Annotated in this window: 51 protein-coding genes and 1 tRNA gene (2 of these 52 cut by a window edge); 28 read left to right on the forward strand and 24 right to left on the reverse strand. The window is 53.4% G+C overall.

What is annotated here, in order from left to right; genetic code table 11:
- Positions 1 to 408, forward strand: the 3' portion of a protein-coding gene (locus N7326_RS07325) for a cyclase family protein (RefSeq protein WP_259158542.1). Its footprint begins 330 nt before the window's first position; the window shows 408 of its 738 coding nt (coding positions 331-738); the start codon falls outside the window, past its left edge; it ends in the stop codon at positions 406 to 408.
- Here N7326_RS07325 and N7326_RS07330 read toward each other — a convergent pair.
- Positions 405 to 644, reverse strand: coding sequence for a hypothetical protein (locus tag N7326_RS07330; protein WP_259289568.1), 240 nt, complete (start codon positions 642 to 644; stop codon positions 405 to 407). The genes N7326_RS07325 and N7326_RS07330 overlap by 4 nt on opposite strands.
- A gap of 148 nt (positions 645 to 792) precedes the next feature.
- On the opposite strand from N7326_RS07330, the gene glfT1 reads away from it, so the two are divergent.
- Entirely contained in the window at positions 793 to 1,725 is a 933-nt protein-coding gene (gene glfT1 / locus N7326_RS07335; protein WP_259289567.1) for a galactofuranosyltransferase GlfT1, read from the forward strand.
- Here the strand turns inward: glfT1 and N7326_RS07340 are convergent.
- Positions 1,706 to 2,131 carry a GtrA family protein gene (locus N7326_RS07340; RefSeq protein WP_259079192.1) on the reverse strand — a complete coding sequence of 142 codons (426 nt, stop codon included), beginning with the start codon at positions 2,129 to 2,131 and terminating at the stop codon, positions 1,706 to 1,708. The genes glfT1 and N7326_RS07340 overlap by 20 nt on opposite strands.
- Positions 2,132 to 2,178: 47 nt before the next feature.
- On the reverse strand, positions 2,179 to 3,072 hold the full coding sequence (locus N7326_RS07345; protein WP_259289566.1) for a hypothetical protein: 894 nt from the start codon (positions 3,070 to 3,072) through the stop codon (positions 2,179 to 2,181).
- Positions 3,073 to 3,207: 135 nt separating this feature from the next.
- On the opposite strand from N7326_RS07345, the gene N7326_RS07350 reads away from it, so the two are divergent.
- The 5 genes from N7326_RS07350 (at position 3,208) to N7326_RS07370 (ending at position 11,431) form a co-directional block, all read left to right on the forward strand.
- Positions 3,208 to 3,435 (forward strand): hypothetical protein, encoded by a 228-nt coding sequence (locus tag N7326_RS07350; RefSeq protein ID WP_259289586.1) that lies wholly within the window; start codon positions 3,208 to 3,210, stop codon positions 3,433 to 3,435.
- Positions 3,436 to 3,605: 170 nt separating this feature from the next.
- On the forward strand, positions 3,606 to 5,033 hold the full coding sequence (locus N7326_RS07355; RefSeq protein WP_259079196.1) for an FAD-binding oxidoreductase: 1,428 nt from the start codon (positions 3,606 to 3,608) through the stop codon (positions 5,031 to 5,033).
- Between the two features lie 45 nt (positions 5,034 to 5,078).
- Complete coding sequence (locus tag N7326_RS07360) at positions 5,079 to 5,840, forward strand: decaprenylphospho-beta-D-erythro-pentofuranosid-2-ulose 2-reductase (RefSeq protein WP_259158546.1); 762 nt, start codon at positions 5,079 to 5,081, stop codon at positions 5,838 to 5,840.
- 150 nt (positions 5,841 to 5,990) lie between these two features.
- Positions 5,991 to 8,030: a galactan 5-O-arabinofuranosyltransferase gene (locus N7326_RS07365; RefSeq protein ID WP_259289565.1), complete on the forward strand. Its 2,040-nt coding sequence runs from the start codon at positions 5,991 to 5,993 to the stop codon at positions 8,028 to 8,030.
- Between the two features lie 113 nt (positions 8,031 to 8,143).
- Entirely contained in the window at positions 8,144 to 11,431 is a 3,288-nt protein-coding gene (locus N7326_RS07370; protein WP_310593320.1) for an arabinosyltransferase domain-containing protein, read from the forward strand.
- A 64-nt stretch (positions 11,432 to 11,495) separates the two neighbouring features.
- Here the strand turns inward: N7326_RS07370 and N7326_RS07375 are convergent, their stop codons facing one another.
- On the reverse strand, positions 11,496 to 12,458 hold the full coding sequence (locus N7326_RS07375; protein ID WP_259079216.1) for a PrsW family intramembrane metalloprotease: 963 nt from the start codon (positions 12,456 to 12,458) through the stop codon (positions 11,496 to 11,498).
- Positions 12,455 to 13,012 carry a hypothetical protein gene (locus tag N7326_RS07380; RefSeq protein WP_259079219.1) on the reverse strand — a complete coding sequence of 186 codons (558 nt, stop codon included), beginning with the start codon at positions 13,010 to 13,012 and terminating at the stop codon, positions 12,455 to 12,457. Before N7326_RS07380 ends, N7326_RS07375 begins: the two co-directional genes overlap by 4 nt.
- Positions 13,013 to 13,102: 90 nt before the next feature.
- Here N7326_RS07380 and N7326_RS07385 point away from each other — a divergent pair, with 90 nt between their 5' ends.
- From N7326_RS07385 to N7326_RS09400, 4 genes are all read left to right on the forward strand, one after another.
- Positions 13,103 to 15,043, forward strand: coding sequence for a M13 family metallopeptidase (locus N7326_RS07385; protein WP_259079221.1), 1,941 nt, complete (start codon positions 13,103 to 13,105; stop codon positions 15,041 to 15,043).
- Between the two features lie 385 nt (positions 15,044 to 15,428).
- Complete coding sequence (locus N7326_RS07390) at positions 15,429 to 16,328, forward strand: alpha/beta hydrolase (protein ID WP_259079223.1); 900 nt, start codon at positions 15,429 to 15,431, stop codon at positions 16,326 to 16,328.
- 569 nt (positions 16,329 to 16,897) lie between these two features.
- Positions 16,898 to 17,770, forward strand: coding sequence for a GIY-YIG nuclease family protein (locus N7326_RS07395; protein ID WP_259079229.1), 873 nt, complete (start codon positions 16,898 to 16,900; stop codon positions 17,768 to 17,770).
- 1,104 nt (positions 17,771 to 18,874) lie between these two features.
- The gene (locus tag N7326_RS09400; RefSeq protein ID WP_396124768.1) at positions 18,875 to 19,402 is read left to right on the forward strand and encodes a hypothetical protein; all 528 of its coding nucleotides are present in this window, start codon (positions 18,875 to 18,877) and stop codon (positions 19,400 to 19,402) included.
- 771 nt (positions 19,403 to 20,173) lie between these two features.
- Here the strand turns inward: N7326_RS09400 and N7326_RS07400 are convergent.
- From N7326_RS07400 to N7326_RS07420, 5 genes are all read right to left on the reverse strand, one after another.
- Positions 20,174 to 21,076 (reverse strand): CAP domain-containing protein, encoded by a 903-nt coding sequence (locus N7326_RS07400; RefSeq protein ID WP_259158550.1) that lies wholly within the window; start codon positions 21,074 to 21,076, stop codon positions 20,174 to 20,176.
- 800 nt (positions 21,077 to 21,876) lie between these two features.
- Positions 21,877 to 22,686: a VOC family protein gene (locus N7326_RS07405; RefSeq protein WP_259158551.1), complete on the reverse strand. Its 810-nt coding sequence runs from the start codon at positions 22,684 to 22,686 to the stop codon at positions 21,877 to 21,879.
- A 59-nt stretch (positions 22,687 to 22,745) separates the two neighbouring features.
- Positions 22,746 to 23,048, reverse strand: coding sequence for an RNA-binding S4 domain-containing protein (locus N7326_RS07410; protein ID WP_259079235.1), 303 nt, complete (start codon positions 23,046 to 23,048; stop codon positions 22,746 to 22,748).
- A 31-nt stretch (positions 23,049 to 23,079) separates the two neighbouring features.
- Positions 23,080 to 23,793: an SDR family oxidoreductase gene (locus N7326_RS07415; RefSeq protein WP_259079237.1), complete on the reverse strand. Its 714-nt coding sequence runs from the start codon at positions 23,791 to 23,793 to the stop codon at positions 23,080 to 23,082.
- Positions 23,794 to 23,807: 14 nt separating this feature from the next.
- Entirely contained in the window at positions 23,808 to 24,422 is a 615-nt protein-coding gene (locus N7326_RS07420) for a DNA-3-methyladenine glycosylase I (RefSeq protein ID WP_310593319.1), read from the reverse strand.
- 56 nt (positions 24,423 to 24,478) lie between these two features.
- On the opposite strand from N7326_RS07420, the gene hrpB reads away from it, so the two are divergent.
- A complete protein-coding gene (gene hrpB, locus N7326_RS07425; RefSeq protein ID WP_263088358.1) occupies positions 24,479 to 26,845 on the forward strand; it encodes an ATP-dependent helicase HrpB in 2,367 nt (788 codons plus the stop codon).
- Positions 26,846 to 26,890: 45 nt separating this feature from the next.
- On the opposite strand, the gene N7326_RS07430 is transcribed toward hrpB, so the two are convergent.
- Both N7326_RS07430 and N7326_RS07435 read right to left on the reverse strand, forming a co-directional pair.
- On the reverse strand, positions 26,891 to 27,307 hold the full coding sequence (locus tag N7326_RS07430; RefSeq protein WP_259079241.1) for a MarR family winged helix-turn-helix transcriptional regulator: 417 nt from the start codon (positions 27,305 to 27,307) through the stop codon (positions 26,891 to 26,893).
- A gap of 33 nt (positions 27,308 to 27,340) precedes the next feature.
- Positions 27,341 to 28,438, reverse strand: coding sequence for a TIGR00730 family Rossman fold protein (locus N7326_RS07435; RefSeq protein WP_259158554.1), 1,098 nt, complete (start codon positions 28,436 to 28,438; stop codon positions 27,341 to 27,343).
- Positions 28,439 to 28,734: 296 nt separating this feature from the next.
- Between N7326_RS07435 and N7326_RS07440 the strand changes: the two genes are divergently transcribed.
- On the forward strand, positions 28,735 to 29,745 hold the full coding sequence (locus N7326_RS07440; protein ID WP_263088359.1) for an ROK family protein: 1,011 nt from the start codon (positions 28,735 to 28,737) through the stop codon (positions 29,743 to 29,745).
- Here the strand turns inward: N7326_RS07440 and N7326_RS07445 are convergent.
- From N7326_RS07445 to N7326_RS07460, 4 genes are all read right to left on the reverse strand, one after another.
- Positions 29,742 to 30,299: a gamma carbonic anhydrase family protein gene (locus tag N7326_RS07445; RefSeq protein ID WP_259079252.1), complete on the reverse strand. Its 558-nt coding sequence runs from the start codon at positions 30,297 to 30,299 to the stop codon at positions 29,742 to 29,744. The genes N7326_RS07440 and N7326_RS07445 overlap by 4 nt on opposite strands.
- Before the next feature lie 61 nt (positions 30,300 to 30,360).
- Entirely contained in the window at positions 30,361 to 31,767 is a 1,407-nt protein-coding gene (uhpT, locus tag N7326_RS07450; RefSeq protein WP_259079258.1) for a hexose-6-phosphate:phosphate antiporter, read from the reverse strand.
- A 227-nt stretch (positions 31,768 to 31,994) separates the two neighbouring features.
- Positions 31,995 to 32,594, reverse strand: coding sequence for a nitroreductase family protein (locus N7326_RS07455; RefSeq protein ID WP_259079259.1), 600 nt, complete (start codon positions 32,592 to 32,594; stop codon positions 31,995 to 31,997).
- 88 nt (positions 32,595 to 32,682) lie between these two features.
- A complete protein-coding gene (locus N7326_RS07460; RefSeq protein ID WP_259289559.1) occupies positions 32,683 to 33,267 on the reverse strand; it encodes a nitroreductase family protein in 585 nt (194 codons plus the stop codon).
- Between the two features lie 95 nt (positions 33,268 to 33,362).
- On the opposite strand from N7326_RS07460, the gene N7326_RS07465 reads away from it, so the two are divergent.
- Positions 33,363 to 34,229 carry an esterase/lipase family protein gene (locus N7326_RS07465; protein WP_263088360.1) on the forward strand — a complete coding sequence of 289 codons (867 nt, stop codon included), beginning with the start codon at positions 33,363 to 33,365 and terminating at the stop codon, positions 34,227 to 34,229.
- A gap of 192 nt (positions 34,230 to 34,421) precedes the next feature.
- The gene (locus N7326_RS07470; protein WP_259079271.1) at positions 34,422 to 35,780 is read left to right on the forward strand and encodes a dicarboxylate/amino acid:cation symporter; all 1,359 of its coding nucleotides are present in this window, start codon (positions 34,422 to 34,424) and stop codon (positions 35,778 to 35,780) included.
- 356 nt (positions 35,781 to 36,136) lie between these two features.
- On the opposite strand, the gene N7326_RS07475 is transcribed toward N7326_RS07470, so the two are convergent.
- The gene (locus N7326_RS07475; protein WP_263088361.1) at positions 36,137 to 36,316 is read right to left on the reverse strand and encodes a hypothetical protein; all 180 of its coding nucleotides are present in this window, start codon (positions 36,314 to 36,316) and stop codon (positions 36,137 to 36,139) included.
- 368 nt (positions 36,317 to 36,684) lie between these two features.
- Here N7326_RS07475 and N7326_RS07480 point away from each other — a divergent pair, with 368 nt between their 5' ends.
- From N7326_RS07480 to N7326_RS07490, 3 genes are read left to right on the forward strand one after another with little or no spacing between them, the layout of a single operon-like run.
- Positions 36,685 to 37,692, forward strand: a complete 1,008-nt coding sequence (locus tag N7326_RS07480; protein ID WP_263088362.1) for a pyridoxal-phosphate dependent enzyme — start codon at positions 36,685 to 36,687, stop codon at positions 37,690 to 37,692.
- 3 nt (positions 37,693 to 37,695) lie between these two features.
- Positions 37,696 to 38,988 (forward strand): FAD/NAD(P)-binding protein, encoded by a 1,293-nt coding sequence (locus N7326_RS07485; RefSeq protein WP_259079278.1) that lies wholly within the window; start codon positions 37,696 to 37,698, stop codon positions 38,986 to 38,988.
- Positions 38,985 to 40,328 carry a Y4yA family PLP-dependent enzyme gene (locus N7326_RS07490; protein WP_263088363.1) on the forward strand — a complete coding sequence of 448 codons (1,344 nt, stop codon included), beginning with the start codon at positions 38,985 to 38,987 and terminating at the stop codon, positions 40,326 to 40,328. Before N7326_RS07485 ends, N7326_RS07490 begins: the two co-directional genes overlap by 4 nt.
- Positions 40,329 to 41,099: 771 nt before the next feature.
- Here N7326_RS07490 and amn read toward each other — a convergent pair.
- Entirely contained in the window at positions 41,100 to 42,500 is a 1,401-nt protein-coding gene (gene amn / locus N7326_RS07495; RefSeq protein ID WP_259079286.1) for an AMP nucleosidase, read from the reverse strand.
- A 469-nt stretch (positions 42,501 to 42,969) separates the two neighbouring features.
- Positions 42,970 to 43,344 (reverse strand): hypothetical protein, encoded by a 375-nt coding sequence (locus N7326_RS07500; RefSeq protein WP_259079288.1) that lies wholly within the window; start codon positions 43,342 to 43,344, stop codon positions 42,970 to 42,972.
- Between the two features lie 171 nt (positions 43,345 to 43,515).
- On the opposite strand from N7326_RS07500, the gene N7326_RS07505 reads away from it, so the two are divergent.
- On the forward strand, positions 43,516 to 44,193 hold the full coding sequence (locus tag N7326_RS07505) for a hypothetical protein (protein WP_259158567.1): 678 nt from the start codon (positions 43,516 to 43,518) through the stop codon (positions 44,191 to 44,193).
- Positions 44,190 to 44,648: a hypothetical protein gene (locus N7326_RS07510; protein ID WP_259079291.1), complete on the forward strand. Its 459-nt coding sequence runs from the start codon at positions 44,190 to 44,192 to the stop codon at positions 44,646 to 44,648. Before N7326_RS07505 ends, N7326_RS07510 begins: the two co-directional genes overlap by 4 nt.
- Before the next feature lie 176 nt (positions 44,649 to 44,824).
- Here N7326_RS07510 and bsaP read toward each other — a convergent pair whose 3' ends face one another.
- From bsaP to N7326_RS07525, 3 genes are all read right to left on the reverse strand, one after another.
- Entirely contained in the window at positions 44,825 to 45,082 is a 258-nt protein-coding gene (bsaP, locus tag N7326_RS07515; RefSeq protein ID WP_259079293.1) for a biotin synthase auxiliary protein BsaP, read from the reverse strand.
- The gene (bioB, locus tag N7326_RS07520; protein WP_259079299.1) at positions 45,082 to 46,074 is read right to left on the reverse strand and encodes a biotin synthase BioB; all 993 of its coding nucleotides are present in this window, start codon (positions 46,072 to 46,074) and stop codon (positions 45,082 to 45,084) included. The genes bsaP and bioB overlap by 1 nt, the downstream gene beginning before the upstream one ends.
- 276 nt (positions 46,075 to 46,350) lie before the next feature.
- A tRNA-Leu gene (locus tag N7326_RS07525) sits at positions 46,351 to 46,433 on the reverse strand.
- Positions 46,434 to 46,636: 203 nt separating this feature from the next.
- Between N7326_RS07525 and N7326_RS07530 the strand changes: the two genes are divergently transcribed.
- From N7326_RS07530 to crgA, 8 genes are read left to right on the forward strand one after another with little or no spacing between them, the layout of a single operon-like run.
- Positions 46,637 to 47,365: a DUF3662 and FHA domain-containing protein gene (locus tag N7326_RS07530; protein ID WP_259158568.1), complete on the forward strand. Its 729-nt coding sequence runs from the start codon at positions 46,637 to 46,639 to the stop codon at positions 47,363 to 47,365.
- A gap of 15 nt (positions 47,366 to 47,380) precedes the next feature.
- Positions 47,381 to 47,815 carry an FHA domain-containing protein FhaB/FipA gene (locus N7326_RS07535; protein ID WP_259079313.1) on the forward strand — a complete coding sequence of 145 codons (435 nt, stop codon included), beginning with the start codon at positions 47,381 to 47,383 and terminating at the stop codon, positions 47,813 to 47,815.
- The gene (locus N7326_RS07540) at positions 47,816 to 49,321 is read left to right on the forward strand and encodes a PP2C family protein-serine/threonine phosphatase (protein WP_263088364.1); all 1,506 of its coding nucleotides are present in this window, start codon (positions 47,816 to 47,818) and stop codon (positions 49,319 to 49,321) included.
- Positions 49,318 to 50,631: an FtsW/RodA/SpoVE family cell cycle protein gene (locus tag N7326_RS07545; RefSeq protein ID WP_259079320.1), complete on the forward strand. Its 1,314-nt coding sequence runs from the start codon at positions 49,318 to 49,320 to the stop codon at positions 50,629 to 50,631. Before N7326_RS07540 ends, N7326_RS07545 begins: the two co-directional genes overlap by 4 nt.
- Positions 50,628 to 52,067, forward strand: a complete 1,440-nt coding sequence (locus N7326_RS07550; protein WP_259079322.1) for a penicillin-binding transpeptidase domain-containing protein — start codon at positions 50,628 to 50,630, stop codon at positions 52,065 to 52,067. The genes N7326_RS07545 and N7326_RS07550 overlap by 4 nt, the downstream gene beginning before the upstream one ends.
- The gene (locus N7326_RS09405) at positions 52,067 to 53,407 is read left to right on the forward strand and encodes a protein kinase domain-containing protein (RefSeq protein ID WP_259079330.1); all 1,341 of its coding nucleotides are present in this window, start codon (positions 52,067 to 52,069) and stop codon (positions 53,405 to 53,407) included. Before N7326_RS07550 ends, N7326_RS09405 begins: the two co-directional genes overlap by 1 nt.
- Positions 53,408 to 53,412: 5 nt before the next feature.
- Positions 53,413 to 55,338 carry a Stk1 family PASTA domain-containing Ser/Thr kinase gene (gene pknB / locus N7326_RS07560; RefSeq protein WP_396124769.1) on the forward strand — a complete coding sequence of 642 codons (1,926 nt, stop codon included), beginning with the start codon at positions 53,413 to 53,415 and terminating at the stop codon, positions 55,336 to 55,338.
- Between the two features lie 39 nt (positions 55,339 to 55,377).
- Positions 55,378 to 55,647, forward strand: coding sequence for a cell division protein CrgA (crgA, locus tag N7326_RS07565; RefSeq protein WP_263088365.1), 270 nt, complete (start codon positions 55,378 to 55,380; stop codon positions 55,645 to 55,647).
- A gap of 52 nt (positions 55,648 to 55,699) precedes the next feature.
- Here the strand turns inward: crgA and N7326_RS07570 are convergent, their stop codons facing one another.
- Positions 55,700 to 57,118 (reverse strand): NAD-dependent succinate-semialdehyde dehydrogenase, encoded by a 1,419-nt coding sequence (locus N7326_RS07570; RefSeq protein ID WP_411512296.1) that lies wholly within the window; start codon positions 57,116 to 57,118, stop codon positions 55,700 to 55,702.
- 302 nt (positions 57,119 to 57,420) lie between these two features.
- Positions 57,421 to 57,671 carry the 3' portion of a rhomboid family intramembrane serine protease gene (locus N7326_RS07575; protein WP_259289553.1) on the reverse strand. The gene runs 394 nt beyond the window's last position, so 251 of the gene's 645 nt are visible here — the last part of the coding sequence; its start codon lies off the right edge, out of view; it ends in the stop codon at positions 57,421 to 57,423.

Consider the following 57,671-nt stretch of genomic DNA (forward strand, 5'->3'; position numbering starts at 1 on the left):
ACGCTCGTCTCCTGGGAGGCCACCTATGGGCCGATTCCCGAGAATAGTTTTGTGGCTTTCCGCTCTGACTGGTCGAAGCGCTGGCCGGATCAGCACGCACTACTAGGTCTCGATAACCACGGTCATCGCCATAGTCCAGGGTGGACTGTCGATGCCATTAATTTCCTAGTCCAACATCGCGGTATTAGAGCCATCGGACATGAAACCTTTGACACTGATCCAGGATTCCTCGTCGACCGCGGTGAGATGCCGGCCCAGTATGCGATCTTGGCGCATGATCGGTGGCAGATAGAATTGCTCACCAACCTTGATAAGCTCCCGGCGCGCGGTGGACTTTTATGGGCCTCGTGGCCTAAGCCTCTGGGTGGTACCGGTTTTCCAGCGCGAGCTATCGCGCTGATCTCTTAGTAATTATTTTCTTCTTTAAAGCGTTCGGGGTGACGCCAAAGAGTCCATAGGCTGACAATGAGAGTGGCGGTGAGAACCAGGGATACCAGACTAATTCCTAGGATGCTAAAAAATAGCACGGTCATGGCAGGGCTCATTCCACCGGCCCCGACGGGTTCCATAAAGTTATAACGGATATACATCCCGACGGCCACTAAAATCCAGCTGATCAGGGTTGCTCCTGTGAGTACGCGCATGTGGTCTCGCTTTCTGCCGATCGTTCTTTTGGGCTGTGTCTGCTTAGTCTATCAACCGAGCCATGCTCCCCACTCAAGGGTGCAGTCATTGCTATAAACGAACCGTCAATCAATAGACATAAGGGATGGATATGCAACAATATCCCTTATGGTATTGAGCTTGCAGGATAAAATTGCCGCCGTTATTGTCACCCACCACCGTGCTGATTTATTACGCCAATCCTTAGAGATTGTGGCGAATCAAACCACCCCAGTGAACTGGATTATCGTGGTAGACAATGGTGCCGAAGATGAGGTAGCCGATCTGCTTATGGATATCGCTGGCGAACGCGGAATCTACCTTCCCTCTCAACGCAACTTAGGAGGGGCCGGAGGCTTCGCCTACGGCTTCTTATACGCCTTATCGCTAGGCGCAGATGCTATTTGGTGCGCCGACGATGACGGGCATCCCGCCGATGAACACGTGCTCACCACCTTGCTTCACTGTGCCGAGCGGCATCAACTCGCTGAGGTCTCCCCCGTGGTATGCACCAAAGATCATCCCGATCAGCTGGCTTTTCCTTTAAGGCGCGGGCTCAGTTGGCGCCGTCATCGGCACGAATTGGTCGATCCCGATCATCCGGAGGCAGATATGCTTGCCGGGATTGCCTCTCTCTTTAATGGCGCTCTTATTTCCGCCGAGGCCATGGAGATTATCGGGGTTCCAGATTTGCGGCTGTTCATTCGGGGCGACGAGGTAGAATACCACCGTCGATTAGCGCGCTCTGGGCTACGCTTTGGTACCTGCCTAACAACCGCCTATCTACACCCCGACGGGGCGGCAGAATTTAAGCCCATTTTGGGCGGACGGATGCACACGCAGTATCCCGATAATGAACATAAACGCTTTTTCACCTACCGCAATCGTGGCTATCTAATGAATCAGCCTGGGATGCGGCGGCTTTTGCCGCAGGAATATGCTCGCTTCGGCTGGTTTTTCCTTGTGCAACGCCGCGATCTTACGGGCTTTAAAAAGTGGCTGAAACTTCACCGTCTAGGGCGCAAGGAACGATTTATCCGACCTAGCCCCGAGGTTCTTTAAAGATCACCATACGCTGCACCACGAAATTGGTAATAGTGGCCAGGCCTTGGGCTATGACGAAGGAGACGGTATCTACCGCTGCTTGCTCGAGGCCTAAGGAGCTCAGCGGAGCGTTGAGGATATAGTAAACAAAATTCTGTACCGCGAAGGTGGACAGATAGAGAGCAGCAACAGCAAGCCCTGACTTCTTCGACGTCGTGGCATTAAATGTCCATTTAGAATTCATCACATACGCAGTCACAGTGCCAGCACACCACCCGAGGGCCTTAGCACCTGAGCGCGGGAAGCCGAAGAGGTAATTCAGGATTAAGGTGCTGCCATAATCTACAATGGCCGCCACAATACCCACCGCAATAAAGCGACTCAACTGGGTTTTTAAAGAGGAAGATGGTGGTTGGGCACTCATGAGCATAGAGCATACCGCACCGCGCAGTCGGCTAAAATCAGGGGTCGTTAGCGCCTAAGCAATTCGCGATAAATATCCATCCGCTCTGCAAGATTCATGGTCTCTCGACCCCCCGCTCCCAAGGAAGCAAGCGCCGCCAAGGATTGTTGGCACATCAGCCGAGCGCTCGCTGGATCGATTTCTCCTTCCAGATCAAGTCCGTCAATCAGGGAAGAAATTATATAATCGGTGCGCTCTTTGCTGCTCATACAACTAAAGGCCAATACGCAAATCCAGAAGGCCTGCCTACTATGAGGTTCTTTTTCGATCGGTAATTGCGAGAGTACCTGGCTAATGGTCGCATCTATTGTTGGGGTTCGCGAAAAATCTATGGCTTTTAGTAGAGGCACAAAATCATAAATACCTGAGGTGCGGATGATATCGACCACTTCTTCGTGGGCTAGGGCTAAAACCTCGTGAATGACCTTCGAGCCGGTGAGTGTGGCATTAATCGCCTGCGGATCGCACTCCCCTGGGCCGAAATTTCCAACCCCTGCGATACAGATAATATCGGGGGTGGCTATATCGCGGGGGATAATATCGAGGACTTCGGTATCGAAGGACCACAGTCCCCATTCTTGATGCAGATGCTCGCCTGGCTCGGCTAGATACTCCCCCACTAAACGCGCAGGATCCAGGGCGGGGTAGAGTTTCGCAGCCGTGGTACAGCAGTCAGATTTATGGCCGTCGATACCGAAGACGGTAGGTAAAAGCGCATTAAGTTCGGCAATACTGAGAGCCTGATTGACCCCAATAAAGCGTACGATTTCCTCAGTGGCTGATACCGCTTGAATCCTCACAATGCTCGTTCGGGTACCCCATTCGCTTGCCGCCTTATTCATTTTTGCAGCCCGCACCGCAGTCAATGAGGTCACGTGGGTGGCAGGGGGTGAGGTGGGCATAGACTCCAGCCTAGACACAGATTCTTATTCAGGGTGGTGTGGTCTCTGCGGCACTGATAAATATTGGAAATATTGCCAGTATATTCTCAGTTTTGCTCCCCTCTTGGTGCTACTTGAGGAAGTACCATGGATGATATGTTTGGTCTTTTTAAAAAGAAGCAGCAACCGCAGACCCATGTCGCGGCAGAGCGCACGAATCTGCCCATGAGCGATCATATGACGCGGCTGGTTGCTGAAGAGCTTCCCCTCCTCGATTCAGATTCGCGCGGGCGGATCTATTCCATCTTGGAATCCTACGAAGGACCGACAATCACCTCCCAGGAGGAGTTGCCTGAAGAGATTCGGCGCCTTCTCGATCTTTAAGCGGGAGTATCGCGTTATACTCCCGTCGTCTTTCTCTCACCCGATCCCGTGCTCGGTACAATCTCACACCGAAGGTATTGGGATAGTGCCACGGCACATGGGTAGGGTGGAATCGTTATCTGTATCAAGAAAACAGTCCTTTTTACCTAAGAAAGTGGGCTAGACCCTTCATGACTGATCATTCTCTGCTTGCTACCAAAGCTCAGGAACTCACCGGTTGGGGACGCACCGCCCCCACCACCGCCCAGGTGCTGCGCACCCCCGATCTCGAGGAAATGGTGCGAGCCGTCCGCCTGGTGGCCGAGGATAATGCCGCGAAGCCGGACTATCTCAAGCGCGGTGTTATTGCCCGTGGCATGGGGCGTTCCTACGGCGACCCTACTCAAAACGCTGGCGGCTTGGTCATCGATATGCAGGATCTCAATAAGATCCATTCCATCGATCCAGAAACCGCAGTTGTTGATGTAGATGGTGGTGTCACTCTAGACCAACTCATGAAAGCCGCTCTGCCATATGGGCTCTGGGTTCCGGTTCTACCTGGTACCCGCCAGGTCACGATCGGTGGTGCCATCGGCCCCGATATTCACGGCAAGAACCACCACTCCGCCGGCTCTTTCGGCGATCACGTATTATCGATGGAACTGCTTGTTGCCGATGGCCGGATCCTCCATATTGAGCCAGAAGGCTCTGCGGACGATCCCGATGGCTCCCTCTTCTGGGCCACCGTCGGTGGCATGGGTTTGACCGGCATTATTGTGCGCGCCCGCATCAAGATGACCAGAACCGAGACCGCCTATTTCATCGCAGATGGCGATCTCACTGCCAACTTGGACGAGACCATCGAATTCCACTCCGATGGTTCGGAGAAGAACTATACCTACTCCTCCGCATGGTTCGATGCTATTTCCCCAGAACCCAAACTCGGCCGCTCCGCTATTTCGCGAGGCTCGCTGGCTACCTTGGCTCAGCTCGAGGAATTGAATCCTAAGCTGGCTAAGGATCCGCTGAAATTCAATGCGCCCCAATTAGTGACCGTTCCTGATATCTTCCCCTCATTCACCATGAACAAGCTATCCATGATGGCCATTGGTGAATTGTGGTGGCTCAAGTCCGGCACTTACCGCAATCAGGTGCAAAACCTCACTCAGTTCTATCAGCCCTTGGACCTGATCGGAGAGTGGAACCGCGGTTATGGTTCGCGTGGCTTCTTGCAGTACCAGTTCGTGGTCCCCATGGATGCCGTGGAGCCTTTCAAGGAGATCATCCGGGATATACAGCGCTCTGGCCACTACTCGGCTCTGAATGTATTTAAGCTCTTCGGACCGGGTAACCGCGCCCCGCTCAGCTACCCAATGCCGGGCTGGAATGTCTGCGTTGACTTCCCCATCAAGCGCGGCCTCGGAACCTTCCTTGATGAATTGGATCGCCGAGTTATGGAATTCGGTGGCCGTCTCTACTTGGCTAAGGAATCACGGACCTCGGCAGAGAATTTCCACAAGATGTACCCAGAGATGGAAAACTGGCTCACAACCCGCAATGCGATCGACCCGCACGGTGTTTTCGCCTCAGATATGTCGCGTCGCCTCGAGCTTCACTAATTCATTTCCCTCTCCTCACATTTTCTTAAAGGAAGGCATCAATCAATGCTTAATGCTGTGGGCCAAGCCCAATCTATTTTGCTCCTCGGGGGCACCTCCGAAATCGGACTCGCCATTGTCAAAGAATTCTTAGATAAGGGTCCAGCCAAGGTCATTCTGGCTGCCCGCGATAAATCCCCACGCCTCGACATCGCCGTCAATGACGTCAAAGCCTGGGGTGCCCAGGAGGTGGAGGTCATTAATTTTGACGCCACCGACTTCGACTCCCATCCAGCCGTTATCGACCAGGCTTTTGCTGGCGGCGATATCGACGTTGCCATTGTGGCCTTTGGTACTCTCGGGGATCAAGAAGCCCTCTGGCAAGACCAGAAGTTGGCTGTCGATTCCGCTCAGACCAACTTCACCGCAGCCGTCTCTGTGGGCGTACTCCTGGGTGAATACCTGAAGAAACAGGGTCACGGAAACCTCATCGCTCTCAGTTCCGTAGCTGGGCAGCGTGTCCGACGCTCTAATTTTGTCTACGGCGCTGCCAAGGCTGGCTTTGACGGATTCTACGTCAATTTGGGCGTTGCGCTGCGCGAATTTGGTGTGCGCGTACTCGTCGTTCGCCCTGGCCAGGTTCGTACCAAGATGAGCGCAGAGGCTGGTGAAGCACCGCTGACCGTAAATCGCGAAGATGTCGCAAAGGCAACCTTCAACGCTGTGGTGGCCAAGAAAGATGCGATCTTCGTCCATCCTCTCTTCCAGTACGTTTCGCTCGTATTCAAGGTGATTCCGCAGGCAATCTTCCGTAAACTCCCCTTCTAATTCTTCTGTTTTTAGAGGTTTTTTACAGGCTCTTTTAGGCACCGAGCAGGTCTTGATCATGATGATCAAGACCTGCTTTTTGTCACATAGACCCCTGTGGTTACAGTGGCGTATGCGCATAATTGGCTCTATGTATGGGAAACTAAAATAATGACTGTTCAGGACCAATCACCAAGTCTTTCGGGTTCGCGCTGCCAAACACAGCACCTCCAGCACCCGTCGGCTTATGCCCCTGATGTTTTGGCCACCCCCGTCACTGTGCTCGCAATAATCCTAGCGGGTCTCGGCGGTGGGCTTTTCACCCTCGCTTCGTGGCTTATTATTCACACCACAAATCTGCCCGCGTTTGGCCCCTCCAATGTGACCCGAGCTCTCTCCTCCCTCGGGTCCATGCTGGTTGTGTTGGTAACTGGACTAGTGGTCTACTTCCTTATGAGCGATGCAGCACACGCACGTCGCACCCCTCGGTGGCGACAGATTTTCAGCTACTTTATCTGCTATTTATCCCCAGCTGCACTAGTAGTAACCACCCTAGCTATCCCCCTTTCTGCCACCTCGCTATATCTATCAGGAGTGACAGTTGATCAGGGTTTCCGCACCCAGTTTCTGACGAGGCTCACGGACTCATGGCAACTCTCAGATATGAACTATATCGATATGCCCTCTTACTATCCCGGCATGTGGTTCTGGTTTGGCGGCCGATTGGGCGATCTACTTAATCTCCCTGGATGGGAAGTCTTCCAACCGTGGGCAATGGTATCGATTGCCCTGGCTGGAAGCGTGCTCGTCCCGGTGTGGCAGCGTCTAACTGGAAGCCTCCCCGTAGCTACCGCCATCGCGTTGGTAAGCGTATGTATTGCGATTGTAACGAGTGCGGAAGAGCCCTATGCGGCTATCATTGCCCTCGGGGTTCCGGCGGCAACCATCATGGTGCACCGCGCCTTAGTTGGCGGAAATCTAGCGCTTGTGGGCATGATTTTGTACCTTGGGATCTCAGCCTCCTCTTATACGCTCTATACCGCGGTGGTGGCCTTGAGCTGCATAGTTGTGGCAGCTTGCTTTGCGGCCCTGGTCCTTAAATCCTTCGCACCTGTACTACGGCTGGGCATCATGGGTATTGGTTCCATGCTCTTAGCCGCTATCTGGTGGGCACCCTATCTGTATCAAGTTTTCTCCGGAGCTCCCACCAGCGGTTCCGCCGCCCAAAAATATTTGCCGCTCGCTGGTTCGCAGTTCCCACTTCCTATGCTGATCCCTGATGCTTTGGGAGTCATCTGCCTGATCGGCCTAATTTATCTGCTAATACGGTGGTCCCACCCAGATATTGCCACCATGGGGATCTCGCTCATGGTTTTCTACGGGTGGATTACGCTATCGATGGCTGTAACCCTCACCGGTACCACGCTTTTAGGTTTCCGCCTGGATGCCGTGGTGGCACTCATCATGGCTACCGCCGGGGTACTAGGTTTGGCTGAGTTGCGTCTATTGGGCGTCCACCGGCTCGCAACCACCGCCCAACCTGGAGGCCTCAGCCCCGGCTTTTCCCGAGCACTCACCACTTTTATGGTGGTTATCTTATCGATCGGTGGTGTGTCCTATGTACAAAATATTCCGAATCGTTTAGCCCACGCCATAGATTTGGCCTATACCGATACCGATGGCCGCGGCCACCGGGCAGATCTTTATCCCCCCAATGCCGAGAAATACTACCCTGAGATCGCTGACACGATTATGGCGAAGATAGCAAAACCCGCCCGTGAGATCATCGTCCTTACTGATCAGCGCAATTTTTTAGCCTTCCACCCCTTCCGCGGCTACCAAGCCTTCACCAGCCATTATGCCAATCCCCTAGGTGAATTTGAGGCTCGCAATGCGGCCATCGAATCCTGGGCCGAAGCCTCCTGGAAAGAGCAGATGACGGGCCAAGACCTGATCACTCTCATGGAACACAGTCCGTGGCGCATCCCTGATGCCATTGTGTTGCGCGGGGATCTCAAAGCTCTGCAGAAGCAGCTGGCCACAGGAGACAAACCCGACGGGTGGATCTTCGATATAGCCGAGGATATCTACCCCAACAATCCCAATGTGCGTTTTAAGGGTAGTAGCTTTAACCCTGCTGTTTTTCTCGGCGATAATTCTCCTTGGGAGATCACCCCAGTAGGATCATTTGTGGTGGTGACTAGGCAGTGACTCATCCGCACCCCCGCCCCTTATCCCCCGATCATTCTGAAAGCATCACATCCAACGGTCTTATGAATTCCTCTTCTCTTGCTACGGATACTCGACCCCCGATCCACGAAGATATGGCACCTGGATCCCTAACCTTGGGCCAGGCTCCTGGATGGCTGAAGAAACTCGCTGCCCTTTCTGGAGTCTTGGGTTTTTTCTTCTTCATTCTGACCCCGTTCATGCCGGTGAATCAGGTGCAGTCCTCCTTCGAGTGGCCCCAGAATCGCTCCCTCAACCAGATCAGCGCCCCGCTGGTTTCCTATGCCCCGCAGCGGCTAGATGCCACCATCCCGCTGCAAGCATTAGAGCAGTTGCGTGACGATGAAACCCTCGTCTTCTCCACGCTCCCACCCTCGAGTGAGCAATCCGCCACTCGCGGACTTTTTGTTCGGAGCATAGAAGGCAATATTGAGGTGTCCTCCTTAGGTACCATCCTCCTACAGGTTCCTGCCGCGGAGGTGGCCGAGCTGCCTAAGGATGCGACTCTGCAGATTTCCACCACCGAGGAACTGAGCACAGCCGAGATTCCCGGCACAGATTTATCTGGGCAGAGCGAGGACGAGAAGGATCTGCGCCCGCAAGTTTCTGGTATCTATACCGAGCTCACCGGTGATGCTGACGCACTCATTGATGCCGGTCTTATGGCTCGAGTTGAGATTAATTCCCGCTATACCTCTTCACCGACTGTGCTGAAGTACTCTACGATGATCCTGGGCGCTATCTTCCTCGGTATAGCTCTCTTTAGTCTGTATCGTCTCGATCGCCTGGATCGTTTAGGCCGCCATCGCTACTGGCCTAAGAATTTTCTCAAGCCACGTGTCCTCGATGGACTGGTAGGAGCGGTCTTAGGGTACTGGTATGTTTTTGGTGCCAATACATCCGATGACGGCTTTATTCTCACCATGGCCCGGGCTAAGGACGGGGCCGGGTATATGGCCAACTATTACCGGTGGTTCGGGGTTCCAGAATCTCCTTTCGGTGCCCCTTACTATGATTTCCTCACCCTGCTCTCGCAGGTATCGACGGCCTCGATGTGGATGCGGCTGCCTTCTCTGATAGCGGGAATAAGTATCTGGCTGATTCTCTCGCGCGAAATTTTGCCGCGCTTAGGGCCAGCTCTCAAAACTCGCCGGGCCGCACAGTGGACTGCCGCGTTGATGTTCCTAAGCTTCTGGCTTCCCTATAATAACGGTCTACGCCCGGAGCCCATTATTGCCCTGGGTACCTTAGTCACGTGGGTACTCTTCGAGCGTTCAATTGCCCATCAGCGTCTCTTCCCCGCTGCCGTAGGTACCATAGTTGCTGCCTTCACGCTTGCCTGCGGCCCCACGGGGTTGATGGCGGTATCGGTGCTGCTAGTCAGCCTTCCGCAATTATTACGCACCATGAGCATACGACTGAGCTCCTTAGGGACACGGCGTCGTCATGGCTTGAGCTGGATCGTTTTCCTCGGTCCCTTCTTTGCCGCTGGCACGGCCGTTCTCGTGGCGGTTTTCGGCGATCAAACTCTCGCGACAGTGCTGGAATCCATCCATGTGCGTGGCGAGATCGGCCCTTCTTTGAAGTGGTTCCAGGAATGGCAACGCTATGAGGTGCTCTTCCAGCAGACTGTCGATGGCTCTTTCGCTCGTCGATTTGCGGTACTGTTCGCATTTATTGCGGTAGGCCTCGTTTTTGCCTCTATTTTGCGCCACGGCAAGGTACCCGGCTCCGCTCAAGGGCCTTCGCTACGGCTCGTACTGGTTTTTATTGGCACTCTTTTCTTCATGAGCTTCACCCCCACCAAGTGGTCACACCACTTCGGTGTATGGGCCGGCATCGCCCCGGCTCTTGGCGCGCTTGCTGCCGTGGCTCTTAGTGATTTCTCCACCCGGTCGAAATCTGCGCGCACCCTCTTTGTTGGTGGTCTCCTCTTCGTCTATGCATTCTCGCTCTCGACCACAAACGGTTACTGGTATGTGGCCTCCTATGGAGTGCCATGGTGGGATAAATCAATCCAGATCAAGGCTATTGAAGCCTCTTCGGTGATGCTGGCTATCGCCCTGGTTATTTTGCTGATTGGAGCCATCCAGGCAGTACGCCATCAGGCAGGTCTCGATGGGGAACACGGCGATGACGTCGCACCACAGAAAAAGCGCCTATTCACCCATATCTTCACCGCACCGATCGCTGCTTTGTGCGCACTCACGGTGCTCTTTAGCATGGCCTCGCTGGCTAAAGGCTTCGTCTCGCAATACCCTGCCTACTCAATTGGCTTAGGCAATCTTCGTACCCTCGCCGGCGATCGCTGTGCTCTGGCAAGCGATACCTTGGTTGAGACAGACACGAACGAGTCCTTCCTCAAGCCCATCGGGACGACCTTAGGGCAATCACTAGAATCCGGGCCAAAATTCCAAGGATTCGAACCCAACCGCATACCCTATCTAGGTAGCCGCTCCACGGGGTTCGTCTCAGATGCGGAGACCCTCAATACCAACCAAGGGTTACGCCCAGAAAATGAAGAGGGCGTCAACGATTCAGTCATTCGTCTCCCCTTCAACCTCGACTACCGCACAGTTCCAGTGTTGGGATCGTATTCCAATTTTGAGCAACCCTATGCCGAAGCTATTACCAGCTGGTACCAATTGCCTCCCCAACGTGAGGATGCCCCACTATTAGTGGTCAGTGCTGCAGGTAAGATCGCCTATTTTGATCAGGATGGGGTGCGCAAAGACGGTCGCCGCCTGCTTGTAGAATATGGCGCCGAGAATGAACAGGGAGAACTGGAAAAGCTCGGTGAACTCTACCTCAATGACGCAATTATGGTGCCCACGAACCGGTGGCGGAATCTGCGCTTACCTCTCGATGCGCTCCCAGCTGAAGCGACCGTCGTGCGCCTGCATGCTATCGATGATTCCCCCGATTACCGGCAATGGATAGCTTTCACCCCACCGCGTATTCCCACCCTGGCTCCTCTCGATCAGGTGATTGGCCACGATCAACCAGGCATGATCGATTGGGCCGTTGGCTTCCAGTTCCCTTGCCAGCGCCCCTTTAACCACTATGCGGGTGTGGCAGAAATTCCAGGCTATCGCATTAGTGCAGATGCCGATGGCAAGATGCAGGGCTCGAATTTCATGGACTACTATGGCGGCGGTGCACTCGGACCTGCGGAGGCGGTCAATGAATCCTATGAGCTGCCCAGCTACGCCAAGGATGACTGGAAGCGCGACTGGGGCAGTGTTGAGATCTATCAGCCGCGGGCAAATTCCGTAGGTGAAATACCCACCCCGGCTATCATCGATCAAGAAATTATTACCCGCTCCGGGTTGTGGAATCCAGGGCACCAAGCTATCGAAAATGGTAGCCGAGGAGATAGCTAAAGAGACTTAGAAAAATAATAAGCCCGCACCCTATTCACGGTGCGGGCTTGACTCTTATAGAGGCTTAATCGCGAGGTTCTTCGGCGGTCAGTCCCACATAAGCGATGGGAGTAACAAAAGGCTTTTCTCCAAATAATCGCGGTTGCTCGCGACTGTGATCGAGGGGAACTAATTCATTGAGTTCACTAAGCGAACTGATGGGAGTTTGAGGCTGATCACGATCTGCCCGAGCGGCTTTGCGGCACTGTAGCCACAGATAGATAAAGAGCGGATAACCAATCAGGCCCACAATGATATAAATACCGATGAGGATCACTTCAGTGGGAATCTGGAGATTCCACGCAAAGTGCAGTACGAAGGCAATAGCAAACCAGGTTGCCCCATATTTCAGGCGCTGCGCGAAGCTAATGCCAATACTCGTCATGGCCAGGCCAATACCGTAGCCAGCGATTCCGGTGAAAAGGATATGGAGGCCTGGACCTGCAATCGAGCGCAGGCCCCACATCATCAACGTGCCCTCAATATCACTATCTGGGTGGATCAGTCCCCCCATCTGCCCATACAGCAGATTTTCAATAGTATCGAAACCTAAGCCAACAATAATTCCGGTAGCGAAACCGTGCCAGGGGCGATTGAGCTGAGTAAAAGCAGCCATTACTAAAATAACGCCCAAAGTCTTAGCTATTTCTTCTGGGTAAGCGCCTCCAAAGGAGGCGGCGACAATATCCCACCCTAATTTACCGGTGACCTCAGAGACCGCGGTACCAACGAATGTGGCTAGCCCAAAACACACGGCCGAACCCCACGCGAATGAGCTAAATACCCACGCAAAACCGGCGTTCGGCGCGAACCCGGAGCGACTGATAAGAAAATAAAAAGCGATGAGGTAGATCGATACCAGCACCAAGCCGAGGCCAATAGATGCCGGTGAGAGCACCGCAGATAGTCCCACCACGCCTGCTACCCCGAGGGCCGCGAGGATTGTGACAATTAATAAGGTAATGCGGAGGGGTTTGGTATATCTCATGCTGCACTCTCCTGGGGATTCTTCGGGGCATTATCTAGTGCGGTGAAAACCTCCGCGATGCGCGGATCGTATTCGTTTCCACCCACCACAACCATGAGGGCATTATTGGAATTATCGCCGGTGCCAAAGTTGAATCCGAGCTCGAAATATGGATTGTCGCCCAGTGTTCGCATGCGCGCGATATTACCGCTAAACTCCACCTCGCTACTAGGACCCAGAGGCTGTATATACCCCCGCATAGCTCGGGTAACGGTTCGGCGCTGGTTGCTACCCGCCTCGACGACCGAGCTATCAATAGTGATGCCATCGCAATCCCACGATCCGGTATAAAGGGTATCGCTGACGATGCGACACACGAGCGGTTCGCCTTCGGCATTGCGCACCGGAACAGTCCAGTTATAGGCCTCGTCGCCTAGAATAACTTCGGATTCGCGGATTTTTTCGGGTACCACGGCTGCGAGCCCTATAGGAAGGAGCAACAGCAGGGCGAAGATGCCAACAATGGCCCACCACTGTTTCGCATTCGTCGGGGGGTTGTACTGAAAACGACTCATGAGTGGTAATTCTAGGGCATTCACTGCCCTTGTGCAGGACCAGAGAACACTGCCGACGCACGATTCCAGACTCAGCATTACACTGGAGTAATGGCTTTAAATATCACTGATCTTTACCGGTTCGTCAACGGCTCGTGGCTCGATACCCACGAGATCCCCAATGATCGTCCCTCTGACGGGACCTTCTATGCTTTACGCGACCAAGCAGAAGCTGATACGCACGCGCTTTTACTGGAGAATCCTGATACGCGAGCTGGCGCGCTCTATGCCTCGTATATGGATACTGATGGCGTTGAACGCGCAGGGATAAGCGCTATTGACGCTGACCTTGCACTCGTGGATATCTCCACTATCGATGAGTTCCTCCACGCTTTGGGCGCGTTGAGCCGGGTGGGTATCTCCCTTCCCTTCGGTGCCTATATTGAAAAAGATTCTGCCCTCGAAAATGCTAGCGCCTACTTGTACCAAGCAGGTTTGGGGCTACCCGATGAGGCCTACTATCACAAGAGCGAACACGCTGAAATTAGATCTCTCTATCAGGCGCATATTGTCAGAATGCTGGGCTTTATCCCGCAGATCTCAGATCCGGAGGAAGCTGCACGCACCATTCTGGAGCTGGAAACTACGCTGGCTCAAGGGCACTGGGATGTGGTGAGCACCCGCGATGCAGTAAAAACCTTCAATCCTGTTAACAGCGAGGATCTCCCCGCCTATCTGCGCACAATCCTAACTGCGGCTGGATTCCCTGAGGGTCGCTATATTGTGATGATGCCTGACTACTTCGACCATCTGGGCACTCTCCTAGATGAATCTCATCTTGAGGCGTGGAAGTTGTGGGCTACTTGGCATATCATCAAAGATCGCGCTGGCCTGCTCACTGCTGAGATCTCGAAGGCCAACTTCGATTTCTACGGCACCACCCTATCGGGCTCCCTTGAGCAACGCGATCGGTGGAAGCGCGCCCTTGGGGTAGCCGAAAGCTTTGTGGGCCAAGACATTGGAAAACTCTTTGTAGCCAAGCATTTCCCCGCCTCCTATAAAGAGGAGATGCTGGAACTGGTTGACTATCTTATTCGCGCCTACCGTCAACGTATTTCCTCACTGCCATGGATGACCCCGGAAACTCGTGAGAAGGCCCTCGAAAAGCTCGGTAAATTCCAAGCTAAGATTGGCTACCCCGATACTTGGCGAGATTATTCGGGCCTCGAATTCTCCTCCGCGGGGGCAGATCTGGTTGCTAACTACCGCCTGGGAAGCGCTTTTGCCCATGATTATGAAATAAATAAGATTGGCAAGCCCGCTAACCGCGAGGAATGGTTTGCTAATCCACAAGTCGTCAACGCCTTCTATAATCCGGTGGTTAACGATATCACCTTCCCCGCGGCTATCTTGCGTCCTCCATTCTTTGATAAAGACGCCGACGCGGCGGAGAAATTCGGGGCCATTGGAGCAGTAATCGGCCACGAAATCGGCCACGGTTTCGACGATCAGGGGTCCCAGTACGATGGGAACGGCAACCTCAACTCGTGGTGGTCTGCCGAGGATCGGGCCGCCTTTGCTCAGCTCACCGGCAATTTGGTGGAGCAATTTAACGGTAAGGTTCCCCACACGCTTATCGACGCCGGAATTGATACCGCTGGTGTCAATGGCGAATTCACCCTCGGAGAAAATATCGGCGACTTAGGTGGATTAGGGATCGCGGTGGTCGCCTACCGCCTCTACTTAGACGATCACGGTATGAGCATCGACGATACCCCTAGCAAGCCTTTTGCAGTGGAGGGAGGATCGCCGGAGCTATACGAGCACAGCTATAACGGTCTGCAGCGCCTTTTCCTCTCCTGGGCGCATGTGTGGCGCACCAAGCAACGCCCTGAGTATCAGGCACAACTTCTCGCTGTGGATCCGCACTCACCAGCGGAATTCCGCTGCAATATCATTGCGGGCAATATAGCTGAATTCTATGAGGCCTTCGATATTCCCACCGATGCGCCGGTCTATATCGCCCCAGAAGATCGCGTCACTATCTGGTAGCAGAGACAAACCAACCCTCGCCGAAAAATGTTGACGGCGAGGGTTTTTGCTTATTCCCAAGGTCCGCTAAAGCTGGTGGGCCTACAACTTAGGGTTATATGGGCAGCGGTTTTTTAAGGTCCCCATGAGGATCTGAGCCGGAATTACCCTCTATCCTTTTAATTTTCAAGGGCTCTCATCTGCACTACTCCGTTTAACAAAGTGCCTTATCTGCGCGGTCGGTGGATGTCGAAAAGACACGATAGTACGTTGCAGTGCAGATGCACCGCATGAGCACCAGGATGGCGCCAATCAGAGTGGCATAGACGATGCATGGTGATTCTGCTTCTCCAATCTCGCGGCTACGCCCTAGCAGTTTAGACACGAGTGTGGTTACCATGATGCCATGACTAATCCATATTCCGACCCCGAACGTGAAGCCTTCCAAGTTGGCGGTATCGACCGCGATATGAGCGAAGAAGAACAGCTCGAGCAGCTCGCCTCCTATATTCATGCTCATTATGAGGCCCCAGAGAAGAACCCGCCGTGGTCCGATAACCCCTCCGATCCACTCCCTGCCGATACTTTCGACGCCATGCTCCCGGACCGTCTCACCCACTCCTCCATGTTGATGTTGGGTGCGGCCGTAAATCACGCTATGCCAGGGGTGGCCTTTATCGACGGCATCACGGTTGAGGATCTACCTGAGCTGAATGCAAAAATCTTTAGGCCTTCTCAACCCAGCGGTGCTTGGGCCATCTCCCTCCACCCTGGTGGTTGGTGGAAAGGCTCTGGGGTTGCGCTCGAGAATGCCTGGCGCCCTGAGGTCGCGGGTCTCGCGGAGCTTTCTGGGGTTACCATTGTTGATCTCGACTATCCCCTCCTACCTGAGTCCGATCTCCCCGCCGTGATCGCTGCCGTCACCCAGGCAGCCGAGTGGATTCGTAGTCAAGGTGCTCCATGGGTGGGCGCTTGGGGTTATTCCTCTGGCGGTGCGCTTGCCGTTCTTTGCGCTGAGCTTTTTGACGCCCTCGCACTCACCTTCCCCCATCTTGAGCTTGATGGACTACCCGAAGATATACGCGGTGGCACTGATTTCCCGGCCCTTGACACACTTCCCACCACTTTCATGCAGATTGCCAGCCACGATTCTATTGCTGGCCATTATCCGTGGTTCGAAGAGGCTTCTGCGGTGCGCACTCAGGTTTATACCTCTGAGCATCGGGTGTCCACGCCTACGGTGGCTAGGCAGCGGGTTCGCGATATCGCTGAGTTTTTCCGCAGCAACTATGCCCACGAGAGCTAATTATTATCTGTGGTCCTCTTTAAAGTGCGGCGAGACGCAAGTCTTATATTCGAGTCCAGAACATAACTACTTTGCTATTAGGCTAACCACTGATCGCGGGCCGAAGCGGCAGCGATAGCCAGTGGTTCTCCACCTCGAATGAGCCCCAAACAGCCAAGGCTGTATGGGCATTTACCAAAACATCCTTAACGGTACCGTCAAATCGAACTGTTAAGGATAAATTTTCGCTTCGTGGCAGTCTCTATCGAGACAATCACAAAGGAATCAGTCGGACCATTCAGCCGTATGATTATCGAGACGTCATACGTCCCTTGGAGGATGGGGAATAAGACCCAAATGAGGGTGCTAAAATAGGTTCGGACGATGCTTTCTACCAAAATTAATTCGTAGATAGCCAATCGCTACCAAACAGTAAAGCCGAAGCGAGGATAGTGCGACGCTGCGCACTGATACGTACCGATTGCAGGTGTAGCATTGCGGCAAGTGGGCTGGAGCAATGATCATAGTCGGGAGACAGAAAAGATATAAGGTGAACCATGGTATTTCCTAGGACCGTACAATTGTTCTTGATGGATGGCTCACCCAACGGTCGGATCAAATGCTCTTTAGATAACTGGGTGGGCAAGGTTTATCTCATCCCCCGTACAGAAATCCATCGTTCCAAAAACCGCTCCGAGCTCAACCAGACGGGCGTCTACCTGCTGTTCGGTAATGACACCGAATCCGGAGAAGAACTTCTCTATGTCGGACAAGCCCGTGAACGCAAGAACGGAAACGGGGTGCTCGCTCGCGTGGCAGAGCACCTTGGCGAGGAGAAACTAGACTATTTCACTCATTCCATCTTGATCATCGACTCGGACAACTCGTTTGGTCCAACCGAGATTTCTTATCTGGAAAATGCTTTTTACCAGCATGCCTTAGTCGCCGATCGAGTTCGTGCGGTCAATAGCAATGATCCCTCCCCCGGTAATGTCACCGAAGAAAAGAAAGCCGCCCTCGATGAGTTCATTGCCAACGCCAAAATCCTTATCGGCTCGCTTGGCTACCGAGTATTCGATGCAGTCGATGATGCAAAGGTCATTGCGCCAGAATCACCAGCGTTGTCTCCCAAAGTAGAGCCTCTACTCTATCTAAAGGCCGCTGGAGCATGTGGTACTGGCCGCCAAACTAACGATGGCTTTGTTATTCTCGCGGGGGCCACTCTGCGAGAGGGACTTACAGAGTCGGCACCAGAATCTGTTAAGAAAAACAGACAGCGCTTCGCAGATCGAGTAAGCGCCGATCACAAGCTGCTGCGAGATACGCTATTCACCTCACCCTCAGCGGCCTCTAGTTTTCTCATTGGGGCATCGACTTCCGGAAAAACTTCCTGGAAGAACAGCGACGGCGTAACTTTGCGTGCACTAGAGCAAGCCGAACTTGGATCTACTAGCTCCTCATAACCGCAAACTGTAACCAAAACATCCCCATCACCCCGAGACTGGTCATAGCGGTTTCTGTTTTGCTAAGTGCGGCAACACTAATTGAAAATTTCGGTACCTTAAAACCGCACGCTTGCATCAATGATATCGCTCTACCATTTGCATTTGATCACCGAGCTTAGTGAGTAAATTTGGATCATCGAGCGCTCCAGGAAGTACTGTAGAAGATCTTCACATCTCCTAGACGCCGCATCACTCTGTGATCATATTAGGTCATTCATCAGTATGAACACTTCAACGGGTTCCTTTTACGTCATAGGTACTTAGTACTGGTTTCCCTCCGCGCGAGGTGATTTTGCTTTCTGTTTCTGCATTTGTTTCACTTCTCGACAACCAGCCCAGTGGTATTTTTTCCACTTTAGGTCTAATCTATGGAGTCAATTCGAGACATAGAATCACAATGCAAAAGGTTAATCCTAGATCAAAATCAGCAACTCTTAGCAAGTCTATTAAGGTGTGCAGTAGTGCAGAAGATAGTCCTTGTACTCTGCAAGAGAGTAGTAGCGTATATGCCGCACACAACCATTCTTGAAACTAGGGATCACTTCCACCATCTGATTACCTACAAACAATATTTCAATACCCAACGATCGGATCAGCGTACTTATACAGCACATGGGGCGGGCTTCTGCCCAGCCCGTTTGCTGGGCCCATATCCTCGATAAGGACTATCAGACCGGAAATTTTTGACCACCTCGTGTGGCCGATTAAGGGGATCAAGAAAAGAGCAAGCGGTGTACAGTCAAGGTGAGCACCAACTCTTCGTGTTTAGAGAATCTAAATTTATTACCGATCAGCGGTGAGGAGAAACATCGGTGTCTAGGCCACAGAAGATTCCGTTATGGATGGCCGTATCCGCTATCGTTGTCGCCGTAGCACTCTGCGTCCTTGTTGTATCGCTGCGGTTTATAACAAAAACAGCGATATTCCCAGTAATTCTTTCGCTCATGCAACAGATATGCGATCGTATTCTACGAGCGTAAACGGTATGGATATCAAAGAGGTTCGCGACAGGGCCTTCCAAGACGTCCACCTGACCCCTGACATAAAACCCACAAAGAGGTCATAGTCTGTTACGGCAGCTCTGAAGGCAGCCCTAATCCTAGGAAAGCCCGACGGCTGGCGCAGCTTGGCTACGAAACTCTCGCGGCCTCTACGCTCGGCTTGGTTAATCAACCTGCAATATTAATTAAATTTCCACAGGAGCAGTTCGAAGACCTACTCGCCTATGTGCCGAAAAATACCAGCAATGATGAACCTATCACCGTCCTAGGTACATCGATGGGCGCGGAGTACGCTTTTCATTTCGCGACTGAATATGACGTGATAGATAACGTAGTTCTGATCGCACCATCTGCGTACACATTCTTCGGCCTTAATTTTAAAAACCACGGTTCATCGTGGATAGGAAGGGCGAAGAGATTCTTTTTTGTAAATGTTCAGAAGTCCTCTTTCCTTATCTTTATTACCAGTATGCTCATCCCTTCGGTAACTGAGTCGCCCTCCATTCCTAGAGGTTCTTATAACTGTGCCGTCGAGGTGGATACGTATATTCGATCGCGGCTGAGGATACCCGAGCCAATATCCTTATAATCGCTGGCGAGAAAGACCTTTCATGGGATAGCTATGGCATGGCGAAAGTGATCAGTTGACACAATCCTAGAGCCGAAATTGTTTCCCATTTTGATATGAGCGAAAATGAGCTTAGGCGGGAATAAAACGGCCAATGGAAAGCCTACTGTCATTAGCCGCCAGGTAATAGCTGGTTTTCTAGCTGAGCACAATTGCTAATAGCACCTGCCCCTGATATGGCCTTCTGGTCTCACTCGCTGACAGCAGGCTCAAGAACTAATTCCCATTAGCTGCGAACCGCTGGCAGAGTACCACGCTGAACCCGAACGGTAGTGACGTCACCGTGGAGTTCTATTTTGAATAATTCCAATACGTGCCTGAGCACACACGATTCGGTCTCGTATAATCTCCTAAAACATTGCGTACTGTAGTTGCGATGCTCACTCATGTATTCAGCGAGAACGGTTCCGTAGTTTCAATTTCTTCGTAGCGATAGGTGGACTGCAACTGTTGAAGTTTATGCGGGGCTATCCCTATTTCAATTCAGTTGTATCGTGGCCACATGCGGTTCCTTCTGTGGTCGTTCTCACAGGTAAAAGCTTGTATCAGAAACTTGCCACCGTCAGAATTCAGGGTTGCACTTTTTATGGATGTCTCGAAGAAAGGTATAGAAAAGACGGCGATAGAGGTAGAGCTTAGTTTCCACCGCCGTCTCCGACAAGCCCATTCACAACCAATTAAGGGGAACTTGAATCGTTAATGATACAAACGAGCCTGCATTTTACAGATAGGTTATTCTTTGATTCGGTAGATCACAACATACTGTCTCATGCCATATATGCCATCGAAGCTACTTCTCACGATTGAGACGGCTCCACGAGGTTGCCCGGTTCCCTTGCCCCGCAGAAGATTCCGATTGTGTCCTGGTGAAGCCTTGAACTTTTCTAGGGCTTTCTGGAAGTCTCCATAGAATGTGGCGAGTGTATTCTCCGCGAAGTAGCGATCAGGGCTTACCTTCATTACGAGTTCGGCATACTCAGGATCAAGGCCTGACTCGATATAGGGACTTTCGTGAGCAAACTTAACGTTCTGGTTGATGAGCTTGTTTCCATGAGGCCCCTCAGGTGTAGCGAACCGTCCGAGCTTATCGGCCCAACGATAGCAGTCCTGTTCCATCCTATGGTCCCAAATAACCTCAGGAAGGCCGTTCATCCGACGGTACCTATTCCATTCGTCGAACTGTCGCAACGCCTCCTCTCTAAGTTCAGACTCCTTCATATAGGGGTCATTGGGTTTGTCCCAAGGAGTCGGAGTTGGCGCTGGAGCTGGGTCATGGGTAGGTGCTGGACGTGGGTTTGGTCGTGGCTGCGGTGTCGGCGCCGGTGCCGGAGTATTCCCCTGAGGAATATTGTCACCGATGTCCTTGATGATCTCAGATGAAAGAGCAGCGTTGTCCTTCGATTGGCTCAGGATGGCTGCGAGAAAGGCAGCCAGAACCGATACACCCAGGATTGCCCCGATGATCGAGATAACCTGAGTCTCAGGCCCTTGCCCCTTGGAAACGTTTTGGCCATTAGCAGAGTTATTGGATGGCGCTGCGATTGCCTGGGGGGCTGCTACGACCCCAGAGGTAACAGCTAGAGCCGTCGTTACCGCAACGATACGTCTCTTGACCTCGTTAGTCATGTTCTTCATAGTATTTTCCTTAGTTCCTTTTAGGAGGTTCTCCCATATTCAAGCTTATCTTTTCGGAGAGCCGTTTCGTGTAATCGTCTTTCTCTTACGGATTTCACAAAAGCTGTTAGCCAGTATCGATAGCGAAGGCTTAGAAAAATATAACAATGATCACAGAATAGTCCTCTGGCTTTTCAGCACTATCATGCGAAGAAGTTTATGATTCAGCTGGGTTCATGTTGTCAAATGTAGGTTATTCCTATCAAGGGGGAGCTTGAGCCCTGACTATCATCGAGTACCGTAAGGTTTGATGCGTTTCAATTGGCTTCATAGCGATAGGTGAATTGCGGCCCCGACCATTTTTTGGGCTCCTAGCAGGCAATTTACACCCCTCTTTCACACTAGCTAAATCATCCTCCTAAGAATCTTTTAAAATTCAGATAGATAGGCATTATCTCAGGTCAGAGATTTCATATGAGAAGCGCGGTGAAACTGACCGCTACCAGCTAGCATATCTATATCTACGTAACAATTTAGAGTACCGACGATACGGAATCTTCCCCTGGCCAACGTAGAAGGTCGCTACCTAGTCGGATCTTAGCCAAGCAGATTTGCAGCTCACAGCAAGTGCTAAGACAGACCCATAAGAGAGGCGACTTTAGATTGCTTCGTTACAGGCGGGACCAATCCAAGATCGATCTCAGCTAACTAGCGTCCTTGTCACCCTTGGATATCTGAGTCTTATCTAAATCCCACCAAAGATACCCTCGGGTAGCTGAGGTGCCACCTTCATCGTCCGATAAGTCTAGCCCTCTTCTTCCTTAGAGCCCTGGCAGGTCAAAACCCTCAAGGGGATCTGATTCGCGGCCTTCTTCTACAGGCTCGTCGATATTACACAAGGTGACCAGCGCACCCGTCGGATCTGCAATAATCATCATGCGGCCGAACCCAGAATCGAAGGGTTCTCTCAAGATCTCACCGCCTAATTCCACGACCGTCTCGCGGATAAGATCTACGTCTTTGATCCCGAGGAAGGTTTGCCAGAAACTTGGAATATGGGGTGGGAATTCTTCGCGGGCATTATAGATGCCAGCGAACCCTGAACCGTCGATAAGCGCAGTGGCGTAGCTATGGTCTTCGCTCGTCGCAAGGGCCCACCCAAAGAGCTCCGCATAAAAATCTAGGGCTGCATCGAAGTCTTTGGTGGCTGTTAGTTCGTGCCACACGGGGGTTCCTGGTTCACCGGCAGCGATAAAGGAATCCTCTCCTTCAGGTTCTACCAGCCCAAAGAGTGCCCCGGTTGGATCCACTAGCAATGCTACTGAACCGAGTTTGACGCTGCGGGGACTGGTGAGTACTTGGCCACTTAGTTCCTCAACGTGTGCCACGTTTCGGGCGATATCGCCCGCCTGGAAATAGGTGACCCAGGTATCGGGTTGTTGGGACTGTTCAGGGCGTTCAACGAAACCCGCCACTGGGAGGCCTTGAAGGCGGGCAAGGCGATAATCGGAACTGATCTTTTCAATCTCCCAGCCAAAAATTTTTTCATAAAACTGGGTGGATACGTCCATCTGGGAGGTGGTCAGATCGATCCAGTAAGGCATTCCTGGTTCGGATTGAAAAGCAGGCATAATCAGTTGTCCTCGGGTAATTCAGTAAGCTCGGCGGATTAGAAGGGGTAATACTGGTACTAGTCGAAGGTTACAGAGCGCCACTGTTCGGGATCAAAATCATCATCGGCGGTTTTCTCATCGAAATAGTCATCGTCGTTTGCGCCTCCAATAACTACGCGGGCACAGCTAGGACCCACGCATACGATCTCGCCACCGCGCAAGGTCTTACCCCGGCGCGTATCTACCGTGCCATCAACGGTTACCAACCCGTCGGCAATTACTTGTTTGGCGGCGCCGCCAGTATCAACCAGATTGGCGAGTTTGATGAATTGGCCAAGTTTGATCTCTTGGCCTTTGATCGCAATATCTTCAGGGTGCATAGGCTACGAGTCTAGTCGGTTGATGAGAGGGCTACAGTATTTGATCGCGCGGGGTGATCACGAGGCGATCGATATTAACGTGCTTCGGGGTGGAAGCCACCCAGCGCACCGCTTCGGCGATATCAGCTGCTTCCAGATTGAGGTGGTTGGCGTAGACCGCTTCGGCTTGGGCGCTATCGCCGCGGAAACGGTGGAGGGAGAAATCGGTGTGTACTCGCCCCGGATTGATTTCCGTGACTCGAATATCATCTGTGGCATATTCAATGCGCATCACTTTATTAACGGCACTTACCGCAAATTTTGCGGCGTTATATCCTGCTCCCCCGGCATAGGGGTACAGGGCTGCGGTGGAACTCATGGTAATAATATGCCCGTGGGATAGCGTGAGTTTTTCGATCAAAGCTTGAGTCATCCGTACGGTTCCAAGGACGTTGAGTTCATACATGCTTAGCCATTCGTCGAGGTTAGCGTGATTTATCGGGTCAAGTCCGATTGCCCCTCCGGCATTATTAACAAGGAGATCGCATGCTGGAATGAGTGAAGCGGCCTGGCGTACCGCCTCATCATCGGTGATATCGGCAACGATTGCCTGCCCGCCAATGTCCTGAGCAATTCTCTCGAGCCTGTCTTTTCTGCGTGCGATGAGAATGACGTGCCAGCCATCGGCCGCCAGTGCTCTGGCGCTGGCTTCCCCGATTCCTGATGAGGCGCCGGTAATAACGGCAGTACGTGTTGGTGAAGTCATGAAAATTTATTCTCCTAGTCTGATTTTTCTGTGGGGATGAGATCGGCGGCGCCTGAAATGCGATCATCTACCATCCCAATGGCTTGCATGAAGGAATAGATGGTGGTGGGGCCGATAAAAACGAAGCCGTGTTTTTTCAATGCACTACTAAGAGCGCGCGATTCCGGGCTGTTGGTGGGTATATCGGCGGCGTTTTGGGGGCGCGGTCGTGGTTGTGGCGCATAGGACCAGACGAGGTGCGCCAAGTCGCCCTCATCGTGTGCGCGCAGCGCTAGGGTGGCACGGGCATTGGTGATGGCGGCCGATATTTTTCGGGTATTGCGGATAATGTCCGTATCTGCCGCCATCCGCTCAATATCTTTGGCACCAAAGTGTGCAACTTTTTCGGGGTCGAAGTCTTTAAAGGCACGTCGAAAAGCTGCGCGCTTTTTGAGCACGATCTCCCAACTTAAACCAGCTTGAAAGCTTTCTAAGACGAGGCGTTCGAAGATCGATTGCTCGTCTGTGATGACCGCACCCCATTCGGTGTCATAGTAGGCGCGCATGAGATTACTGCCATGCGCCCATTGTGGTCGCGCGCGGCCGTCTGCGCCCATGATAAGACCACGCGCTTCGAGATCAGGTATCACACGTAAGTTCTCTCTTTCGATCGGAGGGTTTCCTGCTTTAAGGCTATCCTTGAATAATGGTTTTTGCGTTGGAATCAATCGGTCGTGGTTTATCTGTGAGCGCTATCGCTTCCGAGATCACCACCGCGTTAGATGATCACCGCACTGTTGTGGTTCAGGCCCCACCAGGCACGGGTAAGACCACGTTTATTCCTCCGCTGGTGGCTAATACATGCGCCTTAAATGGCAAGGTTTTAGTCACCGCGCCGCGCCGGGTGGCGGTGCGGCAGGCTGCGCGGCGGCTTGCGCAGCTCGACCATAGTTCCCTTGGTGATCGTGTGGGCTATACCGTGCGCGGGGAGAGCCATCCAGGTGCGCTCGTGGAGTTTCTTACCCCCGGGGTATTGGTGCGGCGTCTGATTGCTGATCCTGAGCTATCTGGGGTGAGCGCCGTTCTTATCGACGAGGTCCACGAGCGTCAATTAGATACCGATCTTCTCATGGGCATGCTGGTGGAATTACGACAGTTGCGCCCTGAGCTTATCGTAGGAGCGCTCTCAGCGACCGTGGATACAGCCCGTTGTGCCGATCTTCTGTCAGCGCCAGTTATCCGTACCGACAGTGTCCTTTTTCCACTGGATATCTCCTATGTCCCCCTGGCTGGACGGGCGGAGTGTCATCGGGATTTTCTGCATCAAGCCGCCCGCCTTGCGGTGGAAAAGGCGACCTCGTCGCCGCATTCAGTTTTGGTATTTATGCCTGGTGTGCGGGAGGTCAATACTGTATGCCGCGACATCGAGGCTCTCAGTTCTGTTAAAGTTTTTGCCCTCTATGGACAGTTATCAAGGCAAGCCCAAGATGAGGCGTTGTATTCCCCTGGTCAGCGTATCGTGGTGGCCACTCCGGTTGCAGAATCGTCGCTCACGGTCCCTGGGGTAAGAATCGTCATTGATTCAGGTCTGGTGCGCACTCCGAAGCGTGATGCAGGTCGGTCGCTTAGTGGGCTAGTGACCACCTCGTGTAGTCAGTCTTCTGCGATTCAGCGTGCGGGTCGAGCAGGGCGTGAGGGCCCAGGTGAGGTGATCCGGCTCTACGGACAGCATGATTTCGCTAAATTTCAGCCTCATATACAGCCCGAGATTCTTGCTGCTGATCTCAGCAACTTTCTTCTCCTGTTACTAGGATGGGGCGGTCGACTCAGTGATTTCCCACTCCTCGACCCCCCTCCAATGGCCGCTGTGGAAAGCGCCCTGGCAACCTTGGATACCCTTGCTGCTCTCGACGATAAGGGGCAGTTGAACGCCTGGGGGCGCAAACTCGCTGAAATTCCAGCGCCGCCGCGTTATGCCCACGCACTATTAAAAGCAGGCAAGCAAGCAGCGAAGGTCATCGCGGCCATGATGGAGGATGCGCGCGGGGATCTAAACCAAGTGATCAGGGACCTGTCCCCCACCCCACGCTTTCGGCGGGAAGTCTCACGCTTGCAGCGTTATGCCCCCGATGATGCACGTTCGTATTCGGTGGGAGAGATCGTGGCCTTGGCTATGCCAGAAAGTATTGCTCACAATGAAGGTGAGGACTATCTGCTGGCCAGTGGAACCAGAGCCACTCTTAGAAACTTGTGGGCTGATCATAAACCTGAGTGGATTGCCATTGCTGATATGACCTTACAGGCGCGCGGAGCCCAGATCAGCCTGGCTGCGCCGCTCGATCACGCAGCAGCCCTACGCATCTACCCTCCCACTGAAGAATGCAGTACCTGTATAAGTGCCGAGGGGAAGATCCGGGCTATAAAGCGAAAGAAGCTAGGTGCTATTACCCTCTCAGAACGCCCGGTTGCTCCCGATCGTCTCATGGCGCGCCGGGCCTATGCGGAGGCTATTAGCAGCCACGGGATAGATTTCTTCGAGCTCTCTGATCGGGCCCGTCATCTTTTAGATCGGCTGCACTTCCTATATGAGCGCCTAGGCGAGCCATGGCCGGATATCGCAGCCCTTGATCCCCTGACCTGGTTAGGCCCAGAGCTTGATGCTTTAGCTGAGGGAGCAGGTAAAAAAGATATTGATCTCTACCCCGCCTTAAGACGTATTCTTCCGTGGCCGATAGCAGGCGAGCTGGATCAGCTCGCTCCTGAATCTCTGCAGGTACCCTCAGGCCATTTTATCAGGGTGGATTATCGTCAGCGCCCTACGGTCGCGGTGAAACTACAGGAGTGCTTCGGTCTCGATGACACTCCCACTATCCTGGGCCAGCCAGTACTTTTCGAGCTGCTCTCCCCTGCTGGACGGGTGCTGGCGCGTACCGACGATTTCAGTCGGTTTTGGTCTGGTGCTTATGTCCATATCCGTTCCGAGATGCGAGGCCGCTATCCTAAGCATCCGTGGCCCGAGCATCCATCACGAAGCGATGCCACGGCGAAGACTAAAAGGGCACTGAGTCGCTAGGTGTCGCTAGAGTCGCCAGGTGTTGCTAAGTATCGCCAAGAGTAGTTAAGGACGGATTTTGTCCATGATCTTGTGAATCGCCGCCATATCCTCGTTGTTAAGTCCAATCATAGATTCCACTTGGCTGCGCATATCTTCAGCCTCTCCCTCGAGCTTCTGGGCTTTCGGTGTGAGGGAGAAGATCACGCGGCGGTAGTCGGTTTCATCGACTGCCCGCTGTACCCATCCAGCTTTTTCTAGGCGTTTGAGTAGCGGCGATAGGGTGCCGGAGTCGAGGTCGACGAGAGCACCGATGGCGGCAATAGTTTGCCCGTCTTTTTCCCACAGGCACTGCAAGACGAGGTACTGCACATAGGTGATTCCCCACGTTTCTAGGTAGGGTCGGTAGCTGCGCTGGAGAAGGCGAGCGCCGGTATAGAACTGAAAGCAGATATCTGACTGGAGTTTTTCCTGGGCGGACATATGTCCAATTCTATTGCATGCAATGAAAAGCTGCTAGTGTTGCACGCTCTCTCCCGCTGCACCCCTTTGCCACTTCAAGCCTGGATTGGCCCAGGTATTGAAGCCCTCAAAAAGCTCCTTGACATTATCTGCCACCACGATAGCGTCTAAATAGCGGGGCCAAATAAAACCCTCCTCGCCCATCATCCTAAGAGCGTCGATAAGCGGCTGCCAGTAATCTTCGACATCAAAGAGGGCTACAGGGCCGGTATAGGGACCTAGTTGTTGACGTACGAGAACTTCGCTGAGCTCTTCGAGGGTTCCCATGCCACCCGGGAGGGCAATGAATGCATCCGCTAACTCCTCCATCCGCGATTTGCGGTCCACCATATCGTCGGTAATTTCCAAGCGCGTTAATTCTGGGTGGGCGAATTCGAGATCTTTCAAGCCTTTAGGGATCACTCCGATTACCTCACCTCCCGCGTCAAGGCAGGCATTGGCGCATTCGCCCATGAGCCCTACTGTGGCGCCCCCGTACACCATAGTGATGCCACGCTCGGCGAGTTCCCGCCCTAGATCGCGGGCCGCATCGGCATATTCACTGCGGTTACCTGGGACCGAGCCGCAATAGACGGCTACGGATTTAATGAGTGGGGAAAGGGTGCGCAACATAATGCCCTGCATATCCTGGGCAATAAACTCCTTGCGCGCGTAGAGGCGTCGAGCTGGCGAATGTGGATTGACGCGTACGCTTATTCCTTGCCATCCGTGGGTACGGCCATGGGTAATAGCTTGATCAATAAACCAGCCGCCGATGCCATGGCCTTGCCACTTCGGGTCTACGAAGAGCACCATTTCTGGAACATTATCGGCAACAAAACCCCATGCCTTAATAAAGGAAGCCCACATAACGCCGGCCAGTTCGCCGGTTTGAGTTTCGAGGACTACACCGATATCGCCGCGCTGACTATCAAAGTCTAGGTAGCGGGTGATAGTCGGGTCGGATATATCCGGGCGACTATCACCTGGGCTGAGGCGGTTGAGATTGTTGATTACCGCTGTGGTGCGGTCTTCGCGATCTCGGTCGACACCGTTTGTCATGATGCGAACGGTGAGGTCATCAAGGGGCGAAGCAGCTACAGCGAAAGTCATGGTTAGTCATTCTAATCCACTCCCCGATACTTTCGAAGCAAATGGGGATGTGAGCGATGAGGTCTATCCTGTGGCCAGCTGTATTGCGGTTGATTACGGCAGTTTATCTAGTGAATCCGTTTATATCATGGAGCTAGGTTGATAATAGTTTGCAAAAGTACGCGGGATAACAACGTCTGAGTCTTTCCTTTTGCCTCAGCCTTGATTGCATCGTTGAGGGTACACCCGAGCTGAACGATCTGTCTATTTAATTAGACTAGGTTGTCTGTTTTGTTTATCATAGTCCTATGCACCTTGTGAGCTCATACCCAGCCTCCGCAGAATTTATAGGACCCCAAACGCCAGCGGCCCTATGTCTGCAGCTGATTAGGCTCACCCAACCGGTCACGCGCACCTTCTTAGTCGACCATTCGCCGCATTCGCAGCCCACGATCACACGCGCCACCTTAGCTTTGATGCAGCTCGATCTCGTGCGTGAACGCCCCGATAAAATCAAGCCTCAAGGTCCAGGTCGACCCAAAATCCCACTCGAGATCGCCCCCAGCCCGTGGCTGCATATAGGTATCGCTATAGGCACCTCTTCTACCTATATAGGACTCTTCGGTTCCGGGGGGCAACTGATTCGCGAGCAATTTCTCTCTTTCGATCACCACCGTCATTCTCCTACGAGCTTTATCGAAGCGCTCATCCCGACATTGAGAACAATGCTGTCGGATTATGATATTCCGCTGGCTAATATCGGCATTTCCACCCCGGGAGCAGTCAATTCCCGCCGCCGTATCAGCGCCGACAACCTCGGCTGGGATCATATTAATCTGCTCTCGCCCCTCGAGGAGGCCTTTGACACCCAGGTTCGGGCCGTCAATGTTATCGAGGCAATCGCGGGCGCGGAGCAACAAGCTCAACGCATTTCTCATAGTCGTGTCAACCATCGCGAAGACCACCGCGGGCTCATCTGCTATGCCGACGATTCTATTGGCGCCGCCGTGCATACCTTTACTTCTGTCCAGCGCCTCGCCGTCGACCCAGCACTGCCACTTCACCAGACTGTTCTACAGCTCACGGAACAGATCAATCCGCATACCATTGTGCTCGCAGGGTCCGCCTTCGAAAGTCGCGAGGAGGCGCATGGCCTGGCGCGGTCGATTCGCGGCTCGAAGCACGCACAGGTGGAAATTCGGGTTATTCCTACCCACCTTGATAATGCTCGAGCTGCAGCTCGGGCAATAGCGCTCGCGCCCTTGCTCGCAGACCCGCTGGGATTTACGCAGGCGATTAAAACCCGGCGCGATTATTATTCTATCTAGTCATAGCGGACATCGGCTATGTCCACAGCCTCGGTGATCAGGGGCTGTGTGTGGGCGGTGATAATATAGCGCCCGGCGTGCTCGATAAATCCCCGAGCCTCCTCCTCGCTGAGAGTGCGGCGTATTTTCGCAGGTACGCCCGCCGCTAAACTCAGCGGCGGAATATCCATCCCTTCGAGCACAACTGCGCCCGCCGCGATCAGGGAACCGCGACCAATAGTGGAGCGCGATAGCAAAGCGGATTTCATTCCCACGAGAACGCCGTCTGCCACGGTAGAGCCGTGGACAAGAGCCATATGGCCAACAGTGACATCATCCCCGATTACCACGGGAGCATCCGCATCGACGTGGAGGACGGAGTTATCTTGGATATTGCTTCGCGCTCCGATACGGATGGAATTGCTATCTGCCCGCAGGACGCAGCCATAGAAGATGGAGGAATCGGGCCCAATTTCCACATCACCGATAATGGTGGCGTTGGGGGCGATATAGGCAGAGGAATGGATACGCGGGGTTTTGCCGCCGCAGGGAAGAATAAGAGGCATAGTGCCCATTATGGTGCAAAAAACGCCCACCCGCTGATTTTTTTTCGGGTGGGCGTCTGATCACAGAGGCTTAGGCAGTGGCCTGCTGCTTCTTTGCCTTACGAATCTTCTTCTCTTCAGCAATAGCTACGAAGGAGAGCAGCACGATGCAGGCTATGGCGGCGAAATTTAAGGCAGCAAAGGTACCAGCCCAGCCAGTGAGTCCGAAGATAGGACGCCCGTCGGCGATCATGCCCAGACCCAGCTTGGCGAAGCTATCGCCGACTAAGTAGGCGAAGGTGCCTTTGATGCCGTCGGCCACACTAATCGCGCGCTTGGGCACAAAGCCCACCGCTGCCACACCGATGAGAAGCTGCGGGCCGAAAACAAGGAAGCCAAGCACGAAGAGTACGCTCAGGTACATAAATTCATTGGTGGCGAACTGGTAGAACTCCAAGGTGGCCACGATAAGGGCTAAGGCGACGCAGGCCACCAGCGCTCGGCGTCCATTGAAGAAATCGGACAGGTAGCCCCACAGAAGAGTACCGGTGAGCGCACCCACCTCGAAGAGGGCGAAGCCGGAGATAGCAGCTTCCTTGGAGAATCCTAGAACCTCATAGGCATAGACAGGCGACCATTGATCAATACCGATACGAACTACATACAGGAAAATATTGGCGAAGCATAAAATCCAGATGATCTTATTCTTTAATACATAGCGCAAGAAGATCTGCCACTTGGATAGGTTCTCCCTCTCCGCTGCGAGGTCCTCGTCACTGACTGGTTCCTCGAAGAGTTCCTCTACCTTGCCTAAACCGTAGGCCTCTGGAGAATCTGAACCATATCGCAAACCAAAGAAACCAATGATGAGCGCGATTACCGAGGGGAAGACAAACATACCTACGACGTGACCGCCGAAGAAGACATTAGCGCCGAATACTGCCACCGCTGCTGCACCGGCGCCACCGATATTATGCGATATATTCCACAAACCAAGGTAGGTGCCGCGGCGCTTCCTCGGTGTCCATTTGGTAATCGTGGAGTAGCTTGCAGGACCGCCGGCACTCTGGAAGAAGCCAGACAGACCATAAAAGGCAACCATTAAGAAGATGCTAACACTGCCGCCGCCCAGGCTGGCACTGAAACCTAACATGCACAGGCCGGAGAGAATAAGCATAAACGGGAGGAATTGCTTCGTATTCTTACCGTCGGCGTAATACGACACCACGGTTTTACCGATGCCATAGGCCACCGAAAACCCCAGGCCGATCATACCCAGCTGGGTTTTGGTCAATCCGTAGGTTTCGATCAAATCATTCTGGGCCACGTTAAAGTTCTTGCGAATTAAATACATTGCCATATAGCCCACGAAAACGACCATATAGGACTGCATAAAAGGCTTGAACCACATCTTCCGACGTTCTTCGACGGGCAGGTCGAGAGTCGGCTTCCTCTTTTCCTCTAAGAATGCGAGCACGCTTAGCTTCTTTCTGCTCAAGGACCGATAATTTCCATAAAACGCGCTCATTATAACTACAAAATTATCAGCCAATAAATCCCGGTAAAACCATGATTAAAATCACTTCATAAAGTGAATTCATAGTATTTTTATGTGAGATATCTTACTAGCGTTGAGTAACACTACGGGCGCCTGAGCAGGCTCAATAGCCAGAAAAAGGGCTTCTATGTGGTATATATTAAATAGTGATCTTTGTATCTACTTAGTCACAGGAAATAACGTCCGTCAACGCGCCGATTGGCTTTGCGCCCAGGGTGGGGCGGGCATTCAGTCGAATACCCCATAGCCGTGACTATAGCCACCCCATAATCCCCTCGTCCCGCAAGACCTATAGCCTCGAGAACACGATCTTCGTGCCATCCGGTTGTTGCTAAGGTGGCCAATCCTCGACTCTGCGCGGCAAGCAAGAGGAATGAGCTGGCAATGGTCGCATCAATGATGGCACTTTCGCGTAGTCGGCCAGGTTCCTCGCGATACCACTCTAAAGCCTGAATGGCGAAGTCCTGATCGATATAATCGCTGAGGTCATCCGGTTCGAAGAGCCGAGCGACCCCCACCACCAGGATGGGAGCTTGACTTAAAAATTCCTGTTGAGAATCTGCAAAGATCGCCTCTTTTGCAGCCCTGTCTCGCACCACCACCAGATCACGTCGCTGCGCATTAAAAGCACTGGGTGCTTCTAATCCGAGAGCAATAATATGATCGATAAGCTCATTGGCTACGGGCTCATCAGTAAAAGAGCGCACCGATCGGCGCTGCATGATAGCGTCAGTCACGGTTTGGTTGGTCACGCTTTGGGTGGTCATCGAGGCCCCAATTCTAAGCCTAGTTTTGTACCCACCCTAATCTAAATTGAGCGCACCTTTGGGAAAAGGCGCGCTCAATAAAATAATTTTAGTAGTGATTGTCGACGCGACGGTCGTCTCTGCGCCCCGGGTGCTCGGGGGATTCCGCTGGATACCCCATCGCGAGCACAATACCCACGCCGTGATCGGCCGAATCGCCAAGCCCCACTGCTTCTAAGATGCCGCGCTCATCCCAGCCAGTCGTGGGCGAGGTTACAAGCCCTTGACTCTGAGCGGCGATCATTGCAAAAGATCCCATGATCATCGCGTCCTTGATAGCACTTTCACGCAGCCTACCCGGCTCAGCCATGAGCCACTTTTTAATGCCTTCGGCGCGTTCCTCGCCAACGATCTCTGCTAGGTCGTCCGGTTCGCCGGTTCGTGCGATAGCTACTAATACCACCGGTGCGTCGCGCAGCTGGGTCTGCTGCGAGGCTTTATAAATACCATCCTTGATCTGCTGGTCGCGGACCACCACGAGGTCACGGCGCTGGCCGTTAAAGGCACTTGGTGCCTCGAGGGCGAGAGTGACAATATGATCGAGAACCTCGTCGGTCACGGGCTGGTCGGTATAGTGGCGAGTTGCGCGACGACTCTCAATGGCCTCGCGAACACTCATATCATGTAGAGGCATTATTTCTCCTTAATTTTGTTGAAGTGTCAACGATAACATAGGCAGAAAAACCCGGTCAAGGACTTTCTGACCCCAGGGGTCTAAGCTTAGTTAATATGGCAGAGCTACCCGCAGAAACCCGCACCCCCCTGCTTGCGCGTATTCCCACCGCCAATATCTTCGAAGATGATTGGCGCGCCCGCCCCACCTCCGCGCACCCCTTTCCAGTCGTCCTCGTTCATGGCACTGGGCAAACCAAGGGTAATTGGCAAGAATTGGGCCAAGATCTGCGCGCTGCAGGCTTCGCTGTCTTCGCCCCCGACTTCGGCCATCGCTCTACCGCGCCGGTAAAGGAATCCGCCAGCCAAGTAGGCGCCTATATAGAGGCAGTTTTGGAAGTGACGAAGGCTCCCAAGGTCATTCTCATTGGACATTCCCAGGGTGGGATCTTGGCGCGATACTGGATGCATCATTTAGGCGGCGAGCACAAAACCCACCACCTCATCAGCCTTTCCGTACCAAACCAGGGAACCACTCCCATCGCCTTCTTGCCCGCGGCGGCGCGCACTGAAACGCTGGAGCGCAGCTTAGATAAAATCATCGCAAGCTGGTTTGGCCCAGCCGGGTTGGAATTATTAAGCGGTTCCCCCCTCATTACAGCACTCAATGCCGCAGGAGATACCCTGCCCGGAATTCGCTATACCTCCATTGTGACCCGTCAAGATGCCATTGTTACGCCTTTAGAAGCGGGCTACCTCAAAGGTCCCGATGCGGAAAATATTTGTGTGCAGGATAGTCACAAATGGGCAATAGTGCGCCACGAAGAAATGTCGACTAATAAATATGTTCGTGAGCTCGTTCTAGAAGCGCTCCTGCGCAATGCTCCTACCTTTGCGGAGTTGGAGCGGGAAACCCCACCTCATCGTCCACCCTTCACCGAGCGCCTCAGCGAAGCCGTGCGAATACTTCGCGGCCAAGAGTAGACCGAGCGGTACGAAAAAATCAACTGATTCGTCTTGCTTTCTCCTAGGTGCCCCACTAAACTGAGTGCGCAATCACCCAATATCAGCGATAAAACCAGTTCGGACACCATGAAAAAGTGTATTTAGGAGAGATTCTCTCCCCATTCACAAATAGACCGATCAGTACAAAACTTATAATTTTCAAGGATTCCCATGACAACCACCACCCGCTCGAAGGCACCTTCGTGGCTCAGCAGCTTCGGCGCCCAGGTCACCATCGGCCTCATCATTGGCGTCATTTTAGGATTAGTAGCAAAAAATTTCGACAATTCCCTTGGGGCTGAGGAAACCTCATGGTTAAGCGCCACCCTGAGCTGGATCGGCTCGACCTATGTCAAGCTCCTCAAGGTCATGATCGCACCGCTCATCATTACCGCCGTTATTACCTCCATTGCCAATCTACGACAGGTAAAAAATGCTGCCCGCCTCGCCGGACAGACAATCATCTGGTTCGCAATCACGGCCTTCTTCTCAGTGATCGCAGCCATTATCGTGGCCACGGTACTCAAGCCAGGCGTGAACTCCAGCATCGATCCTGCAGCGGCTGCTGAGCCTAATTCCACTGGCTCGTGGCTGGGCTTTATTAACTCTGTTATTCCCACCAACTTCCTCGGCCTCCAGGCGTGGAATAGTGGCGAGAATATCGGACTAGGATTTAGTGCCCTCCAACTCATCCTTATCTCGATCGCGCTCGGTATCGCTGCGATCAAAGCTGGAAAGGCCGCAGAGCCCTTCCTCCAATTCAATGAATCTCTGCTCCAGATCATTCAAGTGATCTTGTGGTGGATTATCCGCTTGGCCCCTATCGGCACCGCCGCCCTAATCGGTAATGCGGTTGCCACCTATGGTTGGGATGCTATTGGTTCCTTAGGAAAATTTGTTCTTGCCCTTTATGTTGGTCTCGCCATCGTGATGTTTGTGATCTACCCGGTGGTATTGATGGCTAACCGCATCCCCGTCCTGCGCTTCTTCAGCAAAGTTTGGCCTATTACCTCCCTTGGATTTGTTACCCGTTCCTCCATGGGAGTCATGCCGGTCAACCAGCAGGTGGCCGTGAAATCCATGGGTGTTCCGCGAGAATATGCCTCCTTCGCGATCCCCCTCGGTGCTACCACCAAGATGGATGGCTGCGCTGCGGTCTACCCAGCGATCGCCGCAATCTTCGTTGCCCAGTTCTACGGCATTGACCTCAGTCTCACTCACTACTTGCTCATCATCTTCGTGTCCGTCATCGGTTCCGCAGCAACAGCCGGTACCACGGGCGCTACCGTGATGCTTACCCTCACCTTATCAACCCTGGGACTGCCTCTTGCAGGCGTGGGTCTTCTCCTCGCCGTGGAACCCATCATCGATATGGGCCGCACCGCGGTCAACGTAACAGGCCAAAATCTTTCCACCGTCGTGGTGGCTAAACGTGAAGGTATCTTGAACGACGATATCTTCGATGATGACACCAGCTACGAGGACCTTAGCGCCGAGTCGCACTCCCGCCAGAATGTTGCGGTCTCCTAGAGATCACTTTGTCTAACCCCTTGGGAAGCCCAAGGGGTTTTCTCATACCTCAATACTCTTCAGTGCTAGGTGGATCCTTCCTCCCCCGTCTCGGTCATTGCACCCAAGGGCAGTGGTTGCCAGCCACTTTTGCGACCTCAAGGTACTACCTAAGCTGCACCCCAAACGCCATAAATGGCAGAACAACAACGGCGTGGCCACGTGGGGCTCATCGTCTTGGTTTCGGTTGGTCTCAGTTAATCCCGCCACCGAATTACTAGCTGACACCATAGTGACCCAGGCCTTCATCAACAGGTGCGCAGCAATCTGGGTGTGCACACGTGCACACTGCTGCAGTGGCCGTAATCCTTTGTGCCTTATTGGTAAAATCCCTGGAACCGCACCAGCTCCATGAGGTCACTATCAGCACAATCCTCCACATAACCCCGATTCGCACGAGCAGCGAAGAGGCTCATCAGGGTGAAGATCGGTAACTGTCCCAGCCATAAACCCGCCTGTGCCATATAGGGCGCTTGTAGCTGATAAGTCCTGCTCATCGATGGGGTTTTATATTCAGCGATATCGCCCTCAAATGCGGTAATCCATAACAAGCACACGCCCACCTCTATGCAGTTGATGCCTTAAATCTTGAGGTCTAAAGCTTGCCAGGGTGCGACAGATCTCTACGAGGGCACAGGACCTTTTTGATCGAATGGAGGGTTGCGAGCGGTAAAAACCTTCATATCTACTACAAAAACCGTGACGGAGGATGGTCATACTGCTGAATCTCCGAGGACAGATCGACCTGTGTATTTTCTCGTTTCTCAGCCCGCATAAGTCTTTGGGTAGCCTTCTTTTCCCAGCTCAACACCATACAAGCAAGATCACACGTCATATAAGGCCTAATCCGACTAGCGTGGGTTTTATGTGCCAAGATTCTTCGCCTACCTCCGCCACGCAGATGGTGGGCCATACCCCTTTAGTGTCCCTCGACCGTATTCACAACCGAAGTGATATCGGCGTTTATGCGAAGTTGGAGCAATTCAACTTAGGTGGATCCGCGAAGGACCGAACGGCGCATGCTCTGATCAACGATGCTATCGCCAGCGGAAAAATCAGCGAAGGCTCGACACTCATCGAATCCTCTTCAGGAAATCTTGGCATCTCCCTCGCCCGCCTCGCCAGAAGTGCCGGCATGCGATTCCACTGCGTGGTCGATCCGCGAGTGAATAAGTCCACGGTATTGACCATGAAGGCTTTCGGCGCCCACGTGGAGATGTTAGAGCGTCCTGATCCGGCCACTGGAGATTGGTTGACCGCTCGGCGCCAGCGCGTAGAAGAACTTCTAGCAGAAATACCTGATTCTTTTAATCTCAATCAGTACGCCAACCAAGCGGCTTTTACCGCCCATGCTGAGGGGACAATGACGGAGATCATTGCGCAGCTAGGTCGGCCACCTTCGCATCTCTTAGTCGCCATGAGCACCACTGGCACCCTCGGGGGCTGCGCGAAAAAACTGCGCGAAATCTCGGCGCCTACCGTGAAAATTGGGGTTGATGCGCTCGGTTCCGTCCTCTACGGTGGGCAGCGTGGCACTCGGCTCTTGCCAGGCTACGGCGCCGGAGTGGTCACCGAGCTCTCCCGCGCCTTCCACCCCGACCGCGTCGAATATATAAAAGATCTTGACGCCATCATGGGCGCGCGCTTATTAGCCTTAAGCGAAGGTATCCTCCCCGGTGCCTCTGGCGGTGCTGTCATTGCTGCTTTGATACGGCTTATTCCTCAGCTACCCCCATCCTCCACCGTTGCGCTCGTGCTTCACGACGGAGGCCACGCCTACGTGGACACTGTCTATAACGACACGTGGGTTCATGAGAATTTTACGATCGATCAGCACGTCCTCGATGATCCAACGACCTACTTTAAGGAGTAAAGAATGAAAATTGCTATTGTAGGCGCCGGACCACGCGGCCTCTGGGCCATTGAGGAGCTCATCGCGCGCTCACGGAAAGCCCTTGATATTGTGGTTTTTGATCCCTTCCCACCCGGCGCAGGAGCAGTGTACCGCGAGGATCAACCCGCAAATTTTCGTCTTAATTTGCGCTCCTCCGCGGTTAAAACTGCATTCAATTCCCTCGACCAGTGGCGCGTGGACCAGGGCTATGACCCCGATCCTTTTCCACCGCGCGCCCTCGTTGGTAAGTTTCTAGCAGCCTCGTGGCAAGCCGCCCTGGAGAGAGCCCCAGAACATATTCAGATCCGCTATGAGGCGCACACCATCACCGAAATTATCCCTGATGAAAATTCCGGCTACGAAATTGCAGGCGACGTTTTCGATGAGGTCCTCGTTGTCACTGGCCACGAACATGACCACCCGGGAGCTCTGCGGAATAGCGACAGTGCGGTGCCTGTTACGCCGCTGTATTGGAATGCCAACCTCCCCGATAACCCCGCGACGATTGGGGTGCGCGGGGCGGCGTTGACCTTTATTGACGTCTGTATGTTGTACGGCCAGGTGGCTACAAAAATTTATCCGGTTAATCGTTCCGGGCGCTTTATGGAGGTCAAACTCGATCCCACGGTTGTGGTGCCCGAGCTCGATCCTAAATTCTCTCAGCGCGTACTAAGCTGCGCTAACGCCACGGAATTGGCCGAGATTTTAGCCGAAGCGGCGGTCACACTCGCTGACTGTACGCTAGACCAGGTGCAGGATGTGATCAAGGGTGAAGATTTTACTGGTGATGCCGTCGCCGAGCTGCGGCAATCGCTGGCGGTAGCCCGTGGCGATCTGCCCCTGAGCCCAGCCGGCGCGGTGGGGGCGGCACTGCGAGAGCTCTACCCCGCCATTATCAAACGGCATCAGCATGCTGGTCCGATCCCCGGCTATGTGGACTTATCGCGTCCTCTGGAACGCGTTGCATTCGGCCCGCCACCGTATACGGCGCAGGTATTGCTCGACCTTATCGATTCCCAGGTGGTAGATACTCAGTATCTCGGACACCCGGACATTGTCGCGGAATGGATGGTAGGTTCACAGCCCGTTGATGTCCTCATCGACGCTGTGCTCCCACCCCAAGGACAGGCGTCGGTTTTTGCTGATATACCTGGAATCACCATTATTGGCCGTATGAATGAGCACATAGTCCCAGGCCATGACTCTCTAAATCGCACCCTCTTGGATGAGATCCCCAGGTGGGCTGCACGCATTAGTTCGGAGGATATATCATGAGCACCGTACCTTTAGAGGCCAGGACGCTGCCCTGGATGGATCAGGTTATCAATGATCCTCAGCTGGTTCGCACCCTTATTGACGAATACGGATCACCAGTTAATCTCCTTAATCCAGCACCCTTGCGCGATAATGCAAACGAGCTCATTTCCGCAGGTAAGGCGGCAGGAGTTGAGGTAGGAATATTCTTTGCTCGCAAAGCCAATAAAGCCCTCGCTTTTGTCGACGCCGCCCGCGATGCCGGTTTGGGCGTGGATGTCGCGAGCCTGCGTGAACTGCAGCAAGTTTTAGAACGCGGAGTTAATCCGCAGCGCGTGATCTTAAGTGCTGCTATTAAGGATGCCGCCCTGATCGACTACGCAGTTCAGGCTGGGGTAGTCATTTCTTGCGATAATGTCACCGAACTCACCCGGATCTCGCGCAGTGCTCAAGCACGTCAGACCACCGCCCATATCGCTCCGCGCTTAGCCCCTGATCCTGCTCTCTTAGCACCAACTCGTTTTGGGGAATTGCTGTCCACCTGGCGTGGCACTGAGGTCCCCTCGGGCATTGACGTGGTGGGAACGCATATCCATCTCCACGGGTACAGTGAGAAAGATCGTCGACAAGCATTAGCAGAAGCGCTAGTACTTGTGGATCACTACAAAGAAAATAACCACCCGGTTTCTTTTATTGATATCGGCGGTGGTATACCCATGAGCTATCTCAAGGATGTTAAGCAATGGGAATATTTCAACGAGCAACTGGCTCTGCAACGAGCTGGCAAGCGCGAACCCTTTACGTGGAAGGGCGATCCGCTCATAAATACTTACCCCTTTTGGCAGCGCCCAGTTCGCGGCGAGTGGCTTACCCAGCTGCTTAGCGGCGAGGTCCACGGCTTCGGCACGGCCGCTGCGGCGCTACGAGCGCGGGGCTTAAGGCTGCACCTGGAACCCGGGCGGAGCCTGTTGGATGGATGTGGCATGATTTTAAGCCGCGTGGAATTTACCAAGCAGCGTTCCGACGGACTCGATCTGGTGGGCTTGGCTATGAATCGCACACAATGTCGTACCGCCGCGGACGATATTCTGCTTGACCCCATCCTCATTCCCACAGGTGATGGCCCCCGTAGGGATATGACGGGGTATTTGGTGGGCGCATATTGCATCGAGGATGAGGTCATTATCCGCCGCGAGATGCAGCTTACTGTAGCACCTGGCGATACCGTGGCCATTGTCAATACCGCAGGGTATTTTATGCACATCTTGGAATCAGCCTCGCACCAAATTCCTCTGGCCAAGAATATCGTGCGTCACGCTAATAACACGTGGGTGTTGGACGCCATTGATTCTCACTCCTAACGCTGGTGCTACTTTCTTGACTCTTAGAAGACGCTGCTGGGGCTCCGGGGATCAAGAAAGTAGCTCTGAGCGGGAGGATGCTGGTGAATCCTGTATGTGCGGGAGCGCAGGTTAGTCGCGGTACTAATTGCTGGGACCTGCTTAGACTAAGTGCTTAGATTAAGTGAGTGCCTCTAATAGCGGTGGAAATGACCTCTCCTTATTTCGAAAGTAAGACAACTGTCAACGCGGAATTGTCTCGTGAATCTAGATCGTCACCGATCGCATGGCCTAAGACCTAGTGCTGGATCTGGGCGCTCGGGCCATCTCTGCCACACGTTCGACACAGCCATGCTGGCTATTTTCTTAAACGGTGAGAGGTGAGGGGTTTCACCGACAGAGACTATGGTAAAGACTATGGTGGAGTACGCAAAAGGCCGTAACTTGAGCAGGGCTTATGCGATCGGCGCGACATTGATGGAAAACCCTCGTGCGCACCACACGCAGTGGAGAGATATCTGCGAGAACGACCAGCGCTAGTAATTTGGCCATTTACCTATGAGTAGATAAGGCGCTCATGGTAAGGCCATACTCCTAGTGATGATCCATTTCTCTAGCGTGACTATCCTGTGCTTTCTACTCCTTGTTTTTAAGCAAGCAGACGTGGCATTATCTGAAGAATATTCGCGATTTTTTAATAGTTTTTAGTAGTGCTGCGCGATTAGCGTCTGGGAGGTATCCATGGACATTCTGCTACCGCGCCTTAATATAACTATATAACCGTGGCACTTTTTAACGCAGCGGCAGTTCCGCCACCGTGCGCCGTAATTTCCTGGTGTGTAGCTTTTCCGGTTGCGCCGCAAGTTTCTCCACTGCCCGCACCGCGCACATCACGTGCGCTTCCTTTGAGCTGGAATAAAAGGCTTGGGCACCAGCGGGTAGTTTCGGCACCGCATTCAGGGGCAGATCTGACACACTCAATAAGGTGCCATAGGGTACTCGGTAGCGGTATCCATTAGCCGCTAAGGTAGCTGATTCCATATCGCACGCAGCCGCTGTGGAGCCGCGTAGCCACTCCCATAAAGCCCTCGGGGTATGCCATTCCCAGTTGCGATCATCAGTAGAAATCACAGTACCGGTGCGCATCAGGGAAAGATCCTCGCCGTAGATCTCTTTGACACTTGCCTCAAGTGCACGTTGGACCTCCGGGATGGCGGGGATCGGAAGATCGAGCGGAATATGCCCATTGAGCAGGTTATCGCTCCGCTGGTAGGCATTTCCCAAGATGAGATCGCCAATCCGCATGCGCCCATCAAGACCGGCGCAATGCCCTATCATTATCCAGGCTTCAGGCCTTAAAACGGCTAAGCAGTCAGTGATAGTTTTGGCATTTGAGGGACCAACCCCAATATTCACCATTGTTACCCCGCTATTGTCCGCAGCCACCAAATCTAGGCGAGGCATTTGGTGTAGAGATCTTAGTGCCTGTTCGAATATTTCTTCGCTGGGGTATTCGGCGGTGGTTGAGTGCAGGACCGCACCGCTAGCAGTCACCAGTTCGTGGTAGCGAGATCCAGGGCGATGAAGTTCAGATAAGGCGAAGCGCAAAAATTCAGACATATGCATGCCGTAATTGGTAAAGAGTAAGTATTTTTGAACACTCTGTACGCCTATGCCCGTATAGTGCTCAATACGCGCGCAGGCCATATCGAAGCGCTGCGGACTAAAGTGAAAAAGCGGTTTCTCGGATCGATGGAATACCTCCCATTCACCATCAACAATGGCGTCGTCCACCATATCTAATGATGGTCGCGGCACCCCAGCGGGGCGCTCCGTTTGTAGAAAAACCTCGGCATTAAAATCCGGTAGGTATTCGGGGGCAATCGCGATTTCTGAGTCCACTACCTGTAGTTCACACGGGTAGTTGGACGTCAGCCTTTCGAGTTGGGCTATCAGATAGGAGCGCAGCAACCGCGGGCGGCTGATTACCGCCGAATACACACCGGCCTCGTCTACGTATCCGAACGGTTCGGTTCGATCAATTGGATGCCACCGTAGCACCCGCACCATGAGTTTGGGGTACGTAATATTCTTCCAATTGTCGAAATTCCCAGATTCACAACACTGTGTAGCCAAAGCGCATGATCGGTCGTAGTGATTGATGAGCTTTTCAACAGCTTCCACAGCATTCATACCATACGCCTCTCGCAGACCAATTGAGCGCTATTTTGAGTCTCTTAGCACCAAGATCTTACCCGATGGCCTTAGATAATTGACTCGTTTATAACGCACAATTTTGCATGCAACGGGGGCGATATATGGCTCTCGCTATGACTCTCGCCTAGCGCCGGAGGATCCTCCGCAACCAGGAGAGGATTCTCCTTGGTCGTGCCGGAGACCTGCCGAGGGAGGAAATGCCAGGCATCTCCCGCCCTATAACCACATCACTGTGGGCACGATGCCTGGATAGATTATCGTAGACACCCGCATCCTCAGCTTCAGATAACGTAGATGGGCCAGCCGGCGGCTGATCTAAGGGCTGCTCGTGTCTCAGCGGCAGTCCTGTGGCTGTGAGATCGTCTGCCTTATCCGCGCCAATATCTGGGGCGCTTGTGGGCGTCCGATCGCTCTGATCCGGCTTGACTGAGTGAGAATGTTGAATTCAGGCTAGCCCAAACGCTTCGATATTACGATCAACGATTGTCCTGAGGATAGCGAGGTTAGATTGTGCGGAATACACTGCCACATAGACAAACATATTCCCGTCCAGCATGCGGATCAGATGGAGCTGGTCGGAGAGGGTAAGAAGCATATCTTTCAGCTGCGAGTCGATCCCGAGCGCCTCAATCGCCTTGAATTTGGCCTTGACCATTTCACTGTTATAAGCGGAGGCAACATCCAGATCGAAAGTGGACAATTTAGAGGTTGAAGCCAAAGACATCCCGGTTCCAAGATCGACCACCGACGCCCCTAAGAAGCCATTGAGATTATTGCTGAGACTCTCGACGAAGTCTATGAGTTTCTGTTGTTCGGACATATTTTGGTTCTGCTTTCTTTTTGATTTAACTGCCTGCTAACGATGAACAATGGTGATATCGTGCAAGAATAGCAAAGTATCCAATCTGCTATGATAAGAATAGAAAATTTTCTACTCCTTTACAACAGGTAACTACACAAACCTTCTATTTAAATTGAAACTATCGGAAAAATGATTGCACAGTCTTTTAGGCGTAGGCGTCACGGCAAAGTGGACGAACTCGACGTCGTCGATCTCGACCCCTCCTTCACTGCACCCCGAGATTCAATCGTCGGATCCCCAACCACTCTCGAGCTCGTCTTTGCCGGACCGGTCGGGATCGGAAAAACCACCAGTATAGAGACTCTTTCCTCCATTCTCACTATCACCACCGAAGCGAAAGCAGCCGCTCAAGAATTCGTTGCCCCCGGCAAGTCTTCGACCACAGTCAGTATTGATTATGGGATATGGAAGCGCGCGGACAACCGCGAAGTGGGTCTCTTTGGAATTCCCGGGCAGGAGCGCTTTTCAGCCAGCCGTTCCGCCCTCAAAAATCCTGAGGCTGGAATTGTCTTATGGCTCTATGGTGAAGAGGACTTGGTTGAAGAGCAATTACAGTCATGGTTCCCAGTAGTCAAAGACTCGGCTATTGCGGGACGCCTGTGTATAGCGCTTAACTTCGTGCACGGAGACGACAAAGCGATCGTCCAACGCGCCGAGATAATCGCCAATCGTCTTCTTCGAGACCTCCTATCTAATGAGACGACACCTAGCACAGACACTGCCTTCATCCCTGTGGTTATAGCAGACCCCCGTATAAAGGAAGATGTCATCAACGTTGCAGAATTGGCCCTCAGGAATCAGCTATGAGCGATGAGTTAATTGCTAAGCACCGAAAGGTTAGAGATCGCGATTTTGGCACCAATGATATCGCTCATGCAGCTTTGCCTATTCTCTCTCACCTCAGAAGCAAGAATCCGAATGTCCATGCGATGATCATTGGAACTGGCGATGGTATTCATGTGTGTTCCATAGGATTCGATTCCGAAGATAATGCTTCGCGCATGGCAGCCCTGAACTCCTCGATGCTGGGTGTGTCCACTGCTCAAGCTCAGGTCATGGACCCATTAAAAGATGAGATTCAGGATACGGTTGTTGCTGTTCAGCTGCCTGGCTCTGAACTTTTAGGGCTCGCCCGTATTGAACATCCCCCAGTGGGGCATCTGGTTCTGGGGGTTTTCGGTAGGGATATCAAACTCGGTATGGTGGTGCATCTCGTCCAAACTATCGCCCAGGCTTTGGCAGATTGGATATATGAGGGCTAGCTGAGCCTGGCTAGGGCTAGTTAGGGCTGGTGAGGGCTGACTGAGCCTGGCTAAAGCTGGTTGGGGTGCTACCCGCCGAAAGACCCCACGCCACTCGTCAGACCCAGAGCTACAATACCTAGCGCCCGCAGTTCTGCTCCAAAGCGTATCTGTAGGTAGTGCAAATGGATTCGAAGTTAACGCCTGCCTAAATAAACAGAATCGAGAGCCCCGTGGCGCGAACATATAGCTTCCCACCCATCAGGGCGCACCTGGACGACCATGCGCCGGCCGCAGAGTTGACAAAACCGCGGCGCCTCCAGGCCGGCACGAGCCGAGGGACTTAGAGCAAGCGTGAGATCTGGGGTAACTTCCTGGCCAGTATTGGGATGAAAATGGGGTTCATCCCCGGCTAAGACGGCCTCAAGCAGCTCCGTTGATGCTGGTTTTCTCATTAGATCGTCGTATTCAAAGCCTTGATAGGCAGCCGCAATTTGCCGAGCAGATCCACGTCATCCTCCATAGGCCGGCCCAATGTTGTGAGGTAATTTCCTACAATTACGGCATTAATTCCACCTAAAAGGCCCTGCTCGGTACCAAGGTCTCCGAGAGTAAGTTCACGGCCGCCAGCAAAGCGCAGGATAGTCTTAGGCAGCGCCAACCGGAAGGCCCCGATGGCGCGCAAGGCGTCGGCCGTCTCCATAACCTCACGATCGGCAAAAGGGGTGCCTGGGCGGGGATCGAGGAAGTTCATGGGCACTTCGGTGGGGTTAAGATCGGCCAATTCGGTAGCGAATTCGGCGCGCTGCTCGAGGCTCTCCCCCATACCTAAGATGCCGCCAGAGCACACTTCCATGCCCGCTTCCGCGACCATTTCAAGAGTGGCCCGGCGCGATTCCCAACTATGAGTAGTGACTACTTCGGGGAAATAGGACCGCGCGGTTTCCAGGTTATGGTTATAGCGGTGGATCCCGGCTGCCTTCAAGCGATCGACCTGCTCTTGAGTCAGAATGCCGATGGATGCGGCAACCTCGATATCAACTTCGGCCTTGATAGCGGCGACAGCCTGTTCGAGCTGCGATATGAGCCGCTCATCGGGCCCCTTTACGGCTGCAACGATGCAGAACTCGGTAGCTCCAGATTTTTGAGTTTGCTTAGCCGCTTCTACAAGGCCTGGGATATCAAGCCAGGCGGAGCGTACGGGAGATTCAAAGAGACCCGATTGGGAGCAGAAATGGCAGTCTTCGGGGCAGCCGCCTGTTTTGAGCGAGATAATTCCTTCGACTTCAACCTCTTCGCCGCACCATTTCAGACGGACTTGGTGGGCGAGGTCGAGAAGCTCGGGAATGCGGTCTTCTTCCAGATTGAGGATCTCAAGAACTTCGTCTTTATTGAGACCGATGCCTTGCCCAAGTACTTTGTCCTGTGCCAGCGCGAGGATATCCATGGCTTATCTCCTACGGTTGTATGAGCGATCGAGTAGCGTATTGCGGTAGAGCGAGTGAGAAGATCGCTTGCGTGATGTCATCTCAGTCTAATCAATGCGCACCTCAAACACTTAAACAACGTTCAAGTTTTTTTCGGTTATAACACCAATCGCGCTATAGCCTGCACCTCTTAGGTACCACTAATTTTTTCCTTTTTGGGTGACTATTACCTTGTTGCCACCTCTTATGACTAGAAAACAGCAAAAATCCCACCACTACGATGAGTGATGGGATAGTGCCCAGGGGGGGACTTGAACCCCCACGCCCTTGCGGACACTGGCACCTGAAGCCAGCGCGTCTGCCATTCCGCCACCTGGGCTCAAACTAACACTTCCTACTTCAATGACACAGAAAAAGCGTTGCCATTAACTTAACACGATCGCACAATAGAGCAACAAATCCGCAGTACACATTTGGTTTTTACGGCACTGCTCAAGGAGTGACTCTAGGAGTATTGCAGCTTTGACTTTATACTAGGTAGGAAAGCGTTGATCGATAGAGCATCCTAGGAGGCGAAGCAGCGTGTCAATTATCGGCAAGATTGCCAAACTCGACAGCGCCATGCAGCGCGGGCTCGATAACGGCTTCGCTTATATATTTGGCGGCCGCGTGGTACCTGCAGAGATCGAAGAACTTCTCAAGCAGGAGGCGGAGGATAACTTGGTGCACACCTATGAAGGCACCGTTGAAGTTCCGAATATATATGAGGTCTCTGTTAGCGAAAAGGATTTTGATCTCATATCCGCTGAGCACCCAACTCTGGCAGATGATTTCACCGATCGCTTATCGCGGTACTTCCGCAATAACTCCTGGATTTCTCCTGCTCCGATCGTCATCAGAATTAGCGCCGATCAATCCTTGCGCACGGGGCAATTGCATGCCACAAGCGATTTTGATCTGGAAGTGAGCCCACCTAAGAAAGAGAGTGCTCCTATGAATCCCCCCGCTCCGCTTCCTTCCGCACCCACTGGGAAGATGATCAGCCTGACTGTCGACGGCACCCCCAGCTATCAACTTAGGACTGGGTCGACGATGATTGGTCGCGGTACGGATGTGGACTATAGGCTGCACGATACTGGGGTTTCCCGGCACCATGCGGAGATCGTGTGGGATGGCCACGAGGCCTATATTGTGGATCTACAGTCCACCAATGGCACTACGGTCAATGGCACCCCGATTGACAATTGGTTACTCGCCGATGGTGATGTGATCACAATTGGGCATTCACAGATCGTCGTCCGCATTAAATAACTGGCAAGGAGAAGCATGGATTCGGCGTTTTTATTTGGGCTGCGCATTGGGCTCCTCGCCCTTTTATGGCTTTTTATTTTTTTCGCGTTCATTGCAATGCGACGTACCATGAAATCCCATACCAGCCCCGCCGTTGCTCAGGCTCCTCTAGGAGGACGCCCGCAGCAATTAGCTATTCTCGACGGTCCGTTGACCGGCTACCGCGTCGATCTATCAGGCCTGTCAGATATCTCTATCGGACGCTCGCACGATTGCGGTCTCAATCTCGACGACGATTTCACCTCAGGACATCACGCGCGGCTATTTAGTCGCGGCAATGAGTGGTTTATCGAAGATCTAGATTCTCGCAATGGAACCTTCGTCCAGGGTGCACGTATTGACGCCCCTGAGCGAGTTGTCGCCGGGCAAGACCTGAAAATTGGACGGACCACTCTAAGGCTTGTGGGCTAGATGAAATTACATTATGCTCTCGGATCCCACCGGGGATTAGTACGCAGCAATAATGAGGATTCCGCCTATGCGGGCCCATATCTGCTCGCCCTCGCTGATGGAATGGGCGGACACGCTGCCGGCGAGGTGGCTTCCCAGATGATGATTAATTATCTCGCGGAGATCGACGCCGACCCGGGTGAGAATGATATGTTAGCGCTGCTCGGCTCCGTGGCCGATGACGCCAATCGGGCGCTTGCGCGCGGAGTGCGTGAAAAACCAGAAATTGAGGGCATGGGGACCACGCTCACAGCGCTGATGTTCAACGGGGACGAACTGGGACTGTGCCATGTGGGTGATTCTCGCGGTTTTCGCATGCGCGCTGGAACCCTCGAGCGGATTACGGTCGACGATACCTATGTGCAATCGCTGGTAGATAAAGGCCAGCTAGACCCTGCGGATATCTCCACTCACCCGCAGCGCTCCATGATCTTAAAGGCCTATACGGGTAGGCCGGTCGAACCGACCTTAGAGCACCTCGATGCGCGTATTGGTGATCGGCTCATGCTCTGCTCCGACGGGCTGTCTGATCCAGTAACTACTGATACCATCGCCGATGAATTAGCATATGGCACCCCAGAAGAAGCTGTGCGACGCCTCATAGATTTAGCGCTGCGCTCCGGTGGTCCCGATAACGTCACCGTGGTGGTGGCCGATATCGTCGCTGATGACATCGATCCAGCCACACTGCCCGCTACACCTTTGACCGCGGGAGCACTCAATAACGAGGAGGAACCCCCGCAGATTAATACCGCTGCTGGCAGGGCTGCTGCAGCCCTTGCCACAGTCACAGCGCGGCAACCGGAGGTGATACCTCCACATCCGCAGCAGGCTAAAGAAGCGCCCCAGAGCTCACGCCGTTTCATCCCTGTCATTGCGTTTATGCTCGCCCTCTTAGTGAGCGGCGGAGGTTTCCTCGCAGCTCAGAGCTACGCCGCCGACCGCTACTTCATTAGCCTTAATGACCAGCAGGAATTCATTATTTCCCAGGGGCTTAAGACCCCAGGCCTCAGCGCCTTGGGAGTAAAGGCCTATCAAGCGGCGTGCATTAACGCCGCTGGGAATCTTACTTTCGTTGATAATAGCGAGCGGCCTGATTGTGCTATTTTCTCCCTCAACGATCTCAACGAGCCGGCGCGCGCCCTCGTCGGTAATTTCTCTGGCGGGCGTTATGACGAAGTAATCCAGCAGATGCAGCGCCTCTCTGAAGAAGCATTACCGGTGTGTGTGACCAGGCAAAAGGTTGAGGAGACCACCAGCCCTCGCACAACCAGCACTCCTCGTGCTACACGTACTCCTTCCAGCACCACGACGCCACCGACCTCGACCAGCGCTCCACGGTCGCAAACCCGCACGACTACGAGCTCCGTGCGCACCACACCGCAATCGCAATCATCTGCTGCCCCAAGCCGCCCAGGAGATCTTTCAACCCCTGGAGTTAATTGCCGGGAGGTGAAGAACCCATGATTTCAACCGCCCGCTGGCGCACCACGGAATTAAGCCTTCTCATAGCGGCCACCATCATCATGGCCATAACCTTGCTCAGCCTCAATATGGCGCTGGGGTTAGATATCAACGCCGAACTCGCCTGGGTCATCGGGGGCTTTATCGGAGTTTTCCTCATCGCCCATATTGCCTTAAGTTTTCTGGCCCCACAGGCTGACCAGATCATGCTCCCCGTAGCGGCCCTCCTCAATGGTTTAGGGCTTGCCATGGTGTATCGCATCGATGTGGCACAAGAAACCACAATGGCCTCGCGGCAGGTGATCTGGACGCTCGTTGGAGTGGGACTTATGATCACCGTCCTCATCTTCCTCACCGACCACCGCGTGCTGCGACGCTTTTCCTATATTTTAGGTCTCGTAGGATTAATCCTCTTGGCCCTCCCGCTCATTTGGCCCACACGCCCCGGGGTTGTCGCTGATGCCCGTATCTGGATTAGTATCGGCTCCTTTTCGGTCCAACCAGGAGAATTTTCCAAGATTTTTCTGTTGCTCTTTTTCGCCCAACTTCTGGTGACCAAGCGGGCCCTCTTTAATGTTGCGGGCTACCGACTTATGGGTATGGAATTCCCCCGCCTCCGCGATCTCGGACCCATTCTTGTGGTGTGGGCAATTGCTATCTTTATTATGGCTGGCGAAAACGATTTCGGCCCCGCTCTGCTTCTCTTCAGCACAGTTTTGGGCATGCTGTATCTGGCGACGGGGCGTGTCTCATGGCTATTTATTGGAGTCATTCTCGTTGGCATAGGTGGCACCGCCATCTATCAAATCTCCGATAAGATCCAAACCCGCTTCTCCATTTTCTTAGACCCATTAGCTGATCCTTATGATACGGGCCGCCAGCTTTCGCAGGCTCTGTTCGGTATGTCCACGGGCGGCCTCACGGGGACGGGACTTGGCCTCGGGCACCCGTATTTAGTGCCTGTGGCGTGGAGCGACTTTATCTTGTCTTCACTAGCTGAGGAATTGGGGCTGTATGGGCTTGCCGCCATTTTGATTTTGTTTACCATCTTGATCGCCCGTGGAATGCGCGCCGCTGTGATGACTAAGGATTCCTACGGCAAATTGGTAGCCGCCGGGCTCTCCCTCACCCTAGCCATCCAAGTCTTCGTGGTCACCGCCGGAATCTCAGCACTGATGCCTATGACGGGTCTGACAACACCCTTTATGTCTCAAGGCGGATCATCTTTGATGGCTAATTATATTCTGCTCGGTATCATCTTGCGGATCTCCCACTCCGCTAGCCAATCCGCCCAGCAGGGGGTGCACTCATGAATCGAACCATTGCGAAATCTTTTTATTTCACCCTCGTCATGATGGCTATCCTCTTAGTCAACGCCAGCTATATTCATGTTTTCAAAGAGGAGGAATACGCTCAAAACCCCGCCAACCGACGCGGTCTGATTGAGCTGAAATCTCAGCCCCGCGGCTATATTGCCACAGGTGGCATCATTCTGGCTGAATCACTAAAAGGTGAGGACGGCTTCTACTACCGCAATTATCCACATAACCCCCAAGCCTTTGGCGCGGTAGAGGGCTATATTTCCGATATTTACGGTGCCAGTGGCATTGAGTCCAGCTACAATGATGTGCTCAACGGCACCGCTCAATCACCCACACTATGGTGGAAAAGCCTTATTAGCCAGGATAAACAAGTAGGAAACGTGGAACTAACCCTCGATCCTGCTACCCAAGAGACCGCCTTCAACGAACTCGCCTCACGCGGCTATGAAGGAGCGGCAGTAGCTATCCGACCATCGACAGGAGAAGTACTGGCTTTAGCCTCGACTCCATCCTTCGACCCAGCCGCCATTAGTGATGCAAACCAGGCCGAATTAGCCTGGCAGGAACTCAATGCCAACCCAGGCGATCCCTTGCTCAATAAAGCTACACAGGAAACGCTGCCACCGGGCTCAACCTTCAAGGTGGTGACCACATTAGCTGCCTTAAACAAGGGCTTCACTCCCGATTCCACACTGACTGGGCAACCGCAGATAACGCTGCCTGGCACTGAGGCAACACTGGAGAATTATGGGGGCCAACTGTGCGGTGGTGCTACCGAGGTTAATCTTCTGACCGCTTTCCAGTACTCCTGCAATACTGCTTTTGTGGAGATGGGAATCCAGGCTGGCGCGGATGCGCTACGCCAAGCAGCGAGAGATTTCGGTATCGGCGAGAGATATGACTTGGGTCTTCCCGTGGTACCCGGCACCGTCGGTGATTTACCCGATGATCCAGCACTGGGGCAATCTGCGATTGGGCAGCGTGATGTGGCATTAACCGTGCTACAGAATGCTGTTATTGCCGCGACCGTGGCCAATAAGGGCGTGCGCATGGAGCCACATCTGATCCACCGCGTAGTGGCAGATGATCTTACCGAGATTTCTAAGACTAGCCCGCGCGTTCTCTCCTCAGGTATCACAGAAGATCAGGCAACAACGCTGACTAATCTGATGCAGGCCTCGGAGCGCTTCACCGCAGGATACGCAGGTCAAAATATTGCCTCCAAAACGGGCACCGCGGAGCATGGCGAAGACTCCCGAAATTCAAACCCCCACGCGTGGTATATCGCCTTTGCCCCGGGCGAAGATATTGCGGTGGCCGTAGTTGTCAAAAATGGTGGCGATCTCGGCCAGGCAGCAACAGGTGGATCAGTTGCCGCCCCAATTGGGCGAGCCATTATCGCTCAAGCACCCAAGGGAGGACAGTAATGAATGAACAGGAGCGTCTCCAGGAACTCCTCGCGGGTCATTATCAGCTGCAGTGGGTGATCGGCACCGGCGGAATGTCCACCGTCTATTTAGCCGACGATCTCCGTCACCAGCGCGAGGTGGCCATTAAGGTACTCCGCCCCGAATTTGCCTCCAACCCTGAATTTCTTTCCCGCTTTCGCAATGAAGCGGCGGCTAGCACTCGTATTAATTCCGATCATGTGGTGCGCACCTACGATTATCTGGAGCTACGCGAACCTCACTCGCAGCAGATTCTCAGCGTGCTCATTATGGAATATGTGCGTGGGGAAACCTTAAGCGATCTCCTCCAGCGGCGCTCTGGCCCTCTCGAGGAGGGAGAAGCCCTCGATATTCTGGAGCAAGCAGCGCAGGGCCTTGCCACGATCCACGGTCTGGGCCTCGTGCACCGCGATATTAAGCCTGGGAATTTGCTGATTACCCAAAATAAGCGGGTTAAGATTGCTGATTTTGGTATCGCCAAGGCCGCCGCCTCTGCCCCATTAACCCGCACGGGCATGGTGGTAGGAACCGCTCAGTACGTCTCTCCCGAGCAGGCGCAAGGTCTTGTAGTTGATACTGCCTCCGATATTTATTCCCTCGGGGTGGTGGGCTATGAAATGCTGGCTGGCCGTCGACCCTTCGAGGGCGATTCCACCGTGTCGGTGGCGCTGGCGCATATCAATCAGGCACCGCCTGCTCTCCCCACCACTATCAGCGCCCCGGCGCGCGAGGTAATTGCTACCGCGCTGCGCAAAGAGCCTTCGCATCGCTACCGGGATGGGCGAGAATATGCACAGGCTATTTCTGCGGCGCGGCTGGGTCGGCGCCCGGCACCTGTGAGCGCGCCTCCAACCACTCGGATCATATCGCCGCCTCAGCCCGCATCGACGTCAATCATGCCGCCAACCCAGATGGCTCGGACTTCCTATGAAGTTCCCCCAGCGCCTGAGCGCAGTGGATGGATAACAGGTGTGATACTGGTAGTTGTCTTCGGCGGTGTGGTGGCACTAGGATTCTTCCTTTATAGATCTGGGATAATCGATGAGCTGATGCAGCCCTCTCCTCCAGTTCAACCGAGTATTGTGACTGTCGTTCCCGAGGAGGTTGTAACAGTTCCGGCGCCTGAGGATATTGATACTCCGGCTCCGCCCACCGAGGTGGAACCTGAGCGCGAGGACATCACCGAGGCGCCTGTTATTCCAGATACTCCACCAACGATGGTGCTGCCTGAACCAGCTCAGCCGATTCCTGCGGATACCCCCACGGTGGAGATACCCGCCCCGCCCGTTGACCAATCGACCCAAGGAGAAGCCCAGTGACCCGTATGATCGCTCATCGCTACGAACTGGGCCCTGTGATTGGCACCGGCGGGATGTCCGAGGTGTACCAGGCCATGGATACTCTTCTGGGCCGCGAGGTGGCCATTAAGATTTTGCGCGCTGATTTAGCCCGCAATGAAAACTCCCGTGAACGTTTCCGCAAGGAGGCCCAAAATGCTGGCCGCCTGAATCACCCTGCAATCGTAGCCGTCTACGATACGGGCGAGATTATGCGTCATGATATTTCCACGCCCTATATCGTCATGGAGCTCGTAAACGGCCGAAACCTCAGAGATATCATCAAAGAAACGGGTCCGCTGAGCCCAGAGGAAGCCGCCACCACGTTGATTCCGGTGTGTGAGGCCCTTCAAGCTAGCCACGACGCAGGAATTATCCACCGAGATATCAAGCCTGCGAATGTGATGATCACGAATACCGGCGTGGTGAAGATCATGGATTTCGGTATCGCTCGTGCGCTTGATGATGTCAACGCGGATATGACGCAGACCTCTGCTGTGATCGGTACGGCCCAGTATTTATCCCCCGAGCAGGCGCGCGGTAAAGCGGTTGATGGGCGTGCGGATATTTATGCGTTGGGTTGCGTTCTTTATAATATTCTCACTGATCGTCCGCCCTTTGCTGGCGAGAATGCGCTTGAGGTGGCCGTCCAACACGTCCAAGACGAACCGCAACCGCCTAGCGATTTCATTCCGGATCTCACCCCCACGGAGGCTCTGAATGTGAATGCGGTGGTTCTCACCGCGATGGCGAAACACCCTGGGGATCGGTATCAAACTGCTGCGGAAATGGCTGCTGATCTCAAGCGCCTCGAAAGCAATGCGGTGACCATGGCGGCGCGCAATTATGTGGAACCAGCGTCCGCTGAGCACACCACGGTACAGCCAGTTGCATCGGTAGGTAAGCACCGTCACCCCAGTGAGGTCATCGCGGCTACACCCCCTCCACGTGGCGGTAACCTCGTGTGGAAAATCCTCATTGGTCTGCTGCTGATCCTTTCGCTGGGAATTGTTGGAACATTTACTTATACCTATCTCAGTGGGTCTACGAGCCCCATTGGGGGGCGCAGCAGTTTAAGCGAACTCCAAGATTATGCCCTGGTCCCTAGCGACCAAGCTATGGAAAGCTTGATCGCCCAAGGCTTTGAGGTCACCCTTTCTGAAGAAGCCAGCCCCACGGTAAAACAGGGCCTCGTCATTCGTAGCAATCCCGCTGCCGGTTCTGCTATTCAAAAAGGCACGACAGTGACCTTGATCGTCTCCTCTGGTAAGGAAGTCACTGAGGTTCCTGATCTCAAGAACAAGAAGACCGCTGAGGCAAATCGGATCTTGCAAAAAGCGGGCTTAGAGCTCGATTCCGTGGTGCGTGAAGATACCTCCGAGACCGTGCCCGAAGGCGAGATCATTGAACAATCACCTTCCGCTGGATCACGAGTTTCTAAGGGGTCGAAGGTTACTATCACAATTTCTACGGGTATTGAGCAACAACGTGTCCCCGTGGTTACGGGCATGAAGTGGGAGCAGGCTGAAGGCAACCTCACCTCTTTGGGCTTTGAACCGATAGTACAAGTTGTTGATGGCGTGGAACCTGATGGAACCGTGGTCTTTGTGGCTGGTGAAGGATCCAAGGTGGATTCAAATTCGCGTATCGAAATTCGGATTTCCAATGGGCAACTATTTACCATGCCCGATGTGACTGGTGGATCGGTTGCTAGTGCGAAACGCGCCTTGGAGGCCGCAGGATGGCGCGGTGGTGATGACCAGCTCGTGATCGCTCCCCCCGTCAAGACGACATCGCTTATCGACGGCGGACGCGTGGCAAACCAGCAGCAAGCTGCGGGAACTAAGATCCGCAAGGATTCCGTTATTACGCTTGCCCTGTGGGAGTTCGACATCGCCGCTATCGCCCCATAACATAGTGACCATTACTTGATAAGAACAGAGGTTTGACTTATGCCTAAGGCAAAGATTTCCCACAGTAGCATTCCGCTATCCTCCGGTGCGGGCGCTAGCCGCACCCCTGTGAAGATTAATTCCTCCGGTACGCCCATGTGGTACAAGGTCATTATGTTTGGCTGCATGCTCATTGGGCTCGCATGGTTGATTGTTAATTATCTCGCCGGCACCCATATTGATCTCATGGTTCAATTAGGGCCGTGGAATTACGGCATCGGCTTCGGCTTCTTCATCGTGGGCCTGCTGCTCACCATGGGCTGGCGATAGAACAGAAAAAGCTCCCCTTTGTTAACAAAGGGGAGCTTTTTCTTCAGCGTTTCTACAGCGCAATATATTTGGTGTTGAGGAATTCCTCGATACCATCGAGTCCGCCTTCACGCCCTAGGCCAGAGAGTTTCACTCCTCCAAAGGGCGCTGCTACATCAGAAATAGCACCGCGATTGATTCCCACCATCCCCGTGTTGAGGTGCGTGGAAAAATATCGGGCACCCTCTAGCGACTCAGTATAGGCATAGGCAGCTAGACCGTAATGGGTGTTATTGGCAGCTACCACGACCTCCTCGTTGGTGTCGAAGGATTGAATGCCGGCCACTGGTCCAAAGATTTCCTCGCGCGCAATCTTCATATCGTTATCCACCCCGCTGATAACCGTGGGTGGGTAGAAATAACCCGGGCTATCGGGGATATAACCACCGCTAATAATCTCAGCCCCGCATTCTAAGGCGTCCTGCACGAGTGCGTGGATCCGATCGCGCTGTGGGGCAGACACCATAGGCCCTAAGGTGGTCTGGGGATCTGTCCCTGGACCCATATGGTAGGCGTTCATTCGCTCGGTGAGGCGGGTGGTAAATTCTTCGATTCGTGAGCTGTGGATAAAGAACCTGTTGGCACAGATACACGCTTGGCCACCATTGCGCATTTTCGCTGCAATGGCGCCATCTATAGCTTTATCCATATCTGCATCTGCTGCGACGATAAACGGCGCATTGCCTCCTAATTCCAGGGAGAGCCGGATGAGCTGCGGTGCCGCCTGCTTCGCGAGGAGGGTTCCTACAGCGGTGGAACCGGTAAAACTCAATTTCTTCAGCCGGGGATCGGCCATCAATTCGAGGGATAGTTCCTTGGCCCTGGTGGTCGGGATGACGGAGAGGACTCCATCGGGGAGGATAGGACCGATAATCTCAGCGAGCTTGAGCATCGTAAGGGGTGTGAGATCAGCAGGTTTTAAGATCACAGGACACCCTGCGGCGAGTGCGGGGGCAAGCTTACGAGCGGCCATCGCGAAGGGGAAATTCCACGGCGTGATCGCCAGCACGGGGCCCACAGGCTCCTTAGTCACGAGAATATCGCCGTTGCCCCGCGGGGCTTGGAGGGTATAGCCACTCATGCGCTCCGCAGCCGCGTGAAACCACCGAAAATAGTCGAGTCCGTAGGCGATTTCAGCCTTGGCCTCTGTGAGGGTTTTGCCCATCTCCATTGTGATGAGCTGAGCGAGCTCCTCGGCTTGATCGCTTACTGCCTGATGAATTTTTTCCAGGATCTCACTACGGTCCCGCGGGGCACTGCTGCCCCAGCTGTGTGCTATCTCGGTGGCCTTATCTAAGGCCAGCATCCAGTGCTTGGAGGTGGCGTTGGCAACCTCGGCTATGGGTTCTTCGGTTGCCGGGTTGATAACAGTGAACGTATCAGTGGAATCATGCTGAGTGTGGCCAATGAAAATATTCTGAGACACAGTAATAAATCCTTTCGCATAGGTGGGTAGTGCCCAGTCTAGGGTTTTCCACAGAGATTGCCCACATAGTTATCCACAGGCTGTGGATAAAGGTGTGTACAACCACAGCCGAGTTGTTATTCACAGGCTGTTGATAACTTTCTGCACTTTCCCAAACAGGCACATAGTTTCGAATGCAGCATCCTCTAGCTGGTATTTTCGATCAATAATTAGCTTCTGGGCCAAATAATCACATTCATGTGATTATCAACAGTGTTGATAACTTCTGTGGATAACTCACATGGTGCATAAGATGTGGACAACTTTTTCTAGATACCCGAGGCGTAGATAATAACCGCTCCAGCAATCAGACCCGTTGCCCCAATAACAATCCAGTCAGTCGTCCTCTTTGGCTTGAGCACTAAGGGCAAAAGGGCCACGCCGGCTAGTGCCCCGCCCATATGCCCCATCAGGCTGATGCCAGGAATGAGGAAGCTGAAACCAAAATTGACCAGTAATAACGTCAAGGGAGCACGTAAATCAAGGCGTCGGGAAGCGTTCAGGCCTACGAGGAGTACCA

The sequence above is a fragment of the Corynebacterium sp. ES2794-CONJ1 genome (assembly GCF_025660615.1).
Classification (GTDB): domain Bacteria; phylum Actinomycetota; class Actinomycetes; order Mycobacteriales; family Mycobacteriaceae; genus Corynebacterium.

Coding starts and splice junctions, on each gene's coding strand:
- amn (WP_259079286.1), bottom strand. CDS start 42,500: ATGAATGCTGTGGAAGCTGTTGAAAAGCTCATCAATCACTACGACCGA.
- hrpB (WP_263088358.1), top strand. CDS start 24,479: ATGGTTTTTGCGTTGGAATCAATCGGTCGTGGTTTATCTGTGAGCGCT.
- N7326_RS07455 (WP_259079259.1), bottom strand. CDS start 32,594: ATGACCACCCAAAGCGTGACCAACCAAACCGTGACTGACGCTATCATG.
- N7326_RS07385 (WP_259079221.1), top strand. CDS start 13,103: ATGGCTTTAAATATCACTGATCTTTACCGGTTCGTCAACGGCTCGTGG.
- N7326_RS07370 (WP_310593320.1), top strand. CDS start 8,144: ATGGCACCTGGATCCCTAACCTTGGGCCAGGCTCCTGGATGGCTGAAG.
- N7326_RS07415 (WP_259079237.1), bottom strand. CDS start 23,793: ATGACTTCACCAACACGTACTGCCGTTATTACCGGCGCCTCATCAGGA.
- N7326_RS07550 (WP_259079322.1), top strand. CDS start 50,628: ATGAATCGAACCATTGCGAAATCTTTTTATTTCACCCTCGTCATGATG.
- N7326_RS07340 (WP_259079192.1), bottom strand. CDS start 2,131: ATGAGTGCCCAACCACCATCTTCCTCTTTAAAAACCCAGTTGAGTCGC.
- bioB (WP_259079299.1), bottom strand. CDS start 46,074: ATGGATATCCTCGCGCTGGCACAGGACAAAGTACTTGGGCAAGGCATC.
- N7326_RS09405 (WP_259079330.1), top strand. CDS start 52,067: ATGAATGAACAGGAGCGTCTCCAGGAACTCCTCGCGGGTCATTATCAG.
- N7326_RS07535 (WP_259079313.1), top strand. CDS start 47,381: ATGGATTCGGCGTTTTTATTTGGGCTGCGCATTGGGCTCCTCGCCCTT.
- N7326_RS07365 (WP_259289565.1), top strand. CDS start 5,991: ATGACTGTTCAGGACCAATCACCAAGTCTTTCGGGTTCGCGCTGCCAA.
- N7326_RS07435 (WP_259158554.1), bottom strand. CDS start 28,438: ATGACTTTCGCTGTAGCTGCTTCGCCCCTTGATGACCTCACCGTTCGC.
- N7326_RS07345 (WP_259289566.1), bottom strand. CDS start 3,072: ATGCCCACCTCACCCCCTGCCACCCACGTGACCTCATTGACTGCGGTG.
- bsaP (WP_259079293.1), bottom strand. CDS start 45,082: ATGAGAAAACCAGCATCAACGGAGCTGCTTGAGGCCGTCTTAGCCGGG.
- N7326_RS07445 (WP_259079252.1), bottom strand. CDS start 30,299: ATGGGCACTATGCCTCTTATTCTTCCCTGCGGCGGCAAAACCCCGCGT.
- N7326_RS07490 (WP_263088363.1), top strand. CDS start 38,985: ATGAGCACCGTACCTTTAGAGGCCAGGACGCTGCCCTGGATGGATCAG.
- N7326_RS07545 (WP_259079320.1), top strand. CDS start 49,318: ATGATTTCAACCGCCCGCTGGCGCACCACGGAATTAAGCCTTCTCATA.
- N7326_RS07500 (WP_259079288.1), bottom strand. CDS start 43,344: ATGTCCGAACAACAGAAACTCATAGACTTCGTCGAGAGTCTCAGCAAT.
- N7326_RS07505 (WP_259158567.1), top strand. CDS start 43,516: ATGATTGCACAGTCTTTTAGGCGTAGGCGTCACGGCAAAGTGGACGAA.
- crgA (WP_263088365.1), top strand. CDS start 55,378: ATGCCTAAGGCAAAGATTTCCCACAGTAGCATTCCGCTATCCTCCGGT.
- N7326_RS07350 (WP_259289586.1), top strand. CDS start 3,208: ATGTTTGGTCTTTTTAAAAAGAAGCAGCAACCGCAGACCCATGTCGCG.
- N7326_RS07475 (WP_263088361.1), bottom strand. CDS start 36,316: ATGAGCAGGACTTATCAGCTACAAGCGCCCTATATGGCACAGGCGGGT.
- N7326_RS07400 (WP_259158550.1), bottom strand. CDS start 21,076: ATGAAGAACATGACTAACGAGGTCAAGAGACGTATCGTTGCGGTAACG.
- N7326_RS07380 (WP_259079219.1), bottom strand. CDS start 13,012: ATGAGTCGTTTTCAGTACAACCCCCCGACGAATGCGAAACAGTGGTGG.
- N7326_RS07470 (WP_259079271.1), top strand. CDS start 34,422: ATGACAACCACCACCCGCTCGAAGGCACCTTCGTGGCTCAGCAGCTTC.
- N7326_RS07405 (WP_259158551.1), bottom strand. CDS start 22,686: ATGCCTGCTTTTCAATCCGAACCAGGAATGCCTTACTGGATCGATCTG.
- N7326_RS07540 (WP_263088364.1), top strand. CDS start 47,816: ATGAAATTACATTATGCTCTCGGATCCCACCGGGGATTAGTACGCAGC.
- pknB (WP_396124769.1), top strand. CDS start 53,413: ATGATCGCTCATCGCTACGAACTGGGCCCTGTGATTGGCACCGGCGGG.
- N7326_RS07375 (WP_259079216.1), bottom strand. CDS start 12,458: ATGAGATATACCAAACCCCTCCGCATTACCTTATTAATTGTCACAATC.
- glfT1 (WP_259289567.1), top strand. CDS start 793: ATGGTATTGAGCTTGCAGGATAAAATTGCCGCCGTTATTGTCACCCAC.
- N7326_RS07355 (WP_259079196.1), top strand. CDS start 3,606: ATGACTGATCATTCTCTGCTTGCTACCAAAGCTCAGGAACTCACCGGT.
- N7326_RS07430 (WP_259079241.1), bottom strand. CDS start 27,307: ATGTCCGCCCAGGAAAAACTCCAGTCAGATATCTGCTTTCAGTTCTAT.
- N7326_RS07395 (WP_259079229.1), top strand. CDS start 16,898: ATGGATGGCTCACCCAACGGTCGGATCAAATGCTCTTTAGATAACTGG.
- N7326_RS07360 (WP_259158546.1), top strand. CDS start 5,079: ATGCTTAATGCTGTGGGCCAAGCCCAATCTATTTTGCTCCTCGGGGGC.
- N7326_RS07510 (WP_259079291.1), top strand. CDS start 44,190: ATGAGCGATGAGTTAATTGCTAAGCACCGAAAGGTTAGAGATCGCGAT.
- N7326_RS07460 (WP_259289559.1), bottom strand. CDS start 33,267: ATGCCTCTACATGATATGAGTGTTCGCGAGGCCATTGAGAGTCGTCGC.
- N7326_RS07465 (WP_263088360.1), top strand. CDS start 33,363: ATGGCAGAGCTACCCGCAGAAACCCGCACCCCCCTGCTTGCGCGTATT.
- N7326_RS07410 (WP_259079235.1), bottom strand. CDS start 23,048: ATGCACCCTGAAGATATTGCGATCAAAGGCCAAGAGATCAAACTTGGC.
- N7326_RS07390 (WP_259079223.1), top strand. CDS start 15,429: ATGACTAATCCATATTCCGACCCCGAACGTGAAGCCTTCCAAGTTGGC.
- N7326_RS07480 (WP_263088362.1), top strand. CDS start 36,685: ATGTGCCAAGATTCTTCGCCTACCTCCGCCACGCAGATGGTGGGCCAT.
- N7326_RS07485 (WP_259079278.1), top strand. CDS start 37,696: ATGAAAATTGCTATTGTAGGCGCCGGACCACGCGGCCTCTGGGCCATT.
- N7326_RS07330 (WP_259289568.1), bottom strand. CDS start 644: ATGCGCGTACTCACAGGAGCAACCCTGATCAGCTGGATTTTAGTGGCC.